Below are 55,908 nucleotides of genomic sequence, written 5' to 3' on the forward strand. Positions count from 1 at the left end.
GATTTGGCCAGCCACGGGCCATCCGATTTCGTCGTCTCCGCTAAACCCTACCGGGTCGACTGGGACTCCTTCAATAGCCACCGTCGTTCTCTGAAATTGAGAGGCCCCAATCCGTAGGCCGGACCTTCGCCAATTACGAGACAATCTGCGTCAGCCGGGCCGCACCCGTCGGGCAAACATCTCACCGCCGCACGCGAAGTGTCACGACTTCGACCGCGAGGAGCTCGAACGTGTCACTTGACCATGAAGCCAGCGTCTACGGGAAGCGCGACCCCGGTAATGAACCGCGCATCATTAGAGACGAGAAACGCGACGGCATTGCTTACATCTGATGCCTCGATGACACCGACTGGCAAGAGATTGGACATAGCAGAGCCAAACGTCGGAGATTGTTCAGCGAACGCCCCGAACGCATCGTTCATAATCATAGGCGTGTTTACGCCCGTTGGGTGAATCGAGTTGACGCGGATAGAGTGAGGAGCCAACCAATTCGCGTACGAACGCATCAGCCCGACCACCCCGTGTTTAGCGGCGACGTAACCGTCCATTGCTCCAGTGCCATTGCCGCCCCGTCCGGAAAGGCCTTGCGTTGAGCTCGTCAGTACGATCGCTCCACCGTCGCCCTGTTGGATCATTTGCGGCACTGCTGCTTGAAGAGTATTCCTCACGCCGCACAGGTTGATGGCAATGAGGTCGTCGAACGCCCGCCGGTCCATCCGCTCGTCGACGGGCGAGGGCGCTATGCCGATACCTGCGTTGGCCAGCACGATATCGAGCCGGCCAAGCTCGTCAACACCCTGACCGACCGCTGAATTCAACCCGTCATAATCGCGTACATCGGCCTGATATGCAGCCACGCGCTGGCCTAAAGCCTCCACACCCAAGACCGTCAACGCCAAGTCTTCTGGCGTCGCCATGGGCGCCTGCACCGAATCAACTTGCGCTGCTATGTCGATGGCGAGGATATCCGCGCCTTCTTCCGCAAGACGCAGAGCATGGCTACGACCTTGGCCACGAGCCGCACCTGTTATCAGCACTACTTTACCGTCAAGTTTTCCAGGCATGCGTGTCCACACTTTCTTCGGATGTGAGAATGGACTTTCTAGCGCACCCCAAAACAGACGCAAACTTGCTATTCTGCCACAGTCAGAATATTGCGATCGGATTGGTTGGCGAGCCGGTTCCGTTGTGAATACGCATCGGCGATATAGAAAACATGAATTCGTAGCGTTTGCGACTTAGACACGCCTCACTCAACTGCTCGAGGTCGCAGTTGTCCTGCAACCAAAGGCCCATTGACACCTGACCTATCTCATGAATCGGCATCCGCATGACGTCAAATCCACTAGGAAGCACGTCATTGACCGCGTCGCTGGCCAGCAAGGAAATGTCCCATTTTCGCAGCAACGGCAAACATGCGGCATGCAAGCCGGGCAAACCGTCGAATCCAGCAGACGGGCCTTCAGCCTCACGGCGCCCCCAGTATCCTGTCCGCACAATTAGCGCGTCTCCGCTACGCGGCACGAGTCCCTGCGATTCTAGAACAGCCTCCAACTCCTCTGGGCCTACCGGCTCGCCGTTTTCGAGCCAACGGACGCCTCGGTATCGCGGTATGTCTGCTAGAAGCCCACGTGTAGTGATACCAGTCGCGGCCACTTCCACCGAACACACTGTTGCGCCTTGGTGAGTAGTCACGAGCTGTGATGACTTGCCGTTGTACATCTGCCCCTTGAAAAATACGTGCGACAGAGCATCCAGGTGCGTCATATAGAGACCGTGGAACGTCCAGCCCAGGAAGTCGCGGCTTAACTGAAGACCAATGTCTGGGACGGATTCCGGATGGAGCGCGAAATGTTCCCCGGAATTTAGCATGTGGTGAATCGGTGGATCAAGGACGTCCGGCCCGGGTTCATCACTGATTGTGCGCGACAGGGAAATAGTGGTCCCGTCAGCGACTAATGCAACTGCACCAAGTACGTTCCGGGCGCTGATGAGATTTAGAGTACCCTTCTCGTCATGCTCGCCCCAGCGACCCCAATTTGTGAGGCTCTCAAATAGTCGTTCAATTGATATTTCGTCTAGCCCAAAGCTGGTAGCCATGATTATCCTTACGACAAATTCAGGAGTGGAAGGGTCAGCCTCGCGCCATCATGCGCGGTGTTCATTGCGATGGTCGGGCTGTCTGCCGCGAGGGTCGATGGCTTTGACGGGCCAAGGTCTTGGCGTGCGTATCCCTGACCGCGCGCTGCCCCAATGGTGAATGATACCTCGCTATCCAACTTTCCCAATTGCCTCTCCTTTGAAGTGGTCAGAAATTTGTACTTCCAGCTGAGTATTTTCGCGAACGCAAACCCGCGCCCGAATGTCGGGCAAGGCGGGACGTTCTACATCTGCATCGAGGCCGTGGCAATGGTTTGACGGGCCGGGCGCGGCCCGTCACAAATCGGACCGACGATTCGCCGGTCAAGCGACCCAATGCCTTCGATACTGTCCGCGACGTGATCGCCGGGTTGCAGGAACCGCGGCGGTGTCTGACTGGCACCAATTCCGGAGGGAGTTCCTGTGAAATAATGTCTCCCGGCAACAGCTCGTCCGCGCGAGGGTTGATGGTCGTGACTCGGGGAACGTCCGTCCGCGGCTGTCGGGACCAGCAGTTCCTGACCCAGCTGCGTTGAAAATCGTCCGGGCTCGCCTTCCGCGAGTCCAAACTCCCGGAAGAACGCTCGAGCTAGCGGCAGGTTCGTGACCTCCCGCTCGACACTGACGACTCGGTGGACGGACATAAGTGGGCTCCTCTTCGGTGTGCGTGACTGATGCTGCCATTCTTTGTGAGTGAATGCAATGCACTATAGGGAACGCGCCGGCCTCAACTTCAGGACGAGGACCGTCCGCTCCCAGATCGAGGAGCTCGTCCAGAGCACTGGCTCGCATCTCGTTGATCTTCACGGAGCTTGGCCCGTCGGATCGGCCGCTCGACGCCTGCGCGCTGTCGGCGGGCGGAACTCCAACGCCCATCCCGGACCGCGCAACAAGTACCGCAACCCGATCATCGGCTATCCCTATCTGCACTCCGCGATCGACGACCACTCTCGCCTGGCCTACTCCGAGCTGCTACCGGACGAGATCGGCGAGACCGCGGCCGCGTTCAGGCGCCGCGCGCGGGCCTGGTTCGCCAGCTGCGGCATCACCCTCGAGCGCCTGCTCACCGACAACGGCTCCTGCTACCGCTCCCGCGCGTTCGCCGCCGCGCCCTAAACCAGCCAGCACAAGCGCACGGGTGGAGTCGACTCGGGCGAGCAAGATTTCGATGACGTTCTCGGTGCCGGCCCGTCCGTTGGCGGCGAGACCCCAGAAGTCAGCGCGGCCGATCGCGGCTGCCCAACCTGTCCTACGACGCGTCGGTGCGCAACTCAAGTCCGCTGTGCGCGATCGCCGGTCGGATCACCATCGCCGAGGTTGAGCCGTTGGTCGAACCGGGCGGGCTGGACCTAGAACATATCGACACCCCAGGGGCGTTGGGGCAACGGGTCGTGAGGTCGGCGAGCGGCAAACAGATCGAGAAGACGACCACCCGGCCATGGCAAACCGCAGGGCACGACGGCCACCGATAACGCGGACGCAGGTGCAGCGATGACCTTGACCCGTTCGCAACTGGCCGCTCGTGTCGCAGGCCGAACTGGTCGACAGGCAGTACGTCAATCTGGGCATCGGTTTGCCCACACTGATCCCGAACTACGTCCGCGCCGACGTGCGGGTCGCACTGCAGGCCTAGGACCGCATCCTCGGCGTGGTCCCCTATCCCTATGACGACGCGGTAGATCCGGATCTGATCAATGCGGGCAAAGAGACCGTGTCGGTCGTGGCCAGTGCAGCCTTCTTCGACTCGGCGATGAGTTTCGCGATGATCCTGCGGGCCATATCGATGTGCCGTGCTCGGCGCGATGCAGGTCGGGCGTCAACGGTGACCTCGCCAACTGCGCGATCCCCGACGTCCGCGCTGCCACCGAGCCGACGCTGAACGAGGCACCCGATCTGCACGAGATGCACGTCGAGCCCGAGTGATGAGTCGGCCTGCGGCGCCGCGGCGGCGGTCGCACGCAGGCGGGTCGCAGACCGATCGCCACATCGCCCGCAGCTGAACCTCGAAGATAGTGGATCTGGACAGGTTTCTGGACCTCGGTCCACTCGATGGTGCAGCGGCGGCGGGCCATGGCCCGCCAGCGGGGTAAGTGCTTGGCCGCCGCCCGGTGTGCAGGTCGTCCGGTACGTCGAGTGTCAATGGCAGTGGCCGCACAGGTGTCGCCGCGCCAGAAGCAGGTGTAGAGTTCACTATATGAGATTGACTTCATGTATGATGAACGCTAGCATCGTGTGCAGGAATTGGTACGTCGGTGTACCGGCGGAGTAACGCGACGTGATCGGTGGCCTCAAGCTCACTTCTACCTTGCGAGAACCAGAGCGCTGAGACATCAGGTGGAGTCGCTGGGGGGCAATGTGCAGGTCGACGTCGCGACACGCCCCACCTGGTCGAGGCTCCTATTCGAGATTCCACACCCAAGGAGGTTCATAGTTGTCCGCTTCGGCTGCCGGCTCGAACGGCTGGCTCATCGTCGGTGCAAACGTTTTCGATGGAAGCGGTAGCGCCTGCAGGCGAGCCGACGTCCTGGTGGATGGCGACCGCATCGTCCGGGTAGCGGACCATATCGAGTCGAAGGACTACCCAAACGTAGATGTCATCGATGGTTCAGGGCAGACACTGATGCCCGGCATGGTGGATGGGCACGCGCACTTTGGCAGCGGAAGTACGGTGACCCATAACGCCAGCGGCAAAGAGCCGCACGAGGAAAAGGTGCTGCTTATTGCTCACGCGGGTGAAACCATGCTCCAGCATGGATTCACGAGTGCTTACCTAGGTGGTGACCGCAACCCAGCCGCGGTAGTCGCTCTGCGGAAAGGCGTCGAAGAGGGGTGGATGCACGGTCCCCGTCTTCGCGTGGCATCTTGGGAATCGACCACGTTATCCATCATGGACCCGACGCACGCTTTGCACACAGACCGAGCATCGGTTGCCGACCACCTGTATAGGTGGGTGCACGACATGGCTGATATTGGTGTGGACATCGTCAAAATGCCCTTGACAGGCGAAAGCGGACTGGGGCCGTGGAACAAATCTGCTGAGAATACTTCGCGAGACCTCATCTACTCCGAAGAAGAGGTAGCGTCAGCAGCGAAAGCGGCACAGGAACGTGGACTTTGGCTGACCGCACACGCACACTCGTCTGAAGGCATTCAGATGGCCCTTCGGCACGGATTTCGGGCCATCTACCACGTATCTTTCGCTGACGACGCCGCGATCGAGGCGCTGGCCAAGGCGAAAGATCAGGTATTCGTTGCGCCTTCACCCGGAATTCTGTATGGACTTCTCCACGACGAAACCTACCCCCCCACAGAGGGAATGGAGACGCAGGAAACGATAGAAAGCCTTCGCAATGTTGTTCCCAAAATGCACCAGGCGGGCATCCGACTGGTTCCAGGTGGCGACTACGGGTTCAATGTAGCCCCTATTGGTGAGAACGCCCGCGACCTCGAACTGTTTGTCGAATGGTTTGGGATGACACCAGCGGAGGCGCTGCGCTGCGCGACTGAGTACGGCGGCTTTGCGATGAACATGCAGCATGAGTTGGGACTCGTCCGAGAGGGCTACCTCGCGGACATGCTTCTCGTGGACGGAGAACCGACCGAGAACGTGGCCATACTTCAGGACCCGGAGCGGCTCACTCTGATCATGCAGGGCGGCCTGCCGTACAAGATGGACTCACGGCGGCTGCGTACGAGCTACGACCATGTCGGAGGCTCGGGTTAGCACAGTCATAGTGCGCAACCGACCCGCCGAGGCCATCAACGGCCGACTCGAACACCTGCGCGGCCCTCGATTGGGATGAATCGGCGTACCGGCCAGCAATGTGGCACTACCGGCCTCTCGACCAGCGGCGACGCGCGGACCGCGATGTCTGCCCGTCGATGAACAAGTCGGGAGAACCGGGTGCACATCACTAGCCCTCCTCTCCCAGCTCGGTCGTGAACGCCGCCTCACACTTGAGGGGGCACTTCGGACACGGCGTCGGGTGCGGTCGCGTGAGCCAGCGAAATATTCACGAAAAGTCATTGACTTCATCACTGGTGAACTTGTATCTTCGTGGAAGATCGACAGGCGTACACGCCTTCTAGCTGACGTTATGGTCACAGTCCGTGAGACACGCTCTAAGGCCAGTTGACTCGAAGGCCGACGCGTAGGAGCTGCGCGCCTGAACGTCTTTAAATAACAATACCTCGACGCATTATCGTTTCAATCGACGCGGCGATTCGCGCCAGCGGTTGTCGTCGGAGCCCGCCGGGCCGCCTTCTTCGAGGAGTCGGCGGAGTATCTGCTCATCGAGCAGTTCATGTCCGATCATAAACGTGCTCTGACGGTGGATCATTGCGGCGAAAGCAAAATACGTAATTCTCGAAGGGAGAGTTTTATGAATGCTAAACGGGTCCTGGTGACCGGCGCCAGCGGTCTCATCGGCGGTGCAGTGGCAAGGGCATTCCACCGAGCGGGATGGACGACGTACGCCCTCATTCGAAAGGAGTCTCAGGCTCCGGCCCTTGCCCAGGCGGAGATCATTCCTTTACTGGGGGACCCGGGTAAGCCGGAATCTGTCCAGAACCTGGGCGCTGCGTCCTTTGACGTCATCGTCTCCAACACGGAGGATCTCGGACAGCCCGTCGAGCATCTGCGACAGGTCCGTCAGACGCTGGACTACCTGACGGCGAAGAGTTTGGATGACGGGACGAAGACCCTAGTGATCTTCACGAGCGGCTCGAAGGACTACGGTGACATGCCGCATGGCGAGCCGGTGACGGCACCGCATTCGGAGTCCTCGCCGATCAATCCTCATCCGTTCGCCGCGCCACGGTCCAACTTCGCCCAGTCGCTGCTGGCCAAGAAGTCGCCAACATTTGATGCCGTGGTTGTTCGGCCGGCGCTGGTCTACGGCCGCTCCAGCGGCCTTTACGGGCTCTTCTTCGCGCACGCCGAGAAGAGTTCGGACAAACTGGTGTTCAAGGCAGATGAGGAGAGCATGCTGCACTCGGTGCATGTGGACGACTGCGCCGCCGCCTATGTCGCGCTGGCAACCGTCGCGATGACCTCCGATATTAGTGGTCAAGCGTTCAACGTCGCTAACGCCGAGTACGAGACTGCCGCACAGGTAGCTCGCGCGCTGGCGGACTCCTACGGCCTCGAGGTCCAGTTCGAGAAACCGGCTACGGAGATCACGGGCTTCGATGCGCACCTTCTCGCGAACACCTCGCAGTGGGTGGATTCTACGAAGCTCCGTGAGCTGACCGGTTGGGCGGAGCAAATGCAGCCATTCACAGCAAATATCGACCAATATCGAATGGCTTACGAAGCTAACCGGAAGCTGTAAACGCCGACCGACAAGCCTCCATTGAGGAAACAATCAGCGCCGTGCGAACGACCAGCTGACTCGAGAAGCTGCCCGAGGGGCTGGTCAATCAAGGATCCGAACAGGCGCAGAGCGTCGCCGGGTCGGCAATGTCGCTAGTACGGCAGCAGCACTTAGATGATCTTGGCTGGTCAGGGGCACTGTCTGGACCCTGTTGATCATGTAGGCAGCCGCCTCAAGATGATCAAGGTGTGAAGCACGAAGATCATGAGGCGGCTGCGGCTGTCCATTAATACTCCAGCCGTAGATGGGTGACGATCGCGCGGGGGGCTGCTCGACGGCTGGAAGGGCCGCGACCTTGTCTAACACGCCAGGCAGCCACCCATAGCTCTTGAGCCACCGCTGACGCCTTGGCCGTGGACCCCGAGATGACCGTGCTGGCCACCCTCGTCGGCGACTTCGCGGCCTTGCTCACTCCGGCCACCGGCAACCATAACCGTCTCACCCGCTGGATCGACCAGGCCCGGGCCGGGGATCTATCCCACCGGCACGCCTACACCCGCGGGCTCGAATTCGACCGCCACGCCATCAACGCCGCCCTCACCCTGCCATTCCACAATGGACGAACAGAAGGAGTTCGCCAAGCGGCTGGTGGGCAGCCTGCACGGCTGCCTCAAAACCCGCACCCTCTACGACGAAGCGACCGCCTGGTCGCACCGTGTCGAGAAGGTTGCTGCTTGACATTCAAGCTCCGGGGATGTCTCTGTAGCGTTTGGGGATTCGAACCTCGGCGATCAGACCGCCTTCTGCTCCGGGGTCTAGACGAAGCTGCCAGCCGTGCCGGGCGATGACGGCGGCCATCAGCGCAGCGCCGAGGCCGCTACCTCTGCGCTGTAGACGCCCGGCGCCGCGATGGAATGGTTCGACGACCTTGGCGACCTCGTCGGCGCTCATGGGTGCGCCGGTGTTGGCGACAAGAAGAACGTATTCGTGCCCTTCCGCACGGAGGCCCAACTCTACCCGGCCACCGCGACGGTTATGACGTATTGCGTTGTCGAGCAGGTTGCGGACCATGAGCCGGACCAAGGTCGCATTTCCCTCGATAACGGCGGGATCGAGGTCGGCACACATCGTCACGTCGTGTTTCAGGGCTGCTGCCTGATGACTCTCGGTTTCCTGGCGGACGATGAGAGTCAGGTCGATATCCTCGAGAAGGCCCTCGCCTCCTTGGGTTTCCGCCAGATCCAGCAGTGTGCGTACGGTTTGCACGCTGCGACTGTTCAGGCTGCGCAAATCCTGCAGAATGTCACGCGTCAATCCCTCCGGGGCGTCGGCCAGCGCATAATCGAGAACCGCCTGTGTGACGGCCAGCGGCGTCTGAAGTTCGTGGGAGGCGTTCGCCGCGAAACGGCGTTGTGCCTCAAAAGCGTCGTCCAGCCTCGCCAGCATGATGTTGAAGCTCACGGCCAGGTCGGTGACTTCGTTCCGAACACGGCCGACGGGTACCCGAGCCCGTAGATTTGTTTGCGCGGCCTGGTGTACCGCGTCGGTCATCGAACTCAAGGGCGCGAGTGAGCGTCGCACTATCCAGCGCACGACAACCGCTCCCCCAATGATCACGACGGCCAACGCAATTGCCGAGAAGACCAGCAGACGTTCGCCCTCTCGCCGAGGCAGCAGCATTGGCCCTGACACGCCCGCCGGCGGCGGAACCGCACTGCCGGTAGGGTCGGGCGAGACCCCGGGTACCGCGCCAACGATATCGTTCGGGACGTAGGCCATCAACAGTGTGATGGTCGCCGCCATCACCAATGCCAATGCGGCGATGACAGCGATCAGGCTTCCGATGATGTGAGCGCTGATGGACCCGCGGCGGCCGAATCGCGCGGTCCTGCCCTCATCAGGTGCGGACAACGCGATACCCGACACCGGGAACGGTCTCGATCGGCCACGGCTTGCCGAGCTTCTTGCGCAACGTGGAGATGACCACCCGGGGTGAGTTCGTGAAGGGGTCGGCGTGTTCATCCCACGCGCGCTGCAGAAGAGTCTCAGCGCTGAGTACGCCACCATCTGCGCGTAGCAACTGCTCGAGGATGCGGAACTCTTTGGGGCTCAGTGACAACAATGTTTCACCGCGGAACGCCTGATGCGTGAAGGGATCGAGCCGAAGCTGCCCGAAACGGAGTTCAGGCGGTGCTCGATGACCCGACCGGCGCTGCAGCGCACGCAGCCGTGCAACGAGTTCGGGAAACTCGAAAGGTTTCACGAGATAGTCGTCGGCTCCTATCTGTAAACCTGCAACTCGGTCGACAAGCGCCGCCGACGCGGTCAGCATCAGCACACCTACCGAGCGGTGGTGGGCGATGATGTACTTGCACACCTCATCGCCGGACAGCAGCGGCAGGTCGCGATCAAGAACCACCGCTTCGTACTCCTCGGACTGCAGGCGGTCAATCGCGGCCGTGCCGTCATGAACCACGTCGACCGTCAGACCTGCGCGGTGCAATCCGTTGCGGATGGTACGGGCGAGGATCTGCTCATCCTCCGCCAGCAGGACCCTCACGCAGATTTCCCTTCGACATTTTTTACCCTACGCTCCCATTGCACCGCGGCGAGGCGGCGGCAGGCTGGGCAGCGGACGCCCAGCCTGCCAGCGCCGGTACTACTTCGCCGGCGTCGCAGCCTCACCCTTCGTGACGCCCACCCCGGCAGGGGGCTTGTCTCCCGGCTGGCCGATCAACACGCCTCCCTCACCCTTCGTGACGCCCACCCCGGCAGGGGGCTTGTCTCCCGGCTGGCCGATCTGGCCGTTCTCCGGGGTGTCCGTGGCCGTGGTCGAACCCGCTGGGGAAGTGTGGGTGAAGGTGTCCGCGCTGGCCACCGAGGCCGCGACGGCCACCTCGCCACCGGCGAGACCGAGAACGAGCATGGCTCCGGCGAGAACTTTCTTGATCTTCATGACGTGGACGGACCTTTCTACCGCGCCGTCCCTCGGCGTCGGCTGCATCAGTCAAGGCGCTGCACTGTTGCGGGATCTTAAAGAGACCGCGGGCCGGCCGTCCGGATCGGGTACTGCTCCGATCAATTCCCGCCAAGGAGGGGCCGCTCTCAAACCGTCGCCACCGACTTCGATCCTCTCCCTACGCGGCTGCTGGCGCGGGACTGTCGGCGATCTTGTTTGCGCCGTGAGGCGTTGTGTTTCGAATGGAGGTGAGAGACCCCCGTCTCCGGCCTGTCGTAGCGGCCGGTGGAGCTGAGGGCAGCCTGATCCGGGTGGAGCCGGGGAGGGTGGGAGCAGCCCTGACGAAGCCGGGACGTGGCCAGTACTGCCAGATGGTGCGGGTCCGGCGAGTGGGATGAAGAGGAGTACGCGAGGAACCAGCGTTGTTACGTCCCTTGATCTGACACCTGCTCAAATCTGGTGGATATTGGGCAGGGCGCGGTGCGCACCCACGGCCTTCGGGCGGGTGGGGAACTCCTTGGCCGGTTTACAAGAGCGGGCTGGGAGGAAAGACTACGGCGTACTCGTGGCGATGCCGCAGGGACACAGTTGGGCTCCCTCCTTCGTCGAGCGAAACACAGTGAACACGGGAACCACCCGGTCAAGCTCCCCGGCGGTGCGGCAAGTCCGGCTGCGCCGCTTGGGGATAGACGCACCGACAGCTGCTGGTGGCGTTCGACCGGGTCGCGGGCAACCGCGGAGCCCGTACTCCTGGTGTCGACGATATGACCGTCGCCGATGTCGAGGAACAGGTCGGGGTTCCGGGGTTTCTGGATGATCTGCGGCTGTCACCGGAGAAAACCCGGGTGCGGCACCTGTCGGACGGGGTCGATTTCTTGGGATTCCATATCCAATGGCGTCGCAAGCGCGGCTCGGGCAGATGGTTCGTCTACACCTTCATCGGTGACCGGCCGATCCTGTCACTGAAGACGAAGATCCGGGCACTGACCCATCGGGGATCGCAACAGAATCCGGAGTATGTGATCACGCGGCTCAACCAGATTCTGCGCGGTTGGTCCAACTACTTCAAGCATGCCGTGGCCAAGCACCGGTTCTCCGTGCTCGAAAGGTTCGTCTGGAGACGGGTGACCACGATGCTGCAAACCCGGCATCATTGGGGCTGGAAGGACATCCGCCGTCGGCTCACCACCCCCACTGGGCGGTGGCGGCCGATCAGCACGGCGAACGGGACCGAGTTGTTCGACCTCAGCAGTGTGACGGTCAGCCGTTACCGCTGGCGCGGCAACAGGATCCCGAACCGATGGACGACCCTGCAACCAGCCTGACGGCAGAGACCGTGGAGAGCCCGTTGCGTCGAGAGACGCACGGCGGGTTCGGCGAGAGGTCCGGGGAAACGGAGCCGGAGCAATCCGGTCACCGCGCCCCGGGCCTACTCAGCGGCCGGGTGGTGATCCGACAGGCTGGGGCATCGTGCCTCGGAGGGCGTGCCCTTGGCCGGGCCGGATGGCTTGTTGTCCCAGATCACAAAGACGGTTTTGCGAGCGAGCCGCATTTTCGGGTGTGGTCAGTTGACGAGTTCGTATCCGGCTTCGGTGACGGCGTTTGTGATGAGTTCGAAGGGAAGTGGAGTTTCGCTGGTGATGGTGACTCGCTTGTTTTCGACGTCGACGTCGACGGTACGAACGCCGTCGAGTTTGCTGACTTCTTCGGTGAGGGATGAGGCGCAGTGGCCGCAGCTCATTCCGTTGACGGTGTAGGTGGATTTCATGGTGTCGGGTCGCCTTTCGGTTGGGGGTTTACTGGAACCGGCGGAGCCGGAGGCTGTTGGAGACCACGAACACCGAACTGCATGCCATGGCGGCGCCGGCGATCATGGGGTTGAGCAGGCCGGCCGCGGCCAGTGGTAGTGCGGCGATGTTGTAACCGAAGGCCCAGCACAGGTTGGCTTTGATCGTGGTCAGGGTGCGGCGGGACAGGCGGATCGCGTCGGCTGTGGTGGTCAGGTCGCCGCGGATGAGGGTGAGGTCGGCGGCTTCGATCGCGGCGTCGGTGCCGGTGCCCATCGCGAGGCCGAGGTCGGCTTGGGCGAGCGCGGCGGCGTCGTTGACGCCGTCGCCGACCATCGCCACGACCTTGCCTTCGTCTTGCAGGCGCCGGATGGTGGCGACCTTGCCCTCGGGTCGTACGCCGGCGATGACCTGGTCGATCCCGACTTCCTGGGCCACCGCGCGCGCCACGACGTCGTTGTCCCCGGTCAGCAGCACTGGTGTCAGGCCGAGCCGCCGCAGCCGCGCCACGGCCTCGGCCGAGGTGGGTTTGACGGTGTCCGCGACCTCGAGGACGGCGCGGGCGCGTCCGTCCCAGCTGACCACAACCGCAGTGTGGCCACGTTTTTCGGCACGCGCTTTGGCGTTGCTCAGCCCTGGGGGCACGTTCCGACGCTTGACCAGCTTGACCCGGCCGACGATGACGGTGCGGTTGTCGACGTTTCCTTGCACGCCATGGCCTTCCAGGTTCGCGAAGTCCCGGGCGCTCGGTAGCGTCCCGACTTTGTCGCGTGCGGCGCGGGCGATCGCCTGAGCGATCGGATGTTCGGAGGCGTTCTCGACCGCTCCCGCGAGACGCAGCACGTCGGCCGTCTCGACCCCTTCGGCAACGTGAATGTCCACAAGGGACATTCGGCCGGTGGTGACGGTTCCGGTCTTGTCCAGCACGACGGTGTCCACCCGCCGGGTCGACTCCAGCACCTCGGGCCCCTTGATCAGGATGCCCATCTGGGCGCCGCGCCCGGTGCCGACCAGCAACGCGGTCGGCGTGGCCAAACCGAGTGCGCAGGGGCAGGCGATGATCAGCACCGCCACCGCGGCGCTGAATGCCTGTGTCGCGGAGCCACCCGCCCCGAGCCAAAAGGAGAGGGTGCCGACCGACAGCGCGATCACCGCAGGCACGAACACCATTGCCACACGGTCAGCCAGCCGCTGGACCTGGGCCTTGCCGGCCTGCGCGTCTTCGACGAGCCGGGCGATCTGCGAGAGTTGGGTGTCGGCGCCGACCGCTGTCGCGCGGACCATGAGCCTGCCGCCCGCGTTGACCGTCGCCCCGGCCACCCTGCTCCCGGGTCCGATCTCGATCGGGACGGACTCGCCGGTAACCAGGCTCGCGTCCACGGCGGAGTTGCCCTCCTCGACCACGCCGTCAGTGGCGATCTTTTCCCCTGGCCGCACCACGAACACCTCGTCCACGAGCAGGTGCTCGATCGGGATGTCGCGTTCTTCCCCGCCTCGCAGTACTGTCACGTCCTTCGCGCCGAGAGCGAGCAGCGCGCGCAGCGCCGCCCCCGCCCGGCGTTTGGCGCGTGCCTCGAAGAACCGGCCGGTCAGGATGAACGTGGTGACTCCGGCGGCAACTTCCAGATACAGACTGTCGGTTGCGGGTTGGATGGTCAGCGAGAAGGTGTGCCGCGTGCCCGGCATTCCGGCGTGACCGAAGAACAACGCGTACACCGACCATCCGAACGCGGCCAGCGTGCCGATCGAGATCAGCGTGTCCATGCTCGCCGCGCAGTGGCGCAGGTTCACCACCGCCGCCCGATGGAACGGCCACGCCGCCCATAACACCACCGGCGCGGTGAGCATGAGGGAAAGCCATTGCCAGTTCCGGAACTGCAGCGCCGGCACCATCGCCATCGCGATCACCGGCGTGGACAACACCGCGGCGCCGATCAGCCTGGCCTGAACAGTCGACAGTGTACCGTCCTCATCGGACGCTGCGTATTCTGTTGCATGCTGGGACTTTTCCAGCTTTGGAACGCGCGCGGTATATCCCGCCGCCATGACCTGGTCCACCAGCAGCCGGGGATCGATCGTGGACGGGTACCGGACTTTTGCTTTCTCGGTGGCATAGTTGACCGTCGCGGTCACGCCGTCCAGTTTGTTCAGCTTCCGCTCGACCCGCATCGCGCAGGCGGCGCAGGTCATCCCACCGATCGTCAGCTCGATCTCGGGGAGCTCGCCCGTCGTGGTCACCGCCGCCTCACCCCCCGTGCCCGCCGTGCGCGGGCGCAACCGGCCGGTCACCGATCGGTCCCGCCAAGGAGCCGATCGTCCATCCCGTCGCCGCCACGAGTATCAGCACGACACCGAACACGGTGAGCTTCGTGGCCGGGTTCAACCGCGCCACCAGATCCCCCACACCACCCGCACCCAGAACCCAGCCACAGCCCGCGACCAGAACCAGCGAGAGCGCGCCAGTAACCACCGCCATCACGATCCGGCCCCGCTGTCCACGATCTCCACCATGCCCAAGATAATACCCCTTACCCGTATAGGGATCTCAAATACTTCCCACCAACTTCCAGTCCACCAGCGAAAACCGGTCCACAAGAGAGGAGTATCCGGTCGGCGAAACTGCATACAATAGGCCCGCACGAGGAAAAACGATGGCGAGGCACGGGCGGTATGGCGAGTGACCAGACCCACACCGACGCTCACCTCACCCGGCTTCGCCGCATCGAGGGCCAGATCCGTGGCCTGCAACGGATGATTGAAGCCGACGCGTACAGCATCGACGTCCTCACGCAGGGCTCGTCCGCCACCAAGGCATCGCAATCCTTTGCCCTGGCACTGCTCGATGAGCATCTGTCCACCTGCGTCACCGATGCCGCGAACGCGGGTGGCCCGGACGCACGGCGCAAGGTCCGCGAAGCATCCGAGGCGATCGCCCGTCTCCTCAAATCCTGACAACGGGTGCAAAGGTGCTCGCGACTCCGTTCAGTTCGCGGCACGACGGCGGGGTGGATCCTCAGCGTCATGCAGCAGCGCGAGCAGGTCCTTCCGGGCGCGAAACACCCGTGAGCGGATCGTGCCCACCGGACATCGGCATACCTGTGCCGCCTCGTCGTAGGACAGGCCGAGTGTCTGGGTGAGCACGAAGGCTTCTCGGCGTTGGGCGTCCAGCGAGGCCAGCAGCGCGGAGAGGGCGACGCCTTCGTCGAATCCCGGCCCGGTAATGGGTTGGGCTTGCTCGACTCCGCGTTGCCAGTCGGTCACCTCGGCGTGCCGGGGCCGTGCCCGGGCCGAGCGGATCTGGTCGGCCGCCACCCTGCGTGCGATCGAGAGCAGCCACGTCACCGCCGAGGACTCGGCCCGGAACCGGTGCAGCGCCCCCAACGCACGCAGAAAGGTCTCCTGGGCCAGATCATCGGCCGACCCCGGATCCGACAGGTGCGCGACGAGACGCCACACCATCGGCTGGGTGGCCCGGACAAACCGCTCCAGCGCCACCGGGTCACCCCGGCCGGCCGCCAGCGCCCAGTCCGTGATGTCCCGTCCGCTCGGCCGGTCCACACTCACGCTCCCCGTCAAGCGCCGTCTCACCGCTAGTTCATCGGCGCGGTCGCCGGTGGCATCAGGCCGCACGGTGCCTGCTTGCCGGACGGCGCCGGAGGCGCGACCGTTTCCCGCCACGGGAGAATTCGCCTCCTCCTGCGGAGCCGGCCGCCACAGACCAGTCAGCGTCGGGAGCATCGTCGGCCACTGGCTGAGGGGGATGGTCGCGGCGATACTGCCGCTGAACGACGAACAACAGCGCCGCGCCGAGCACCGCGAACACATGGGTCGCCAGACGAGCGCCCGTCACCGTTCCGGCGGCCAGGTCCGTTGCCGACACCACGGTCAACACCAGCACGAAGCCCGCCATCACCGGAAGCTGGCCCGAGGCCATTCGGGGCAGCAGCGCCGCGCACAGCAGGCCGACACCGACGGCCAGGTTCCACGCGCTGCTCTCGTGCCCCAAATGCTGCGGCATGAACCCGCCCTCACTCATCCCGGCCATGCCGGAGGCGACCCCCAGCAACTGCCCCAGGGCCAGCGTCAACTGGGCGAAGGCCACGATGCCCAAAGCGATCCTGGCCGGCCACCGCCCGGTACTCGGCGCCGGAATGCGCGCCAGGATCGTCTCGGAGAGATCCGGCACGACCGGTGCCGCCCGGACAACCAGTGTCCGCCGCAGGACGTGCGCCCGCGCCTGCCACGACCGGCACGCCGAACACGTCTCCAAATGCCGGTCGACCACGTCCGGGGACACCAATTCCGGCTCGCCGTCAAGGCGGGCGGACAACGCCTCGCGGAACATTTCACAACTCACGGTCACAGTAGTCGGATCGCAGCCCGAAAAGTTCCCGGCGCCGGTGCCCTAGCCTTCCCACCATGCGCGCGCACGATGAGGACACACGGATCACGGCACTGGCCCTCGCCGCCGGCCGAGGTGACCGCCGCGCATTGGCCGACTGGGTGCGCGCCACCCAGGCCGACGTGTGGCACCTCGTCGCGCACCTGACTGACGTCCACCGCGCCGACGGCCTCACGCAGGAGACCTACCTGCGCGCGTTGTCCAGCCTGCCGCGGTTCGCCGGACGGTCCTCCTCCCGCACCTGGCTGCTGTCCATCGCCCGCCGGGTCGTCGTCGACCACATCCGTTGTTCCTCCACCAGATTCCGCCTGACACGCCACCCGGAATGGGACCCCATCGCAGACGCCCGCCACGGCGACCAGGTCGGATTCGAAGACATCGTCGAACTCACACTGCTGTTGGACGCGCTGGAGCCGGAGCGCCGTGAAGCCCTTGTCCTGACACAGATCCTCGGCTTGACCTACCACGAAGCCGCCGAAATCTGCCGATGCCCCGTCGGTACCATCCGCTCCCGAGTCGCCCGCGCCCGCGACGACCTCCTCGACTCCAGCACCGACTGCGGCCGACCCCGCCATGTGACCCCGTGACGCTCAACTACCACCCGCACCTCAAAACGAGGTGAAACACGGGGCCGGACCCCACCCGTCCGAGGGACACGCCAGGAACCAGAGTGCGGCGCGGGCCGACACTTCCAACTAAGCCTTCAAGGCCCCCGAGAAATCGTGGAGGTGCCACAATGCGGATCCCTCGATCGTTCCCGCGGATGGCCGCCCGCTGCGCGGTCACCGCCGGTGTGTGCTGCCTGGTCCGGCTCGCCTCGGCGCACGTGACTGCGCACAGCCCCGACCAGCCCACCCAAGGCGGCGCCGCAGAAATCATCTTTCGGGTCCCCAACGAGCAGAAATCCGCCGGCACCGTCAAGTTTGAGGTCGATTTCCCCCTGACGACGCTGGTTTCCACTGCCGACATCAAGCCGGTGACCGGCTGGACCGGACCAGTCACCACCACCAAACTCCCCCAGCCTGTGGCCATGGGCACCTTCACCGTCAACACCGACGTCCAGTCGACCACCTGGACAGCCCGGCACCAGGATCAATCCCGGCGAATTCCAGGAATTCACCATCGCCGCCGAGGGCCTGCCCACCAATACCGGCAGACTGGTCATGCCTGCCGTCCAGACCTACGACAACGGTGACGTCGTGCACTGGGACCAATCCCCGCAGTGCATGCGGTAGCGAAAGAATTCCTCCTCGGACCGCGCCGCGGTCAAACCGCCAGTTCGACGGAACTGGCGGAAATGCGGATGCCGCCGCGCGACGCGTTCTTCGCCAACGCCGACCACGTCCCCTTCACCCACAACCTGGCGGCGCCAGGATTCCTGCCATACCGGCGTTTACTGCTCGTCATCCGCATGTCGCACTCAATTGGCCGTGCGGAAGGTCCCCCGGTAGGTGGCCGGCGAGACCCCTGCCGACCGCCGGAGGTGAGTCCGCAAGGATGCTGCCGTTCCAAAGCCGGCACGTACGGCGACCTCCTCGATGGACAGGTCGGTGGTTTCGAGCATGCGCTGCGCGGCGCGGGTTCGCTGCTGGGTGAGCCAGGCACCAGGAGTCATCCCGGTCTCGGCTCGAAATCGTCGATTGAAGGTCCGCACGCTCATGCGTGCGCGACCCGCGAGGTTCTGAAGGGTGATGCGTTCAGCGAGATGAGTCGAGGCCCACGCGCGGACATCGCTCGTCGATTGTCCACTTTTCTCGGGCAGTGGGATGTCGATGAATTGAGCCTGACCACCGTCCCGCCAGGGTGGCACGACCAGGTGCCGGGCCACGTGGTTCGCGACCTGGGCGCCGTGCTCACTCCGGATCAGGTGGAGACACAGATCAATCCCGGCGCTGAGCCCCGCTGACGTGCAAACATCGCCGTCGTCGACGTAAAGAACCCTTGGGTCGAGCGCGACCTTTGGGAAGAGCCGCCGGAAGTCGCCCGCGAAGTTCCAGTGGGTCGTGGCAGCGCGACCATCGAGGATCCCCGCCGCTGCAAGCACGAATGCCCCGGTACAGATGGACGCCAGCCGGGCAGCGGGAAGCCGGCGTGCGAGCGCTGAACGGAGATCGTCTGGGAGGTGTCCTTCGCGACGTATCCCTGGATGGTGTGTCCCCGGCACGATCACCAGATCCGCGTCGTCGATCAACCGTTGATCGCCGTGCGAGCCAAGGTCATAGCCGTGGACAGTCGACACCGCCTGCCCGCCAACGCTGGCCAGGCGTACGTCGTACAGCGGCCTGCCGTCGGTGCCCGAGGCCAGGCCCAGCACCTGGCTCGGGATCACCGCGTCGTAGGCGACAACGGGTCCGACCAGCAGTACGACGACACGGTGCAGGGACATGGCCAAATCCTTTCACAGAATGGCATCAGTGCCACTCGCGACCGATGAAGCGGTGCCCGAGACTTGAACCGACCGAACCAACACCTCACGCGCAAGTCCCGAAGGGAAAGCCATGACCAGCCACGACCAGTCCGCGCGGAGCGTGGGAATTCTTGCCTTCGACTCGATGGAGATCCTGGACTACGCCGGCCCCTACGACGTGTTCAATGTCGCCAACACGATCAGCGGCAAGCCGACGTTCTCCGTCCACGCCATCGGCGTAAAGCCGGGACCCATCGTCGGCCGAGGCGACTTTGCGGTACTGCCCCCGACCACCATCACGGAGTGCACCCCACCCGACATCCTTATCGTCCCGGGCGGACCGGGTACGGGCCCCCTCGTCAAGGACACCGAGGTCATCGATTGGGTTCGCTCGGCCGCCGAAAACGCCGAACTCGTCGTGTCCGTATGCACCGGCGCTCTGGTCCTCGCAGCCGCCGGACTTCTCGAGAACCGACCCGCGACAACACATCACTGGGCATTCGAGGAACTCCAGTCACTGACTCCGTCCACGACCATCATCCGCGACCAGCGCTTCGTCCAGAGTTCGGAAAAGATCTGGACCTCGGCAGGCATCTCGGCCGGCATCGATCTAGCCCTGCACTTGGTCGACCAACTGACCGGCACACCAGTGCACGACAAGGTCATCGCCATGTTGGAGTGGGGCTGGTGATACGCCCCGAGCCCACCGCCAGCCCTTCGATTTCGACGCTCGGGCGTTGGTTCCGCGGCACTGCCGCGCGAGAACCGCTGGCCGGCGCCTGACTCAGTCCCGCATCTGCCGCAGCAGCACCCGGGGTCGCCCGTCAACCGGATCGGAGACGACGCTGCCGTCCACCGCGAACACGTCCCGGAAGACCGCCGGGGTGAGCACTTCGCCGGGCGGCCCCGCGGCGGCGACCGTGCCCGCCTTCAGAGCGACGATCGTCGTGGCGTGCTGGGCCGCGAGGTCCAGGGTGTGCAGTGCCGCCACGACGGTGACCCCCAGCGACGCCACCAGGCTCAGTGCGGAGATTTGGTGCGCCGGGTCGAGGTGATTCGTCGGCTCGTCCAGCACCAGCAGCTCCGGTTGCTGGGCCAGTGCCCTGGCCAGCAGCACGCGCTGCCGTTCCCCACCGGACAATGTGGACAGTGGCCGGTCCGCAAAGGCGGTCGCGCCGGTGCGCTCCAGTGCCTCCGCCACGACCGCCTCGTCGCCCGCGGTGAGCCGGTCGAACGCGCCAAGGTGCGGGTACCGGCCGAGCCGGATCGCCTCGCGCGCAGTGAAGTCGTAGCCCCCGGACTGGTCCTGGCCGAGCACCCCGACCCGGCGCGCGACATCGCGGTGCCGGGCCGTCCATGCGTCCTCGTCTCCGAGCAGCACGGCCCCCGCGCGGGGCCGCAGCGCCCGGTAGACGGTCTTGAGCAAAGTGGACTTGCCACTGCCGTTCGGGCCGACCACCGCGACAAACTCGCCCTTCGCGATCGTCAAGGTGACATCGCGGACGGCCGGCACGTCCGTGTAGCCCGCGGTGATGCCGTCGAAGACCAGTTTCACGACAAGCCCACCGTTCCCGACGCGCTGCGGCGCAGGACGACCAGGAACAACGGCACGCCCACCGCAGCGGTGAGGATGCCGATCGGCAGCTCGGTCGGGGCCAGCACCAGCCGTGCGGCGGTGTCGGACCAGACGATCATGAGCGCGCCCAGCAACGCCGTGACTGGCAGGGCACGGCGATGGTCGGCGCCGACGAGCAGGCGGGTCAGGTTGGGCACGATCAGCCCGATGAACCCGATACTGCCCGACACCGCGACGACGGTCCCGGTCAGCAGCGCGACCATGACCAGCAGCACCGCGCGAGCGCGAGCGGCGTCGAGGCCGAGTGCGGCCGCGCCGTCATCGCCCAGCACGAGCAGGTTCAGCCGTCCCGCCCCGGCCGCCGCCAGTACCATCAGCACCAGCACCACGGCCGCGCAGGTCAGCGCGAGCGGCCACTGGGCGCCGGCGAGGCTGCCCAGGATCCAGAACAGGATCTGCTGCTGCGCGTCGACGTCCTTGGTACGCAGCAACAGGAACGAGATGACGCCGGCCAGCAACTGGGCAACGGCGATACCGGTCATCACCATCCGGCCGGGCTGGATCCGGCCGGCGGTGCGCGAAACGCCGAACACCACCAGCGCGGTGACCACCGCGCCGCCGAACGCGGCCAGCGGCAGCGTGAGCAGCCCGGCGACACCGACGCCGAGGGTGGTCAGCACGAACACCGCCCCAACCCCGGCGCCGGAGGTGAGCCCAAGGATGAAGGGCTCACCCAGCGGGTTGCGGACCATCGCCTGGGTCAGCAGCCCGGCCACGGCCAGCCCGGCGCCGACGAAAACGCCCTGCAGGACGCGCGGCACGCGCAAATTCCACACGATGAAGTCGAACGGTCCCGGCGCGCCGCGCCCGACAAGGTGAGCACCCACGATGGACGTCACCTCGCCGGGTGAGATGGACACCGGCCCGAGACCAACGGCGACCAGCGCGGACACGACGAGCGCTGCGGCCAACACAACCAGCACTACGGCGAGCGGGACCCCACCGAGCAGGCCACTGCCGCGAAGCCGGGACCCTCGCGCCACTATCACTTGTGGAGCGCTTCGGCGATCTTCGCGACAGCGTCGCCGTTGAGCACGCTCGGCGAAAGCAGAATACTCTGCGGCACCACGGCGAATCGGCCGTCGCGGACCGCGGTCGTGCCGGCCAGCACGGGGCTGCTGCGGATTGAGTTCAGCAGTTCGTCGTCGCTGCCTGGCGAGAACCCGGAGATCACGACGATCGCCTGCGGGTCGCGCTGCACGACCTCTTCGGCGCTCAGGCTGGCGAAGTCCTGCATGGCGTTCTCGGCGATGTTCCGGCCGCCGGCCAGGGTGATCGCGCCGTTGGCCAGACCGGTGCCACCCTGGGCCATCACCGGCTGCCCGGGAGCGGGTGGCGTCGACAGAGCGAGCACCCGCACTGGGGTCGCCGCCGCGCGCTTCGCCTTGTCGATCGACGCGGTGATCTGGGCGACCAGTTCGGCGCCATGCTGTTCGACGCCGAAGACCTTCGCCGTCTGCTGGATGAAAGTGGTCGTCGCGGACAGGTCCTTCACCGCGCCGTTGGCGGTGTCGCACGCGACAAGGGACTTGGCGCCCGCCTTGGCCAACTGGTCGACCGTCGGGGTGCCGTCGAAGCCGCCGAAACTGTAGCTCGAAATGCCCACCACGAGATCCGGCTTGGCGGCGATCACCGCCTCAGCGTTGCCCTGGCCCGGGTCCAGAACCGGGATCTTCGCCAGCTTCGCCGCCTCCTCCCCGGTGAAAGCCTTGAAGAAGTCCGGCGCGGCAGTGCCGACGATCCGGTCAGCGACCCCTAGGCGCTCCAGGATCGCCGCGGCGCCGCCGTCCATCGTGACGACCCGCTGTGGTGGCGCCGACAGTTGCGGAGGCTCGGGGCACGCCGGAGCCTGCGGATGCCCGCCCACGCTCATCGTGCTGGGCGGAAGCGACAACGGCGCCGCGGCCCGCGAGGCCGGGTCGGCGCTACCGCAGGCCGACAGTCCGAAAAGGACAGCAGCGGCCACAACCGTCCAACGTAATGCTCTCACCGGGTACTCCTCGGATTCAAACGACCTGTCAGAAACAGTGGTCGCACGGACGGGCAATCTGGTTCCCACCGTCTTCGAAAGTGCAGTGATTGAGGTCTTGGCCACTTCTCCGGAACTCACTCACACCAGTGACAACTTCTCGGTTCGAGCCCGACGTTCCAGGCCGTCCTGGACGACGTCCGCGGCTTGACGCCCGGCCGGACCCCCACACCCGACCAACATGGCTCCCCCCGCGCTGGACTTCGACGGCGCCACGGAGATCGCGATGCTGGTGCTGGCCGGTTTGGGTGCGGCCGCCAGCCCCCGCCACCGGCGGGCCGTCGGGTCCACCACATCCGGTAACCCAGCGCGATCAGGACCAGCGTGCCGAGAGCAAGCAGGGCCATGGCGATCTGGTTGGCAAGCCCGAGCAGGGTTCCGCTGTGCGCCTGGATCCCGAGTGTGGTGAGTTTGGCCAGCAGCGGGTAGCCCTGCCAGCCCAGCCGTGCGGTCACCTGCTGGGTGTAGGGGTCGACGGCGATGCTGTCCTTGCGTGAGGCTCCCGATATCGCCCAGGTGCAGGGTAGGGAATGGGCGGCTCGATCGGCACGGTCGACGAAGAGCTCGTGGGAATACAGCAGGTTGTCGATCTGCGGGGTGAACGCGTAAACCAGTCCGGTCAGACACAGGACGACGGTGAAGGGTGCGACGGCCAGCCCGGCCAGGAAATGCACGCGGCGGGCCAGCATCCACACCAGGGAGCCGGGCGGCGGCGACTTGCGGGTGCCGGCGTCAGGCCGGGCGGACAGGGCGTCGGGGTCGTCGCCCGGGGGCGATGTATCGGGAACGGTCGTAGTCATGACAAAACTCCACAAAGCATTGGGGTGATCTCACTGACTTTCAGGTGAGGTGACCGTGCTCGAAATGGGTGGGGACGAGTGCGGCTTTGGCAATGTTGCCGATTTTGCGGGGGCTGGCGGTGATGTGTTGCAGGGTGCGCCAGCGTCCGGTGAGGAGGGCGAATCCGCGTTCTCCGAGGGCGCGCAGGCCGCGGATCAGGGCGTTGTAGGTGCGATTACCGGTGGCGAGTTTGTAGCCTGGGGGTTGTTTGATCGGGGTGTGCACGCCGATGCCGGTGCCGTCGTAGCCGCTGTCGGCGAGCGTGGGCAGATTCAGTTGTGAGGCGGCCCAGTACAAGGCGCCGAGGACGTGATCGCGGGCGCAGGCGAGGTCGTGTGCCGAGCCGGGCTGGATGTCGGAGACCCATAGCGGGAATCCGTTGGGGTGGTGAGGGCTTGGATGTTGCCGCCTGGCTCGTGTGCGCTTAGCGTGGGTCGCATGGCCCGCCGGACGTCACACCAGCTGGCGGGCAACCTTCCGGCCGTCCTCACCAGTTTCGTGGGCCGCCGGGACGAGTTGTCCGAGGCACGGCATCTGCTGTCCACCACCCGGCTGCTGACCCTGACCGGCGTCGGCGGGGTGGGCAAGACGCGCTTGGCCCTTCGGGTGGCCAAGAACGTGCAGCGGTCCTTTCCCGACGGTGCGTGGTTCGTCGATCTCACCACTTTGAACGACGGCCTGTTCCTGCCCAGCACGGTGGCCGCAGCGCTCGGCCATCACGGTCCCGCGTTCTCCCAGGACGGCAAGGCACCCGTGGAGATACTGGCCGAGTCCCTTGTGGACAAGGAAATGCTCCTGATCCTGGACAACTGCGAGCATCTCCTCGAGCCCTGCGCGGCCCTCGCACACGGAGTACTGAGCACGGCACCCGGTGTGCGGATCCTGGCCACCAGCCGGGAGCCCCTGGGCGTGGCCGGTGAGCAGTTGATGACGGTCCTTCCACTGCCCGTGCCCGAGGTCGCGACAGCCGATCTGGACGTCGTGGAACCGGCGGTCGCCCTGCTCACCGAACGTGCCAGGTTGGTCGCGCCCAGGTTCGCGGTGACCCCGGAGAACAGGGACAGCGTGATCGCGTTGTGCCGGCGGCTGGACGGCCTTCCGCTGGCGATCGAACTCGCCGCGGTACGGCTTCGCATACTCTCCGTCGAACAGGTGACGGAGCGTCTCGATGACAGCTTCCGCCTCCTGACCACGGCGGACCCCACCGTGCCGCCGCGCAGGCAGACGCTCCGGGCGGCCATCGACTGGAGTTACCAGCTGTGTTCGCCGGAAGAACGGCGATTGTGGGCCTGGTCGTCGGTGTTTTCCGGCGGCTTCGACCTGGAAGCCGCCGAGGAGGTCTGTGCCGGCCCCGGCACAGCCCGCGACGACCTGGTCACCCTGCTGGGCGGGCTGGTCGACAAGTCGGTCCTGCTCTGCGAGGACCAGGGCCCGCACGTCCGGTACCGGCTGCTCGAATCGATCCGCGGTTACGGCCGAGAGCTGCTGGCCGAATCCGGTGAAGAGAAGACAGCACGTCGTCGGCATCGTGACTGTTACGGGCGCCAGGTGGCCGACGCGGAGGCGAACTGGGTGGGGCCGGACCAGGCGGAGTGGAGCCGGCGGCTGTGGCTCGAGGTGCCCAACCTCCGCGCGGCAATGGAATTCGCCTTGTCGGAACCGGGTGAAGCATGCCGGGCTCTCGAAATTGCCGGTTCCTTCTGGTGTCACCGATTCATGTGGAACTCCCTCCAGTCCGGCGTCCCCGAGGGCCGGTACTGGGTCGAACGGGCACTGGCCGCCGCCTGCCCCGGCCCCAGCCAAGCCCGCGCCAAAGCACTGTGGGTCAACGCCTGGTTCGCCCAGTCCGAGGGGCGTTGGGAGTCCGCCTCACGCCTTCTGGAGGAGTGCCGCGTTCTCGCCGAAAGTATCCACGACGACGCGGCCTCGACCGGGGTTTTGCAGTTGTCCGGTTTCGCCGCGCTGGCCCACCGCGATTACGAACTCGGAAAGTCGTTGGTGGGACAGGCACTGACGCGTTACCGCGCCGCCGGTGATCTGAACGGCGAGTGGTACGCCTTGCACCATCTCGCCCTCGCCAACGCCCTCGGCGATGACACCCCGGTGGAGGCCGTCGCCGAGGAATCCCTGGCGCTGGCGAGGAAACACCAGGCGCGATGGTCCGAATCGGTCGCGCTGTCGACTGCGGGCATCTGCGCGCTCCGTCTCGGCGATTCCCGGCGCGCCGCCCGGCTGATCAAAGACAGTCTCCGCCTGAAAAAGGTCTTCAACGACGATCTGGGCATCGGGCAATGCCTCGAAGTGCTCGCCTGGATCGCGCAGGCGGAGGGGCACGACGATCGGGGGGCACGACTGCTCGGCGCGGCGGAGGGCGTCTGGCAGATGATCGGGGGGCCGCGATGGCGCCAACCGATGCGACACTGGCACGATCACTGCGAGGCGGAGCTTCGCCAGGCGCTGGGGGACGATGCATTCGACAGCGCATTCCGCAGCGGCATGCGACTCGCACCCGATGACGTCCTCACCTTCGCCCTGCAGGAAACTCCCACGCGGGCACCGAGCCGATCCGCCGATCCCACGCACCTGCTCACCCGTCGCGAGAACGAAATCGCCGGACTGATCGCCGACGGCATGTCCAACAAGGGGATCGCCCAGACACTGGTCATCGCACCACGCACGGCGGAAAGCCACGTGGAGAACATCCTGAAGAAACTGGGCTTCACCTCGCGGTCCCAGATCGCCTCCTGGATGATCCGGCATCGCGTGCCCCAAGACGACAAGACCACGAAATAAGGCGGAACCGGCGATGGCCGGAGTGGGCTCGTCCGGCGAGACCGAGGTGCCCCAGCGTACTTGTCAGCGTCCGCGCAGAAATTCTTCCAGACCTTGGTACCCACGGCCCACCGGGACCAAACCCGGCAAAGGGTGACCTTTCGGGTGGACATCGCCGCCCCCGGGTACCGCCCGGTCAGATCATTCCGGCGCGCATGGCGTGCGCGACCGCGTGGGAACGCGGATTCGAACCGAGCCGATCCATCAGGCCGTACAACACGTTCCGCACCAGTCCCTCGGAATACGCGAGCTGCCTTGCGATCTCCTCGGTCTGGTATCCCTCCGCGCCCAACTCCAGTACGTCGCGCTCGCGGTATCGAGCCCGGTCAACGTGAGGCCCTGGGCCCGAGGACCTCCGCCCGCAACCGGGCCACTTGCACCAGAAACGCTCCCTAGCAGCGCTGCCTCCGTCGCTCGTGGAGCCCGCGCCGTCCCCGCCACACTCGACGGGAAGCTCACTCGCCTGAGTTCGCCAGATCGAGCGTCAGAGCCAACGCGGAGTGGACAGTGAGGCCCGCTGTCCGCACAGAATAATCATATCGACACGCAACCACCGCGGCACGATGGGTGCGGCTGATCAATGGGCGCACCGACGGGAGTACTAGGTCTGGTGCGCCGGGCCGGTGATGGCAATGCTCTATTCCCCAATGCGGTGGACTGATCAGTAGACTTCGGGCAGGAGCACGTCCGCCGGCGGGTGCTCCGGGCGGTACTTGCCGGCTCGGGCGCCCTCGTGGATCTCATGCTGTGACAAGCCCTGCGCGCGGGCATCGGCGAGCTTGTCCGGATCGAACCACTCTCCGATCGGGTTTTCGGCGAATTCGCGGGCCGCCCACATCCACTCCTTGGATACCGCCCAGTCCCCGAAGGTGTCGAACTGGATCTCGACGCCGTTGCCCTCCGGGTCGGCGTAGTACATCGACATGGTGATGCCGTGGTCGAGGCACATGAACGGGGTGATCCCGCGGTCGCGCAGCCGGACGTAGTTGTCCAGCCACATGTCGAAGGTCGCGTACTCGAAAGCGGTGTGGTGCAAGCCGGCGCTGGTCGGCTTGTTCACCGGGCGGCTGATGGACGGGTGGGCGATCAGCGCGATGCGGTGGTTGGCCTCGTCGTTGGTCAGCCACGCGGCGGACTCGGCATAGTGGACGGGGACCAGGCCCGCCACGGTTCGATACCACTCGACCATCTCATCGAGCTTCAGCGTGAGGAAGGTCGTGTGGTGCAGCTTCGGTGCGATGATCGGAGTGTCGCGGTGATCGCGGGACATGACTACCTCCATGAGCGGCGGCAACGAGGGCAGTGGGCGGCGAGTCCTGCCTGTTCGGCCGGACCGAGAGCAGCCGGCGTGAGCCACAGCGCGACGTGAAGACCAGCGATCACGTCGCGCACCGAAAGAAGTTACATTCTAGTTTATAAGATGTCAAATTGACGGTAGGCTGTGCTGCTGGAGATACATGACACTGAACGGAGTGCTGCAGTGGACAGGCAACAAGGGGTACGGTCGGTCGCTTCCAGGAAGGCTTCCGCGGTCGACCTGGTCCTCCATGAGATCCGGCGCTCGATCCTCAGTGGCGCCCTGCCTCCTGGGCAACCCTTCACGGTGCCTGCGCTTACCGAACAGCTCGGGGTCAGTCATGTCCCGGTCCGCGAGGCGCTGCGTCAACTCGAGGCCCAAGGCCTGGTGATGCTGAGCCCGTCCCGCAGCGCGATCGTGACCCCGCTCGAACCGGCCGACCTCCGGTCGATCTACCGAGCGAGGATGATGCTGGAACCCGAGCTTGCCGCGCTGGCGGCCCCGGCCCGGACCGACGCCGAACTCGACAGCCTCGCCGAAATGGTTCGCACCACGTTTGACCAGGTGTTCGGCGAAGCGTTCTGGGAACCGCACCGTGCCTTCCATGCCGCTTTGCTCGAGCCCGCCGCCAGCGCGTGGGATCGCAGGATCCTGGCTCCCCTTTGGGACGCCTCGGAGCGCTATGCCCGGCTGGTTTTCGACCCGGTTGAGGAGCCAGAGGCGTTCGCCGCCCGCCGGAGCCAGGCGCACGACGAACTCGTCGGCGCCGCTCGTTCACGGGACCCCGAGAAGGTACGCGCCGCCGTGCTCGCGCACCTGGAGGGCAACCTGCAGACCATCCTGGCCGCGATGAGCCGCATAGGCGTAGCGGCTTCGGACGAGGTGGAAGCCACGGCCTGACCCGCACAGCGCGACATCCGCCCGACTGAAGCCCCGAATATTTGGCCCTCCACCGCCAGTCGTTGCGCGACGGTGCCCCACCGTGCTCCTGCGTCGACGCGGACCAGATGCCGGTCGCGGTCGAGGACATCGATCCCGTTGAGATGGGACAGGTCGATCACCAGGCCGCCGTTGTTGCTCGACCGGCCCCATGTCCCCCGCTGCGTATCGACAACGGGAACGACTCGTGCCGCGCTGCGGACAAAGCGATGACACCGGTCCAGGCGTCATCGGGAAACAGCCGACCGGAAGGACGAAAGGTTCGGGTATAGGTGCTGCACCAGGACGATAGCCGGGGTCGCTCGGGGCGGACGAGCAGACTGTCCAAAAGGGAGGGAAGCCGAAGCGTTCCGCCTGGAACCGTCGTCATGACAAGGCCTTGTTGATCGCCACTCGCGCGGCCGGGATGACTTCGGTGCCGAACAAGGCGATCTGCTCGGCATTCTCGTGTTGCAAGACGATGTTGACGGCGTCGAACCGCTCCTCGGCGACGAACTCGGCAATGATCTCACCCCACATTTCGGGCGTGGTCAGGATCGCCTGGCCGCCAGGACCCGAGCGAGGCCGCCGCGTCGTCATCGGGCGTGACGTCACACCTCCAACCAGCTGAATCACTCGCCGGATGTCCGTGGGACGCCGTCCTGCGTTGATCGCGGCCCGATCGATCCGGTCTTGCGCGGCAGGCTTGGTTTCGAAGCCAGTGCTCAGCGGGGCGATCCAGCCATCGGCACGACGACCGAGCAGGTCGAGCATGCGCGGGCCGGCGGCGCCAAGCCAGATGCCGATATCGTGCGCCGGCGCGGGTCCGGTTTCCGCTCGCAGCGTGAAGATCGAGCCGTTCAGATGGGCGCTCCGGTTCGGTGTCCACAGTGCACGCAGCACATCGATCGTCTCCTCGACCGCTGCCACAACTTCTCCCGGTGACCAGGTGGGTCCTCCCAGCCCCGCGATCTGCGGCCAGTTCCGCCCACCGCCCAATCCGAGTTCGAAGCGGCCGCCGGAAAGCAGGTCAAGGCTCGCGCTGGTCTTGGCCAGCATGGCCGGCGGGCGCAACGGAAGGTTCGCCACGTTGGGCACCAGGCGTAGCTGCTCAGTGTCGCCGATCAGTGCGCCCAGCAAGGCGAAGGTGTCCAGAAAGCCGGACACATAGGGATGGTCCTGAATCGAGACGTAATCGAAGCCGGTTTCCTCAGCGCTCAGCACGTTTTCCAGAAGCTGGCTGATGGCATCGGCGCTGGGCGTGATAAAGACACCGAACCAGACGGCATTGCGACCGGTGTCATGTTCTATGAGCACGAGGCCCTCCAACAGTCATTCGATCAACAGCGGTTCGACGGCGCAACCGATCCGTTTCGGACTCGCCATACGCCGCGCAGGCAGCTCGACACCAACCTGTCGTCCTCCGGCGCCGACATCGGCCCTGCACCACGAAGCCTATTGTCCTTACAAGTTATAGTATATCTTCTATCCTCGTGGTCCGCGCCACAGCTTCGCCCGAACTCAGGAAGGAGTCGTGATCTCGGCGCTCGCGGTTCGCCGCCGCTCCCCCAGCTACCTCGCCTCACACGAAGGGCGACGCGTCATGTCCAGACCGACCATTCTCAGCTTCGACCAGATCAAGGACGAACTGTTCACCCAGTGGGACATCACCGGCCACCAACTCAACCGCCACCTGCTCAGCATGTCCCTCACCGGAACCCCGGACGTGGTGGCCGACCTCATCACCTTCCCGCCGGGATTCGTGCACCACATGCATCGCCACCCGCACGCCGACCAGTTCGTCCTGCCCCTCAAAGGGTCGGTGCGGTTCGCCGGCGTGCCCGGCCGGTTCGTCGATCTCGCCCCCGGCCAATTGCTGGTCGTGCCGCGCAACAGCTGGCACGAGGTCCGCAACACCAGCGACGAAGACTGCCAGGTCTTTCACTTCTTCACCGGTGTAGGCGCCATCGAAGACATCGGATTCGAGCCCTGGGACTCCAGCGGGGCACCGGCCGAGTGATCGAGTGAGGCCGGCAGTCGTCACCACGAACAGGAAGGATCATCACCGTGCATGTCGCCATCATCGGCATGGGGAAGATGGGCAGCGCGGTCGCGCACCGGCTGCTTGACACCGGGCACACGGTCAGCGCGTGGAACCGCACACCGGGACGTATCGACCAACTCCTCCAGCGCGGTGTGCGCGAACTGCCTTCCCCCGACCTCGGTGACGAGTCGATCGAGGGCGTGCTGGTGTGCCTGGCCGACGACCGCAGCCTGCTCGAAGTAGCGGCCCCGCAAGGCAAATGCCGTCCGTCCTGGAAGCGCACGCTGGTGGCGTCGTCGGCGACCGTCTCGCCCGCCGCACTGGCAAAGTTGAACGACCTCTACGGAGACCGGTTCGTCGCGGCGCCGATCGTCGGCGCTCCACACGCCGTTCGGTCAGGCACGGCCACCTTCATCATCGGCGGCGGCTCGGCAGCCCGCTCCGGCTTCACGCCGGTTTGGGACCAGTTCGAAGGCCCGTGGGATGTGGGTAACGATCCGCACCGCGCGTCGGTCGTGAAACTACTGCACAACAATCTCCTGCTCAGTGAGCTTGCCGTCGTCGCCGAGACGGTGCGCGTAGGCCGACTCGCAGGCGTGGACGACACGACACTGAAAGCCATGCTGGAGGAGACGCCGATGCTGCCAGCCGGGCTACGCAACCGTCTCGACTCACTGTTCGATCCGGCACACCCGGGCTGGTTCACCAGCCCTCTCGCGGCGAAGGATCTCGGGCTCGTGCTCGGCCTGGCACCTGACGGCACGCGCCTGCCCGTTACCCAGGCGGCCCGGGAGTCCTATCTCCTGGCCGAGCGTGAGGGCTGGGACCAAGCGGACATCACAGCGGTCGTCGAACTCTGAAAGAGTCGTGCGGCTCGGCAAGATACGCACGCAAGCCGGGTCGTCGCTTCTCCCTGGCGGTCAGCTCGACAAGACATCCTTGACAACTCGCAGTGTGCCGAGTGCAATATATTGCATGCCGGTTCCGAGACATCGTGGCTTCATCGCCAAGTCGTTATTGCGGGAGGAGGCCTACCGGGCGCTTCGGGATGCCATCGTCGACGGCACGCTCGCGCCCGGTGAGCGGCTCCGCGATACCGACTTGGTGGCGTGGCTGGGCGTGAGCCGGACGCCGGTGCGCGAGGCACTCGCCCGCCTCGAGCAGACCGGACTGGTGCGGACGAAGCCCGGACGGCACACGATGGTCAGCCCGTTGGATTTTCGCGCGGTGCACGATGCCCAATCGGTCACAGCGGCGATGCACGAACTGGCTGTCCGCCAGGCCGTCCCGAACCTGTCCGCGGCCGAACTGGACGTGATGCGCGCGGCGAACGCCCGTTTGGCAGACGCGTTACGGAGCGGTGATGCGGCTGCGGCGATCGCCGCCGACGACGAATTCCACGGTGTTGCGGTTGCGGCCAGCGCCAACCAAGCCGTCGGTACCGTTCTTGAACAGTTCCTTCCTGTGCTGCGCCGGGCGGAGCGGTTGCGCTTCTCCTCCTTGACCGGGCGGGCCTCGGTCGCACAACATGCCCGCATCATCGAACTCTGCGCGGCCGGCGATGCCGAGGGCGCCGCCGCCTCGACACGCGAGAACTGGTTGACCCTGGCCGCGTTGCTCGACACCCAGCTGTCCGATGCCGCAGACGAAGAACCTCAGGAGGGCTGACGACCAGCATCACCATCACGCACCAGTTGGGTGGTACTCCCGACAACCCCAGGAGGGTTCCATGCCTCTCGGTGACTTTGAGCGCTACCCGTTGCTGTTCGGTCCGAGCCCTGTACATCCGTTGGAACGCCTCAGCGAGCATCTGGGTGGTGCGCGGATCTGGGCCAAGCGGGAAGACTGCAACAGCGGGCTGGCTTATGGCGGGAACAAGACCCGCAAGCTCGAGTACCTCGTGCCTGATGCCCTCCAGCAGGGTGCGGACACGCTGGTCAGCATCGGCGGGGTGCAGTCGAACCACACTCGACAGGTCGCCGCGGTGGCCGCACGGCTGGGGCTGAAGGCAGTGCTGGTCCAAGAGAGCTGGGTCGATTGGCCGGATGCAGTCAACGACAAGGTCGGCAACATTCTGCTGTCGCGCATCCTGGGCGCCGACGTTCAACTGGTCGACGCTCGTTTCGGCATCGGTTTCAAGGACAGCTGGAACGAGGCGCTTGAAGACGTGCGTCGGCGGGGCGGGTTTCCGTATGCGATACCGGCTGGTGGATCGGACCACCGCCTGGGCGGTCTCGGCTTCGCGCAGTGGGCCCACGAAGTAGAGGCGCAGGAGCATCAACTCGGCATCTTCTTCGACACCATCGTCGTGTGCAGCGTCACCGGCAGCACCCAGGCCGGGATGATCGCAGGCTTCGCCGGCCAGGACCGACCTCGCCGGGTGATCGGCATCGACGCGTCCGCGAAGCCCGCGCAGACCCGCGCACAAGTGGAAAAGATCGCCCGCAACACTGCTGAACTCATCGGACTGCGGCGGGACCTGAAGGAAGACGAAATCACGGTGCTGGAAGGCTGGGCCGGTGATCTCTACGGTATTCCCGTTCAGTCCACTGTGGAAGCCATTCGGCTCACGGCAAGCCTGGAAGGCGTGATCCTCGACCCGGTCTATGAAGGCAAGTCCATGGCGGGACTCATCGACCTGGTTCGCAACGGCGACATTCCCAACGATTCCAACGTGCTCTACACGCACCTCGGCGGCCAGCCAGCGCTGAACGCCTACAGCGGAGTGTTCCATTGACATGGCTGAACCTGGACCGCTCACCGACGGCTTACGCCACGATCGCACCAGACCGTGGCTCGCCCACGCTCTTCCTGTCCCCCGTAAATCTCACCAGGAGCGCTCTGTCAACTCCGCGGGGCCTCGTCCAGGTCGCGCCGGGCCGGCAGGAAGTGGTGCTCGCCGACAGAGGCCGAAGAACATATCGCCTTGCCGATGAGCGCATGAACCGTACGACGAAAGGTGACGCCCGATAAAGGCACGCGTGAACATGTTCCGAGACGGCCGGTGCAGTGACCGGCGCTTGCCCTCGGCGGGACCGCCCAAGGGGCGACGGAAAGCCTGCTTCACTTGTTCGCAGGCGGGGTGTCAGGGCAGCCTCTCGGCATCTGGCCGAGTCGATCAGCCGGGTGACGCTGCTGCGTGGTGTGCGTTATTTACCGGGTCCTGACTGATCTATTCTCAGAGTGCTTCGCTTGGGCGACTTCGGGGACCATACAACACTCCTACTTTGCTCCACGTGACACGACTGTCCATGCCTTCACCCCGGCGAAACAGGTTGTGGCAGCGTCCAGACGACGGTCTTCCAGCCGAGAAAATTTCCCGGTTCACTCATACGTGGGGCGGCCCGTTTGGGCAGTCCACACTGCGTCTTCGTGCACTCCTGTACCACGCCGTTGTCTCGGTTCGGGTCCGGTCATAGAATTTGGAGAGCTTCACTGAAGCCACGTGTTTACTGACGGACGCAAAAGGAAGGAAAATTTTGCTGAGGAAAATCGCTGCGGGTGGCGCGATCGTCGGCGCTTCGCTCGCTCTGTGCATACCAGCCGCCCTGGCCGCCCACAACGGTCCCGTTTCCGGCCATTCCAGTTTTGGCACCGCATCCGTTCTGGACGGTCCTCCCGGCGGCGGTCCCCAGGGCGGCAGCGGAGCGCCGCCGCCCCCGCAGGGCGGAGGCGGCCCCGGACACGGCGTATAACCTACTGCCGCCTTTTCATGCCCGGTGTCCCCATGACAGGACACCGGGCATTTCATTTCCGCGCATCGAATTCGACGACGAAAGCTTGTTCGCCCGCCCCTAAGGGCACCGACCTTTCCCGCTGGAGCCCCACCCAACTCGCTGCCGTCGCCATCGCGCTCAACAATTGTCCACGCAAGACACGCAGTCGGAAGGCGTCGGCCGAAGCACTCAACGAGCTACTCTCACATCAGACTGCCGTCTGATGTGAGCTGCCCCGCGTTTTCGCGGACAGGCATTGCAGTCTACTTTATGCGGCGACTTGTCCGCTCAAGTACTCGTTTAAGAGCGTGTCTTACGTGGTGATCAGCTGGTCTTCTGCGATGATCTCGGCTCGTGATTGATCGATTGTCGTTGAGGTTGGTGCCGGATGAGTTGTGGGCGCTGGGCGAGCCATTGATCCCGGAGTTCACGCCGCGGCCGCAGGGCGGCGGGACGGCGCCGTAGTCGGCGCGTGCGGTGTTCACAGCGGTCGTGTATGTGCTGACTAGCGGGTGCGCGTGGCGGGACCTGCGGCCGTCGTTTGGAGTGCCGGTGCAGACTGCGCACCGACGCTTCGGGCGATGGACCGAGGCTGGGCTGTGGCGCGACCTCCACCGTGCCCTGCTCAACGAACGGGGCAGCGAAGGTCTGATCGACTGGTCCCCCGCGATCCTGGACGCAGCGAGCGTGCGGGCGAAAAAAAGGGGATCTTTGACCGGGCCCAGCCCCGTCGATCGGGGCAAACCCGGATCGAAGGTCCACGTGCTGTCCGAACGAGGAGGCTTGCCGCTGTCGATCGGCGTCTGGGCGGCCAACACCCACGACAGCGAGGCACTCAAGCCGCTGGTCAACGCCATCCCCACGATCCGCTCCCGCCGCGGCAAACCACCGAAACTCCACGCGGACAAGGCCTATGACATCCCTGCTTTTGCGCGTCTGGTTGCGCCGACGCGGAATCATCCCACGCATCGCCCACAAAGGCATCGAATCCTCCGAAAGCCGACGTCGACGAGCGCGGTGACGTAAGCCTCGCCCTCTTCGCGCAGCACGTCCTGCTCGGCGGTCACGACAATCACCGGCGCCACACCGCGCAGATCGTCCGCGCGCAGGGGGACGCGTCCGGACGGAGGCGACCGGCCCGGGGCGGGCAGGTAGTGGTCCCAGTACCAGCGCATGGTCCGGCGGTCGACCATCAGCTGGTTGGCCGGGTCGAGATAACCGCATTTTCAGGAAGTCCCGGCTGGCATAGTCAAGCGTCACGACACACCTCGCCCCGAGGTGCGCCGCACGGCACGGCAGTCTCCCAGAATCGGGCAGCCTCGTTGCCGGGGACAGTCGTCCCGCTCATGACGCGCTCCTTGTCTCTCTTTTGCCGGCGAGGTCCGAAATCGCCCGATGGCGAATGCCCCGGCGGTGATCGACAGTGTGGCTCACCGCACGGACAGCGCGCACACTTTGTGCCGGATCAGCACGGCGGCACCGGTCGAGCGCATCACCACTCGCGCGACGGGCGAATCCCATCGGGTCGTCGCCGTTGCCATTTCGGCACGGATTCTGGTTCTTCGATGGCCGGTGTCTGCAGTGTGGAAATCGTGACTTCGAGCGAAAGTGTGGACGTGGTCGTCGTCGGGGGTGGCCCGGCTGGGCTGTCGGGAGCGCTGACGCTGGCCCGCGCCCGACGTACCGTCGTAGTGCTCGACGACGGGCATCCGCGCAACGCTTCTGCCGCGGGAGCGCACGGGTTCCTCTCCCGCGACGGGATTGGCCCGACCGAGCTGCTCGCGATCGGGACGAAGGAGGTAGAGCGCTACGGCGCCCGAATCGTGTCGACACGGGCTGTCGCCGCGCGGGCGGATGCCGACGGGTTCACGGTACGGACCCGCGAGGGCGGCACCTGCCACGCCCGTCGGCTGCTGATCGCCACCGGCCTGACCGACAAGCTTCCGGAAATCCCGGGCCTGCGCGAACGGTGGGGTCACGACGTGCTGCACTGCCCTTATTGCCACGGCTGGGAAGTCCGGGACCAGCACCTGGGCGTAATCGGCTCAGGGCCGGGCGCGTATCACTCGGTGTCGCTGTTCCGGCAGTGGAGCGACCGGATCACCTTCTTCGGCCACACCGGTCCCGGGCCGGGCGACGAGCAGCGTGAGCAGTTTGCCGCGCTGGGGGTGGAGATCGTGGCAGGCGAAATCGAAAGACTGGACATCGCCGGGAACCGGCTCCGCGGAGTTCGCCTGCTCGGCGGAACCATCGTGGACCTCGACGCGATCGTCGTCGCCCCCCGCTTCGTCGCCAACTCCGACATCCTGTCCGGGCTCAGGCTTTCCGCCACCGACCACCCGTGGGGCATCGGGACGCATATCCCCGCCGGCCCCGGCGGGACCACGTCAGTACCCGGAGTCTGGGCGGCGGGCAACATCACCGACCCCACCGCGGGCGTCGTCCAGGCGGCCGCCGCCGGCGTCACGGCGGCGGCCGGAATCAATATGGACCTCATTACCCATGACCACGAGCGTCGGCTCCAGCGGCATCGTGCGCGGACCCATTCCGGACGGTGATCTCGTGTTTCCTGAACGTCCGATGAGTGTGTCATACACCGCGACCTTGCCGGTACGCGACCAGACCGTGCTGTTCTTGTCCGGCCTGCTGCGCGCCGAACGCATGCGGCGCGGTACCCGCACGGGCAGTTGGGCTCTGACGCCGTTCAAGCAGGCGATCCTGGTGCTGCGCTGGTTTCTCGATGGCGCCCGGGTGCGGCAGTTGGCGGTCGATAACGCGATCGGCGAGTCCACCGTGTACACCTATCTGGACGAGGGATTCACGGTTCTCGCCGCGCAGGCGCCCGCGCTGGAGTCAGCGTTGCTGGCCGCGAAAATGACCGGGAACAGCCACATTTCCATCGACGGCGCCCCGATCGAAACCGACCGGGTCCGCACCCCCGGGCCCACCGCCGGCGTAGACCTGTGGTGGTCGGGCAAACACGCCAGTCATGGCGGGAACGTGCAGGTCATCACCGCTCCCGACGGCTGGCCCCTCTGGACCTCCGACGTGCGGCCCGGCCGCGAGCACGACACCCATCATCGCAGCCGCCACCAGCACAAACCGACTTTGAAATCAGCCTGGGTCAGACGCTGGCCCGCGATCTCGGGGCGTGGCCACCCGCCCAGGTCTGCGGACCGGTTGCACGTCTACCACGGCCACAAGCGTGAGCCGAAGGGGCTGGAGGCAGATTACATGCGGTTGCTGGGCGCGGTGCACACCGAGCTCCGCGCGCCGCTGATCGTGGTGTGAGACAACCTCAATCACCACATCAGCGCCACGATGCGCGCGTTCGTCGACGGCCATGACTGGCTGAGCGTGGTTCAACTGCCGGCCTACGCGCCGGAGTTGAACCCGACTGAGGGCGCGTGGTCACACGTCAAACGCGGCCTGGGCAACCTGGCCGCGTGCAGCCATCGACCAACTCGCCGCGACCGTGCGGAGCCGACTCAAGTCCATACAGTACCGACCAGGGCTCGTTGATGGGTTCATCGCCGAGACTGGTTTGGTGCTCCAACCCAACCTCCATGATCGCCCCGACTATTCAGTCTCGGTAAAGTCCAACCTATCGCCGTCGCATTCGTTGAAGGGATAACACCATGTCGACCTCGCCCGCCGCCGTCTTCGACCGACTCAGTGATCCCAATCCGCCGACGGATACGCCCGTCCTGTTCGGCACCGCGATCGTCATCGGCAGCAGCGTCGCCGGGCTGCTGGCGGCCCGCGTGCTCGCCGACCACGCCGAGACGGTGATCGTCATCGAGCGCGACGACCCCGGCACGAGCAGCGAACCGCGGGCCGGGGCGCCACAGGGCAACCAGATCCACGTGCTGCTGCCCGGCGGGCTCCGGCAACTGGAACGGTGGTTTCCCGGGTTCGCCGAGCAGGCGCTGGCCGACGGCGCGCGCCCGGCGCCCGCGTCGATCCGGCACAACTACGTGGACGGCGTGCGCAAGGTCAGCGGCTCGCAGGCGATGATGATCACCGGTAGCCGCCCGTTCCAGGAGGCGCAGATGCGCCGACACACGCTCGCACTGCCCAACGTGAAGGCCATCATCGGCCGGGCCACCGGCGTGCAGTTCGACGGCGACGCCGTGACCGGCGTGCGGGTGCAGACCGACGGCGCGGAGACCGTGGAGCGGGCGGACTTCGTGGTGGACGCGATGGGGCGGTCCAGCAGGCTCAGCGAGTGGCTAGAGCAGGGCGGCTGGCAGCGGCCCGCGATCCGGCGAATGACCGTCGACCTCAACTACGCCACCGCTGCCTTCCGTCGCAACGGCGACGGGCTAGACGTCAACGCCCTGCTGGCCGTGCGCTCGCCGGAGCTGTCCGCGGACGTCGCGGGCGTGGCGATCAGCCAGATCGAGCGGGACCGGTGGCTGGTGATGGCCGGCGGCTACGCCCAACACCGGCCGGGCCGGACCACCGAGGACCTGATCACCTTGTGCCGCACCGAGTTCCCGCCCGAGTTCGGCCAGGTGGTGTCGAACGAAGTCGTCGAGGACGTGCGGACCTACCGGCACGCCGACAGCCGGCGTCGCGACTTCCATCTGCTCCAGCGGATGCCGGCGCGGCTGGTCGCGGTCGGCGACGCGGTCGCCTCGTTCAATCCCATCTACGGCCAGGGCATGTCGTCCGCGACGCTGCACGCCTCGTGCCTGTCCGAGTTCCTGCGCTCGCGGCCCGACCTGTCGAAGCCGGCGCGTGGCTTCTTCGAGTTGCAGAAGGTCGTCGTGGACGCCGCGTGGTCCATCTCCACCGGGGCCGACCTCGCGCTGCCGCACGTCGACGGGCCGTACCCGCGCTTCTACAAGGTGCTCCAGTGGATCAACGGCCAGATCACCGCCGCCTCCGTGCACGACAGCGATATCTGCCGGCGCTTCGACGAGGTCACCTTCATGCTCAAGCACCCCAGCACATTGGCGAGCCCGGCGGTGCTGCTCCGTTCGATCCTGGTAAACCTGCGGGCGAAGAAGAAGGCGTGACGCCGGAGTCGACGCTGGCCGCCCACCGGGCCACGCTGAACGGAGATCGATGATCACCCTGACCTTTCGGCCTCAGTAGTAGGACTTTGTGTTCGTTCCAATAGGCCAGGGCACCCGGCGAAGCCCCGAGGTCGGCGATCGGCGGGGCATGCGGCCGGTCTGCTGGAAAGCCTGGATCATGGCGCTCGCCATGCCGCCGACCTGGAACGCGCCCTCGATCGACTGGGGGTGGGCACTCAGGAACTGCAGCGCCTGGGTCTTGGCCGTCGCCGGATCGTCGTACCCAACCGGCGAGCCGGCGATCTTGGCGTCCGGGCAGCCGTCGAGCACGACCTGCACGCCCGGGTAAACCACGTCTTTGGCCTGAGTATCGGGCACTCCCTGCATTTCGAGCAGGCTTCCCTTGCCACCCAGCACCGGCATAAGGCTTTGGGCCAGGTCCGCGCCCTTCAAGGGCATGTTTCCGTCGAGGCCGATCACATACGGGCTGGACGAAGCGGCAATCGGCGCGATGACCGGGATGCCTGCCTTACCCGCCTCATCCAGAACCGCCGCATCCGCCGCGGGCGCTATCAAGAACACGATCATCAGATCAGGCTTCTGCTGGATCGCTTGCTGGAACTGCTGGATCTGCACCTGAGCGTTGTTGTTCGCGTCTTTGACGACCAGATTGACGGTGTTCCCGGCCTGGCGCTTGAGCTCCGCCAGAAATTCCTAGGCGAACGGGTTTTCGAGACTGCCAGGATTGACGTCGATGGTGTACGGGCCGGGATGCGCCGGCTTCCACCCCGCCCACGCGCTGGCTCGAATCGTGCCCTGGTACAGGTTGTACGCCTTCTGAACGGCGCCCGGAAACCGGGCGAGCACGCCGTCCGGGCGCGATGGTGTTACGAATGGTCTTGCCGTCCATCGCGACGGCGACCAGCGAGCCGGCCGGATCGCCTGCGGCGCCCTGCGATTCGACTCTGCGAGGTCATCCTCGACACGTTCAGCGTCCTCAGGACGTCCTGAACAGAAACGTGGAGGGCAGATAGAGCGGCAGCCCACAACATCGGGGTTGAGTAGCAGCGGTACGGCGGTTGGCGCTAAGCCACGATCCGCTGGTCAGCTAGGTGTTGGCCCGTTGGGCGCTCGGAACGAAAAGTAGCGTTAAGCACAAACCGCAGGTTACGGCGCTGTTCCTGGGTTGAGACTGGTGAGGGTCACGTATTCAACTGTCGCGAATTCGTCGCGGAGATGGCTTTGTGTGATCAGCGGCGTGTCAGTGCCAGATGCGGCCAGCACCGGCGCAGCGGAGTTCGCCAGCGTGTCGGCGCCGGGGTATGCCCGCTTGCCCAACACCTTGGCGCGCGTCTTATCAAGCGCCCTGGCCCTCATCGAACACCGGGTCCTTGTCGACGGTGCGGTGCCAGCGGCGCGCGTGACTATCGGAGTAGCTGATCGTCCAGTCGAAGTCGACGTCAGGGCCGCCGCCCATGTCGAAACGCTGGGCCGTGCCGTCGTCGTCGACGAATTCGACGTAGAACTTGCACGTTCCCCCGAACCCGTCCAGCTTGTCGTGACGAGATCGGTTGCCAGGCACATTGGGGTTGAGCCGCAGTCCCCAGTTGGGGTGATCGGAGCGCTTCAGCTCGTCCAACTCGATGCCGAAGAAGGGCTCGGTGGCGTCGTTGGTGACCTCGATCGCGTACCCACCGGATCCGGTCAGCTGGCTGGTGACCTTGCGCGCGTGGGCCAGCGCGGCCGCGGCTTGAGCATCGTCCTCACGCTGGTGCTGCCGCTCGGTCAGCTCGTTGGCGATGCGCGCCTCCGCTGCGGCTTGCTGGGCGAGCTCGGTTTGCCTGGTCGTCTCGGCCAAGGCTGCTCGCGCAGTATCGGCCTGATCGCGGGCGGTTTTCCGAGCTCCGCGCGCTTCTGCGGCTTGCCAGATCGACACGCTCATCGCGCCGAGCGTGATCCCCGCGGCGACGATAGCCACGATCGTTTGACTGTCCACGGCAACCGATTTTGCCGTGTCTTCTTAATCCCGCGGCCTTGCCCCGGGCTTGAGCAGCGGTACAGCCGTTGGCGCTAGGCCAAGATTCTCAGGTCATCTAGGTGTTGCGACCACTGGTCGTCGGTAGCGGAAGACTTTTCCGAGACCACTGATGGATAGGGGCTCACGCCTGGTGTGCGGCGTGTCGGGCGAATGCTTCGTCGAGCCGGGCGGGGCCGAGCCGGTGCAGGAATGATCGGCCGTTGTCGCAGGTGTGGCAGAGGGTGGCGCAGGCGACGTCGAAGCCGCCGGGTTTGCTGAATGCGGAAGTGACCGCGTGCAGGCCGGTGGTCCCGCTGCATCCGGCGCAGCTGTCGTTGACCGGGCAGCGGCTGGTGTCCAGTAGCGCGTCGTCTGGCCCGGCGAACGCGGCGTCGTCGAGCTCGTCGACGTCGTTGCCGGGGCCCATGATGTGCCAGCCGGTCAGGTCGAGGCCATCCGGGATCGGCCCGACGTAGACCAGGTCCTCGTGGTGGCCGGCCGGCTGGTGCCGGGCCTGCTGCTTGTCGGCGCGGGCGGCGCGGCGGCGCAGCTTGTCCGCGCGCCCGCTGCCGGTGCGGGTCTTCTTGGCCATGATCGAACGTCCTTCCGGTGAATGGGTGCGGGTGGGTCAGTGGGTGCTGGTGTCCTCGGCGCGGAACCGCGGCTGGCGGCCGATGCGGCGGGCGACGGCGGCGATCTCCTCGACGGTGTAGGAGCTGCGGGTGCCGGAGATCGACATCCCGGTCGCGGCGGCGAGGTCTTTGAGTTGGTAGGGCTGGGGCTTGATGAACTCGCGGCCGTAGGCGACCAGCATCCGCATCCGGGCTTCGGCGGCGCGCATCTCCTGCCGTGCGGCGTTGATCTCCGCCAGCAGCGGGTCGTAGTCTCCCTCGGCGTGCTCCTCGGTGAGCCGCAGGTTCTCTTCGTACTTCTCGCGTTCGTCGGACACGTCGCTGCGCCAGGCGTCGAGGACGTCTTCGTCGCCGTCGGGCACGTCCTCGGCGCCCGGCCACGGGTAGAGGATGTCGACCAGATCGTCAATCATGTCGCGCTTCGCCATGCGGTTCAGTCTGCGCTACGAATTTCAGTTTTCGCAACGAGATTCACTCGAAGGAATGCGGTGCGATGGAGCTTCCCGGTGTCGTGTTTCATAGGCGACCACCTATGAAACACTCGGACGCGCACCTCGCGTTCAGGGCGACCCGTGTTTCATGGGACGGTCAAACGAGTGGACAGATGAAACACACCCATGAAACGATCTCGGGGTGAGTGACGACGATTTCCTCCGGGTCGAGGACCACGACTGCCCGATGTCGAGCTGCGCCGCCCCGGCCGGGTCGCCGTGCCGGACCGGAACCGGGCGGGTCGCCGTGCAGTACCACACCGCGCGGTTCCGGCTCGTGCCCTCGCTCGCCAAGGCGCTCGCCGTCGCCACACCCGCACTGCGCAAGCCGGGCACAGCATGGACCGAGCTGCCCCGGCCCGCGGCAGCCGGTGCCGATCCGGCCGGCCACGCCCGGATCGGCTACGCCCGCGCCTCCACTGCCCGCCAGTCCCTCGACACCCAGCTCGACTCCCTCGCCCGCGCCGGGGTCACCCGGGTGTTCTCCGAGAAGATCTCCACCCGTGCGCTGCGCCGCCCCGAACTCGACAAGGCCGTCGCGCTCGCCCGGGAGATGCGCGTCTCCGGGATCGCGGTCACCCTCGTCGTGCACGAGCACAAACGCCTCGGCCGCGGCATCGAGCTGGCCACCCTCGCCGAACAGCTGCGCGCCGCCGGCATCGGCCTGCAATTCCTCACCGGCGAACTGCAGGGCTCTCACGACCCGGCCGGGATCGTGTTCACCGTGCTGGCCGCCTTGTCCGGGATGGAACGCGAGTACATCCGCGACCGCACCCTCGAGGGCCACGAAGCCGCCCGCGCCCGCGGCAAGAACATCGGCGGCGCCGCTGTCACCGACGACGCCATGCTCTCCCACGCCCTGCACCTGCGCGACCAGCAGAACCTCAGCCTGCGCGACATCGCCGCACGCCTGGTCATCACCACCGGCAAGAAGAAGGGCCAGCACCCCTCCCCGGCCACCGTTCTGCGCATGCTGCGCGACCACGACCAGCGCGCCGCCGCGGCGGCCGGATCATGACGGCGGTACCGGTGCCACCGAAGCTCTTCAGAGGCGCGGCCTGGGCCGCCCTTTGCTGCCGGGGATCCCAGCCGAGGATGTTGCAGACGCGGCGAGCACGTGCGACATCGTTCGGAGGTATCGGAGACCAGCCGGTGGACGTGCAGGTCGGGGCCGCCACGTTCACCGGCTGGTTGACCGAGCGCCCAGCCGCGGCCGTGTGGTCTACCGGGATAGCTGGTCCTCGACAGGGGTGGTCCGGGCCTTCGCCCTTGAGCACCGCCCGGACCACCCTGCTTGACCGATCAGATCAAAAGGAGCGGGTCCATTGTGGCTTGCCTCACGGTCGGCCTGATAGAACACGATTGGGGGTTCGGCTCTCCGGTTCGTCCCAGTCCTACCCCGTACGGCGGCACGGTCGGACCGGAACAGCGTATTAACTGACAGCAATAAGCCGATTACTATTGGTTTGATCGGTATGTGATGTGGCAGGGCTTCGCAGACCTTGGCGCCGGAGGGGCCCCGGCGCTGTCGAGGATCATTACTGCGAGGAGCACGTCATGGCGAACCAGGTCCTGGATCTGACCCCGTCGGGTCCGCTCAACAAGCTCGCGTCCCAGATCCAGTCGACCGGGGTAGTCAGCACAGGCCAGGCCCGCTTCCACGGGATGCTGTCGTGGCAGCCCACCGATACCCGGCCCTGAATATCCGGCCCTATGACGCCTATTTCGGCATTATCGGGATGTTCCGGGCGGGGTACCTGCTGGGTGTCCCGGACTACACGCAGACCGCGTGGAACGCGCTGGCGGCGTTCATGGCCGACATGGACGGCAACGGTTACACCCATGACTATGTGTGGGCCAATCGCCAGTTCCGGGACGGCACCATCAACGCCACCGGTGTCCTCACCTCACCGTCCCAGGCGCAATTCACGCCCTCGGATGTGGGCAGCCCGATCATCGGCACCGGCCTGACCGGGACGGTGACCATCGGGGCGTATCTGTCCGCCACCCAGGTGCAGTTGACGGGCACCACCAGCGTGGTCGCCACGCCCCAGGCCTACGACATCCTGACCTTCGGGCCGACGGGCCAGTGGGTGACCAGGGCCCCGGTGTGGGCGGACTCGACCGACTCCTACGCCGCGATGTTCCTCGTGGCCCTCTACGCCGGTTTCCAAGCCACAGGGGACCGCGCCCGCGTCCAGGCCTTCGCACCGGGGGCGCTGGCGGCGCTGCTGGCGCTGACCACGACACGGCAGCGCAACGGTAGCTTCCTCGGCCTGCCTGACGGTGCCTACAATGTCACCCTGCTGGAGGACGCCGCCGAAGTCTCCATGGGCTGCCGGGCTGCGGCTTTCCTGTTCGGCCCGCGCCAGATCATTCCCGGTCACACCGACGCCGGGATGCTCGCCGAGCGATATGCCGACCAGAACCAGGGCTTCATCCGCACCTTGTGGGATTACACCAACCCCGGCCGCACGATCTCGCCGGTGCAGATGACCGCCGGCTCGAACCAGCTGACCGGTGCGTTCCTGCCCGGCGACGTGGGATCGGCGATTTCCAGCGGTTCCCCCGGCGTCCCCCTGGGGGCGGCGATCACGGCAGTGCTGCCGGGCGGCATCGCCGTCCTCGACAGGCCGGCGACCGGCTCGAACGGCAGTGGCAGCGTGACCACGGTCGTCCCGGGTTTCCGCTGGTCCCAGAACATCGACACCGTGCCGCAACAGGACCCGCCGAACTGGGCGACGCTGATGCTGGCCTACGAACAGATCTGGCCCGTGCTCGGCGGCGTCATCGACGGCCGCCTGGCCACCTCGGTGATCAACCACTTCCTGGCCGCCCAGCCGACCTTTTACGCAGACACCGACTACATGGGAGGGTTCGGCGAAGACGCCCTCCTCATGGCCGGCCGCCCCACGGAAGCCCTGATCACCGCGCTCGGCTACACCAACTCGACCTATAACCTCGTGGCCCGCCTCTCACCCCCCTTCGGCTACCCCTTCACCATCGGCAAATACGGCGCCCTGATGATCGCGATCACCGCCGACGCGCCCGATTCGGTCATACCGCCACGAGCATGAAGACGGCGCAGGTAGTCCGGCCCGGAACCATCCGATTGGTCTGACTCTCTCCGCTGTGGCGGCACACCTCAGTCGAGGCCGAGATTCTCCGCGCTAGCCGGGTCGCGCAGCGGCCGCAGGCCACGGGCGGGCTGGGAAGCGATGATCGCGTACCGTCCCAGGACGTTGATGTGTTTGTCTTTCAGCGGGGACAGCCGAGCCTTGTCGGCCTCGTCGATGACGTGCCCGTCGGCTTCCAGGCGGGCGACCGCAGCATCCAGATAACGGGTGGTCCAGAGCACCACCGCGTTGAGCACCAGGCCGAGGGAGGCCAGCTGGTCTTCCTGCCCTTCACGGTATGCCTGCATGATTTGGCCGCGTTTGCCGTGGCAGATCTCCCGTGCCAGCCGGTGCCGGGACTCCTGCACGGTGAGCTGCCGGTTCATCCGCCGTCGGTAGGTGTCGTCCACGGGGTCGCACAGGGCGAGCAGGTGCATGGTCTTGTCGATGCGCCCGTACTCGGCGAACGCCTGCCCTAGCGGCGACATCCGCCCCTCCCTGCCGAACACGCGCAGCAGGTCATAGGCGCGGACCTGGTTGGTGATCAGCGACCCGGCCACCCGCAGCATGTCCGGCCAGTGCGTGATCACCCTGTCCAGGTTGACCTTGTTGCGGGCGATCGCGTTCAGCGGCCCGTAGTCGGCCGGCGTCCGGTCCTTCTCCCCGGGCGTCTCCGCCCGCCAGAACCGCTGGTCCGCGAGATCCCGCAGCCGCGGGGAAAACCGGTAGCCCAGCATCGTGAACAGTCCGAACACCATGTCGGAGTAGGAGGCGTGGTCGGTGGCGACCATCTCCGGCTTCACCCCGCCGTCGAGGTTGAGCAGGGTGTCCAGGATGAACAGGCTGTCGCGCGGGGTGCCCCGGCACGACCATCGCCCCGATCCCCGACACCTCGTCGTTGACCGCGTTGAGCCAGGTCAGGCCCCGTTTGTAGCCGTAGTACTTCGGTGAGGGGGCGGCGTTGACCGTACGAGCGGGCACGACGAACCGCACCCCGTCCACCGAGGCCAGGTGCCCGCCGCCCCAGCAGCGGGCCAGCGGGATCTGCGACTGCGCCGCGATCAGCAGCGCGTTCGCCGCCGCGATCGTGTCCCCACGCAGGTAGTTCTGGTCCACGTGCGAAAGCCGGGTGCGGGTCAGCTCCACATGGGCCGGGTTGATCACCGGGGTCAGGCCGATGTTGCACGCCTCGGCGACCAGCAGCGCCACCAGCGACACCGGCAGCCCCGCCATCCGCGAGGCACCCTCGGAGACATGGGTGAAGGCATCGAGGAACCCTGTCCAGGAGTGCACCTCGAACAGCAGGTCCGGCAGGTCGATCTGCGGCAGCATCGCCGCGGTCGTCTTCTTCAGCCAGGTCAGCGACTCCGGCTCGTCCACCGCGCCGAGCTTGTCCACACTCAACCGCGCCCGGCCGCCCTCGGGCGGGACGACGACCTCGACCTTAGCGTCCGGCCCGGCCTCGGCCATCCGGTCGGCCATCTGCCGCCACGCCGCGTCCAAGCCGCGCGTCAGCTCGGCCAGGTGCTCCTCGACCGGCATGTCCAGGCTCAACCCGGCCAGCACGTCCGGTGCCACCGCCTCCCACTGGGGCCCGTCCAGCAGCCGTGCCCGCGGGTCGGCCCACCGATTGGACGGGGTGGCGTAGACGTCACGGCGCAGCAGCGCCCGGTGCAGCTGCTCCAGCACGCACACCACGTAGGCGTCCCGATCCACCGCCCAAGCCGGCAACGCCGGATTGGCGAACACCACCGGCTTCCACGACCGCGGCACCAAATCGACGTCGATGTCGGTGACCGGCGGCGACTTCGAGGCACCCTTGCGCCGCGCCAGCCGCGGCAGCGTCCGCACCGCAGCCAGAATCTTCCGCCCGCCCTGCGCCGCGGCCAGCGCCTCGGACTCGCCCAGCAGCGCCAGAAACGGCCGAACCGTGTTGTAGCGGGCGGTCAGCGCCTTGCGCAGCGCGATCTCAGCCGACCCGTCATCGACAGGCACCAACTGCTCGACCATCGCCATCGCCGACGTGATCTTGTCGCGGGACGTGATCTCCTCCAGCACGTGCCACGCCAGCGACGGGTCCAGAGCGACCTGGTCCCGGTCGGCTTCCTCCAGCAGCCGCAGCAACGCACCCGACACCCGCTTCAGCGTCCGGGAGGCACGCTCCAGCTCCGGCAGGTTCGCCAGCCGCTCCTTATCGGTCGCGCGCTTGGCCGGCGACAGCAACCGGGTGGCCATCAGCAGCGCGAACAGATCCAGCGCGTCGTCAATCGCGGCCGCTTCCAGATTGCCCATCACCGCCGTCAGCAACGCGGTCCGCCGCGGCTCCGGCGCCCGCTCCAAGGCAGCGGCCTTACTGGCCATGCCGTAGCGGGCCAACGTGGCCAGCCGGTTGACCGGCACCCGCGACAGATCCACCCGCCCCATCCCAAACCCGGAAATCTCGTTGACCCGATCCAGCGCCTTGGCCATCGCAGTCCCCGTCGACCGGGTCGGCGGCCGGCGCAGCCGCTCCAGCTCCGAAAGCCGCGCCCCTTCCGGGACCGGCAGCAGCCCCACCAGCGCCCGCGGCAACTCCCGGTCCGCCCGATGCGCGGCGCGAGCCACCGAGGAGTGCAACCGGTCCTCCGCCGCGGTACGCGCGGCCGAGACCTGCCGGGCCAGCACACTCACCCCCGGCAACAGCACCCGATGCCGGCGCATCCACGCGACCGCGTGGTTGAACAACGCCACCGGCCCCTCAGCGTGCGTCCACGCCCGGCCGTAGAGGAAAGTGCGGAACTTGCGACCCCACTCGCGGTCCTCATACGGGTGGTAGCCGAACGCCTCCTGAATCTCCCAGGCGTGCTCGTAAGCGGTCTTCTCCCGCTCGGTGTAGCGCTTCACGCACGACGGGTCGCCGATGCCGAGCTGCTCAGCGAGGTACTCCACCACCGGCCACGGCACCCTCAGGGGATCTTGCAGGAACAAACCCACGTAACGAACAGTGCAAACCTGAAGAGCGAACCCCAAACGCGAATGATCCCCACGACGCTTGCCAATCAGACGCCGGTCCTCGTCATCAAGGAAGAAAAACCGCTCCAGCTCCGGACGGGTCGGCTCCTGCGTGAACGTCCCGTAGGACTCAGCCTGCTCATCAGTCAAGAACTCCACGGGCACAGCCCAGAACCTAGCCGATCAGCTCTGACCTGCGGATCTTCGCTTAGCGCCAACCGCTGTACCGCTGCTACTCAACCCCGAACATGCGCAGCCGCCAACAAATCCTCCGACGGGGGGAGCGTCGTTCTATGGCGGTTTCCCCGTTGGAGAGCCACGGTGGCAGGCGGCTCGGGCGGCCGACGATGATCCCGTCCTCGTCGACCGTTACGAGGTCGCCGGACCGGATCGGTGTGCCGACGAGGTCGAGTTGGTCGAGCACGCGGCCGGCCGGTCCGGCACGGAGCCGGAACGGCCGCTGTTCTCTTGCGTACACACACATCGGGGCGTGGCGAACCTGCGCGACGTCGCGGAGCGCGCCATCGATCACGAGGCATTCCCAGTCGTTCTTTACGGCCAGAGCGACGAGCGTCGCTCCCACCACGGCAGGACATGCGGGGGACCGCGATCGCACGACCAATGCCTTGCCCCGGCCCGATTGTGCCAGTACCTCGAACAGGATTCGGTTGTCGGCGTCGAGGTCGACCAGCGCTGCCCGGCCCGCGCCGGCTGGGACACCGCCGAAACGCCGTAACGCGAGGTCGGGGAACCGGAGCACGTCGAAGAACTCGTCGCACAGGTCGGCGGTGCTGAGCCGCCGACCGTTCATTCGCGTGCGCCGGAAGGCAATCCGAGGAAGGCCCCGATTGCTTCGATGACAGCTTCTGGCTGGTCGATCTCCACGTTGTGCGCGGCGTCGCCGATTTCGTGCAGCGTCGAAACGGGGAGCATGGCGTGCAGTAGCCGCGGTGCCTCCGCAGGTACCACACCGTCCTTCTCGCCGTGGATGATCAGCGCCGCCACCCGAACGGAAGACAGGAGACCGACCAGTTCCAGGTCGCGCACGACGCCCCCGCCGTAACGCCCCGCCGCAGCGCGGTTCGCCGCGACCGTGTCGGCCGTTCTCGTCTCGGGTCGGCGTTTCTCCGGATGTGCGAACGCCCGGGCGAGGAACGTCGCCGGGTCACCCTCCAAAGACGAGCTGCCTTCCGGGCTGAAGCCGGCAGGGCTTTCGAGTACGAGGCGAACGACCCGGGCCGGTTCGAGCCAGACGAGCCAGCAGGCGATCCACGCGCCGAAGGAGACTCCCACGACTTCTGTGGTGCCACCGACTATCTCGTCGACGAAGTCGAGTGTGCGGTGGGCGACGTCTCGCATACCGGCACCCTCGGGGAGCGGCGCGGTCCCGTCGAAACCCGGCATGAGGGGGAGATAGACAGTGCGCGTCCGTGCCAGCGCCTCGATCACTGGGGTGATCCGCACCCCGCTCGCACTGTGAAGGTGCACGAGTGGGGGCCCCTCGCCGCCGACGAGGTAACGGGTTACGCCAGTGGTCGCATCTCGTGATCTCGTCACGAAGTCCATGGGATTTCTCCTCGTACGTGGGGGTCAGTCGGGCAGCACGGTACGAAGGACGCGCAGCAGGTTGCCACCGGCGATCTTCGCCAGGTCCTCCCGGCTGTACCGGGTCAGGAGCTCGGCGATCACGGCGTTCCGGTCGAGCACGGCCGGGCCGAGTTGGTCCTCCATTCGGTAGATGCGGTACTCGATGTCGAACGTGCGGTCGTTCTTGCCGGCTTTCGAGTCGTAACCGGGCAGATAAGGCTGAATGCGGTGAGCGTCCTTTTTGGACCTGTGCCAGTCGTCCTGCGCGGTGAGGCCGACATGGTCGGCGCCGACGAGGTTCACGAAGTGGTCGATGTGCGTGAGGAAGTTGTCCAGGTTTCCCGCCATCCGCGCGTCGGGACAGATGACGCCGCCCTTGGCGGCAGCGGCGATCACGAGCTCGTCGGGTGCGGCACGACGGACCGCGTTGTTCTTGACCCCAGCCCATTCCACTTTCGGTCCCGCCGCCATCAAGGAGCGTGACATCGAGTGGCTGAAGATCGCCGGATGTTCGGAGAGCTCCACCGCGTCCAGCGCGGTCTTGTCACCAACGTGGGAAAGGTCCACGACGACGCCCCGCCGGTTCATGACACGGACCGCGCGCTCTCCGACGACGCTGAGGCCTCCGTCCGGCTCGGCGGAGAATCCGCAACCGTAGTAGCTGTTGTCCCGGAACGCCAGCGCGCAGCACCGCAATCCCATGTCCGCGAAGGCTTCCAGGTAGTTCATGCTGTCGCTGAGCGCTTTCGGATTCTGGAAGCCGAGCAGGACGCCGACCTGGTTGGCCGCGATGCCGTTCTCGAGGTCCCGCTTCGTTTCGATCACGTAGGACTGCGCGTGCTTTCGTACGACTTCTTTGACCGCCTGCAGGTTCTCCATCGCCTCCAGGGTGTCGTCCCACGTGTCGTTGGCGGTGCACCCGACAGCGGAAACGCCGAGTTTTACCGATTCGTCGAGGAACTCGGGCGAGAGATCCTCGAACCACGAGGCGCCGACACCGTTGAAGATCGTCATGCTGTCCGACATTATTTCTCCTTCTGAGTCCTTACTTTTCCGTTTTCAGCGCGGCGACGCGATGACCGTCGCCACCAATGCCGCGACACCACAGACGACCTAGGCAATCGAGTACGCGTGATCGAGTGCGTGGAACGCGACATCTTTGAGCGGGTTGGCTGGGATGGCGTTGGCACCCAACGGTCCGGACCGCACCGTCCGGACTGCGGCCTCTGCCGTGGCCCGTGCGCCCGTGGGCAACTGCGAAGGGGTCCGTTCGAACGCGTCGAGGGCGGATCGCAGCGTGGGGTCGCCCGCCAGCCGGTCCTGGATCTGCGCGGCGGCTCCGCCGAGCGCGATGGCGCTGACCACCGCGGGCCCCAGGGTGAACCCGAAGTCGCGCAACTGATTGGTCGACCCCGAAGCCATTCCGGCCAGGTGTCCGGGCACGGAGTTGACCGCGACCGCGGTGACCCCGGAAAGCGCGAAGGCAAACCCGATCCCGACCGGTGCCAGGGGCGCCACGATCGGCCAGATCGACAAAGAGGCCGCGGACTGCGTGGAGATCCACAGGTCACCGGCACCCATCAGGAGGAATCCACCGCCCAGCGCCCACTTCGGCTGGTAGTGGGCGATGGCTCGTTCCGTCAACGGCAGGAGCGCGAGGGTGAAACCCAACAGGAGCACGAACGCGACCGCAGTCTTCAACGGTGAGAACTTCTGGATCGCCGAGAGCCTGATGCTCGTCGCGCTGACCGTGCCGAGGAAACTGAACATCCCGATCAGCGTGACCGCGGCGTTCACCGCGAAGGCGCGGTTCCGGTAGAGCGCCAACCGGGGCAGCGGCGCGGGTGCCCGATGTTCGACCAGGACGAAGAGGGGAGCGAACACGGCGAAGACGAGGAACCCGGTGACCACCCAACTGTTCCGCCAGCCGCTCGTGCTGCCCTGGATGATCGCTAACAGCAGAGCCAGCAATGCGATGGTGAGGGTGATCTGCCCTGGCCAGTCCAGCGATCGTCCTGCCGGAGCCGAGGAGTTTTGGGCGGTGAGGGCCACCGCGGCGCAGGTCAGAGCGAGTACCACAACCGCGAGGAACGCCCACTTCCACGCCGTGGCGGGGATACCGGCCCAGTTGAACCGTGCCACCAGCCCACCCAGCAACGGCGAGACGAAGCCGCCCGTCGCGAGCGCGGCTGACCACACGGCGATGCCGTGCGCGCGGGCCCGTGTCGAGTGTGTGGCCGCCGCGACCATGGCCAGCGAGGTCGGGAACAGCACCGCCGCGCCGACGCCTGCGATCGCCTGCCCTGTCCAGAGCACCGCCACTCTGACGTCGGTCCCGGCGCTCGCGCCGGGGGTGCACACGCAGACGAGTTCGCCGAGTGTCAGCAGCAGGCTGCCCGCGATCAGCAGGCGCTTGCGGCCGAAGAGGTCACCCAGGACCCCGGAGGCCAGTTCGAAGAGAGCAACCGGCACTAGGAACGCGTCCGAGATCCAGGTCAGCTGGGCCGACGTGGTCGCGAGATCGCGCTGAAACAGGCCGTTGAGCACAGCGGGGATCGCCAACGCGATCTTCGCGACACAGGCGGCGAAAGCGGTCGCACATACGGTACCGCGGGACGACAGACTCATGGAACCTCCACGTTGAGCTTCGGAGTCGGTGATACGCATTCGCGTCGTCGCGGGCGAGCGCGGCTGGGTTCGGCCGCGGAACGGTCAGCCGAGGCCGTGAAAGGGTTCGGCGTCTAGGTAGATGACACGCGTCTGGAAGTAGGCGTCGAGCCCTTCGGGGCCGAGTTCGCGTCCGTAGCCGGACTGCTTCACTCCGCCGAACGGAATCGCGACGTCGAGGTACTGGCCGTTGTTGATGTTGACGCTGCCGCTTTGCATCCGCCGGGCCAGCGCGAGTGCACGCTCCGGGTCGGCGCTGTACACCGCGTCGTTGAGGCCGAATTCCGTGTCATTGACGATCTTCAGCGCCTCCTCCTCGTCTTCGTAGGGCAGGACCACCAGGACCGGCGCGAAGATTTCCTCGGTCGCGACCCGCGAATCCGGTGTGACCCCGGTGATGATCGTGGGCTCGACGTAGAACCCGGTGCCGAGCCCTTCGGGCATACCGCCACCGACCGCGAACCGCCCACCGTCGTCGACGGCGGACCGCAGCAGGCCAAGGACATGTTCGTGCTGCGCCCGGCTGATCAGCGGGCCGACCTGAGTGTCCGGATTCGACGGTGGCCCGACGATGATCTTCGCGAACGCTTCCGCCAGCGCTTCGACGATCTCGTCGTGGCGCGGTACGGGCACGACGAGCCGACTGGGCTGAAGGCACATCTGACCGTTGTTGAACATGATCGCCGGCACCATCGTCCGCACCAGCCGGTCGAGAGGCGCGTCGTCGAGCACCAGGGCGGCGGCCTTGCCACCGAGCTCGAGTGACACGTGCTTGAGGGTGGGTGCCGCTGCCGCCGCGATCACCCGTCCGGTCGCGGTGCTTCCGGTGAAGGCGATCTTGTCGACGCGCGGGTCGCGAACCAGTGCCTCGCTCGCCTCCGGCCGGCCGGTCACGATGTTGAGTACGCCGGGTGGCAGGCCGGCACGTTCCGCGGCGTCGGCCAGGTAACCGGCGCTGAGCGGGCTCAACTCCGAGGGTTTGAGTACCACGGTACAGCCGGCGAGCAAGGCGGTCGGGAGGTTGAACGCCGCCATCACGATGGGACTGTTCCACGGCACGATCTGGGCGACGACGCCGACAGGCTGCTTCTCGATGAGCGCGGTGACCCCTGTCCGCCCCACCCGTCGCTCGGTCAACTCGATCTCGTCAGCGAGATCGGCGTAGTAGCGCAGGACGGCGAGCATCGCCTTAGTGCCACCGATACTGTCCGGGCGAGGCAATCCGGTCTCTCGCATCACCAGTTCGGCTAGTGGCTCGACATCCGCTTCCAGTTCGTCGGCGAAGCGCCGCAGGACCGCCGCCCGGTCGGTGATGCTCGTTTGCGGCCATGGGCCGTCCTCGAACGCCGCACGTGCCGCCTCCACCGCCGCCGACACATCGTCCGCCGAGGCGGCCGCGGCCTCTCCGAACGGCTGCTCCGTAGCAGGGTCGACCAGACCGAACGTCTCACCTGTCGAACTCGCCCGCCACGTGCCCGCGATATAGACGCCTCGCTTCAGAACCGGGATGGTCATCACGCGTTCTCCTTGGCAGGAAGGGGATCGACCTTCGCCAAGAACCGGCGGAGCAGGGTGTTGAAGGCGACCGGCGTTTCATAGGGCGGGAAGTGCCCGACGCCGGGAAGTACGGTGAGCGACGCGCCCGGGATGAGTTCGGCGATCCGCTCGCCGGCGGCCGGCGGCGAATTGCCGTCCGAACCGCCCACGACGACCATTGTCGGGCACGTGATGTCCGGCAGGTTCTTTTCCAGGTTCAAGCCCCTGATCATGTCCCACATCAGGGCGTGGAACTCGCCGTCCTGCGCTCGCAGGCTTTTCCCGGCGCGGTCCAGAACGTCAGGCCGCTGGTCGCGAAAGGACGGTGGGAACCAGCGTTCGTTGGTCAGTTCGGCAATCGTCGCCATGCCTTCCTCTCGTGCCACACGGGAACGTTCGCGCAGCACGTCGCGAACCGGTTCGGGGAAGGTGCACAACGTGGCAATCAGGGACAGTGACCGGACCAGATGCGGTCGCCGGAGCGCGAACGCTTGCGCGATCATGCCGCCGACGGACAGGCCGACCAGATGCGCCGGCCCTGCGGCCGCGGCGTCGAGTACCGCCTCCAGCGTGTCGGCCATGACCTCGAAACTCGGTGGTGTCGTGAGCGCGCCTGAAGCGCCGTGGCCGGGCATATCGAATGCGAGGAGATCGCGCTCCGGGCCGAAGGTGGAGAACTGGTCGCCCCACCAGGTCAGGTCGAGTCCCACCGGGTGCAGGAACACGACCGGGGATCCGCCCCGGGGTCCTGTTCGCACCATGTTGATCGTTGTCACGCCGGCTACGTCGAGGGTCGTCACGAACCCACCTCCCAAATACGCTACAAACTGTAGCGGAAAAATCGGTCCTGGTCAAACGCGTGGCTCGGACCGACTGTCGAGCCGGGGCGTTTTGGCTCGCCCCCTGCATCGGCGGCAACGGAACGGGTCGGCGTGAAAAGATGGCCACATGGAGCCGGTGCCGGAAAGTACGGGAGCAGATCACGACGGCCAGGGCGCCGAGCGCAGGCGGGGAGCTGGACGCCCGCGGAGCCAGTCGGCGCACCGCGCGGTCCTGGAAGCCGCTTACGCGATCCTGGAGGAGGGCGGGATCGAGCACTTCTCGATCGATCGTGTTGGTCGCCGCTCCGGTGTCGCGCGGACCACCATCTACCGTTGGTGGCCCTCGAAAGCCGCGCTCGCGATCGAGAGTTTCTTCAACCAGTTCGAGCCGCAGGTCGCCGGTCCCCGTAGTGGTGTGCCGGACGACGATTTCCGTGCGCTCGTCCGTTCCCTCGTCGCCGCCCTTGCCGGCCCCGCAGGCCGGGTCGCGGCCTCGGTGGTCGCACACGCACAGGGCGACAAGGAGACACAGCGCCGTTTCCGCGAGAATTTCTCCGACCCACTCCGCAAGCAATCGACCGAAATACTGGAATCCGGTATCGCACGAGGCACGTTTCGGCCCGACCTCGATATAGCGCGGGTCATCGACGCCTTTGTCGGCGCCGTCTACTTTCGCTTGCTCATCGGCAGCACACTCGACCGGGA

General features: G+C 66.0%; 55 protein-coding genes and 7 pseudogenes (2 of these 62 only partly in view). 28 read left to right on the forward strand and 34 right to left on the reverse strand.

Annotated elements, in window-relative coordinates; genetic code table 11:
• Positions 1-233: 233 nt before the first annotated feature.
• From ACFSXZ_RS00940 to ACFSXZ_RS00950, 3 genes are all read right to left on the reverse strand, one after another.
• Positions 234-1,064, reverse strand: coding sequence for a mycofactocin-coupled SDR family oxidoreductase (locus ACFSXZ_RS00940; protein ID WP_378260177.1), 831 nt, complete (start codon positions 1,062-1,064; stop codon positions 234-236).
• A gap of 82 nt (positions 1,065-1,146) precedes the next feature.
• Positions 1,147-2,100, reverse strand: a complete 954-nt coding sequence (locus ACFSXZ_RS00945; RefSeq protein WP_378260179.1) for a cyclase family protein — start codon at positions 2,098-2,100, stop codon at positions 1,147-1,149.
• Between the two features lie 284 nt (positions 2,101-2,384).
• A complete protein-coding gene (locus tag ACFSXZ_RS00950; RefSeq protein WP_378260181.1) occupies positions 2,385-2,783 on the reverse strand; it encodes a fumarylacetoacetate hydrolase family protein in 399 nt (132 codons plus the stop codon).
• Positions 2,784-2,946: 163 nt separating this feature from the next.
• On the opposite strand from ACFSXZ_RS00950, the pseudogene ACFSXZ_RS00955 reads away from it, so the two are divergent.
• From ACFSXZ_RS00955 to ACFSXZ_RS00985, 7 genes and pseudogenes are all read left to right on the forward strand, one after another.
• Positions 2,947-3,249: pseudogene (locus ACFSXZ_RS00955) on the forward strand (IS481 family transposase); the annotation flags it as partial.
• 125 nt (positions 3,250-3,374) lie between these two features.
• Positions 3,375-3,611 carry a CoA-transferase gene (locus ACFSXZ_RS00960; RefSeq protein ID WP_378260353.1) on the forward strand — a complete coding sequence of 79 codons (237 nt, stop codon included), beginning with the start codon at positions 3,375-3,377 and terminating at the stop codon, positions 3,609-3,611.
• 176 nt (positions 3,612-3,787) lie between these two features.
• Positions 3,788-3,880 (forward strand): annotated as a pseudogene (locus ACFSXZ_RS00965) (succinyl-CoA--3-ketoacid-CoA transferase); the annotation flags it as partial.
• A 44-nt stretch (positions 3,881-3,924) separates the two neighbouring features.
• Positions 3,925-4,062, forward strand: coding sequence for a hypothetical protein (locus ACFSXZ_RS00970; protein ID WP_378260377.1), 138 nt, complete (start codon positions 3,925-3,927; stop codon positions 4,060-4,062).
• Between the two features lie 508 nt (positions 4,063-4,570).
• On the forward strand, positions 4,571-5,863 hold the full coding sequence (locus ACFSXZ_RS00975) for an amidohydrolase family protein (protein ID WP_378260183.1): 1,293 nt from the start codon (positions 4,571-4,573) through the stop codon (positions 5,861-5,863).
• A 580-nt stretch (positions 5,864-6,443) separates the two neighbouring features.
• Positions 6,444-7,472, forward strand: a complete 1,029-nt coding sequence (locus tag ACFSXZ_RS00980) for an NAD-dependent epimerase/dehydratase family protein (protein ID WP_378260185.1) — start codon at positions 6,444-6,446, stop codon at positions 7,470-7,472.
• Between the two features lie 597 nt (positions 7,473-8,069).
• Positions 8,070-8,192, forward strand: a complete 123-nt coding sequence (locus tag ACFSXZ_RS00985; RefSeq protein ID WP_378260187.1) for a hypothetical protein — start codon at positions 8,070-8,072, stop codon at positions 8,190-8,192.
• Positions 8,193-8,195: 3 nt separating this feature from the next.
• On the opposite strand, the gene ACFSXZ_RS00990 is transcribed toward ACFSXZ_RS00985, so the two are convergent.
• From ACFSXZ_RS00990 to ACFSXZ_RS01000, 3 genes are all read right to left on the reverse strand, one after another.
• A complete protein-coding gene (locus ACFSXZ_RS00990; protein ID WP_378260189.1) occupies positions 8,196-9,380 on the reverse strand; it encodes a sensor histidine kinase in 1,185 nt (394 codons plus the stop codon).
• Positions 9,352-10,014: a response regulator transcription factor gene (locus ACFSXZ_RS00995; RefSeq protein ID WP_378260191.1), complete on the reverse strand. Its 663-nt coding sequence runs from the start codon at positions 10,012-10,014 to the stop codon at positions 9,352-9,354. The genes ACFSXZ_RS00990 and ACFSXZ_RS00995 overlap by 29 nt, the downstream gene beginning before the upstream one ends.
• A 99-nt stretch (positions 10,015-10,113) precedes the next feature.
• Positions 10,114-10,410, reverse strand: a complete 297-nt coding sequence (locus ACFSXZ_RS01000; protein WP_378260193.1) for a hypothetical protein — start codon at positions 10,408-10,410, stop codon at positions 10,114-10,116.
• 767 nt (positions 10,411-11,177) lie between these two features.
• Between ACFSXZ_RS01000 and ACFSXZ_RS01005 the strand changes: the two genes are divergently transcribed.
• Positions 11,178-11,738: a group II intron maturase-specific domain-containing protein gene (locus tag ACFSXZ_RS01005; RefSeq protein ID WP_378260194.1), complete on the forward strand. Its 561-nt coding sequence runs from the start codon at positions 11,178-11,180 to the stop codon at positions 11,736-11,738.
• 239 nt (positions 11,739-11,977) lie between these two features.
• On the opposite strand, the gene ACFSXZ_RS01010 is transcribed toward ACFSXZ_RS01005, so the two are convergent.
• The 3 genes from ACFSXZ_RS01010 to ACFSXZ_RS01020 are packed head-to-tail and all read right to left on the reverse strand — an operon-like array spanning position 11,978 to position 14,670.
• Positions 11,978-12,181, reverse strand: a complete 204-nt coding sequence (locus ACFSXZ_RS01010) for a heavy-metal-associated domain-containing protein (protein WP_378260196.1) — start codon at positions 12,179-12,181, stop codon at positions 11,978-11,980.
• 28 nt (positions 12,182-12,209) lie between these two features.
• On the reverse strand, positions 12,210-14,390 hold the full coding sequence (locus ACFSXZ_RS01015; RefSeq protein ID WP_378260355.1) for a heavy metal translocating P-type ATPase: 2,181 nt from the start codon (positions 14,388-14,390) through the stop codon (positions 12,210-12,212).
• A gap of 55 nt (positions 14,391-14,445) precedes the next feature.
• Positions 14,446-14,670: a hypothetical protein gene (locus ACFSXZ_RS01020; protein ID WP_378260198.1), complete on the reverse strand. Its 225-nt coding sequence runs from the start codon at positions 14,668-14,670 to the stop codon at positions 14,446-14,448.
• Between the two features lie 200 nt (positions 14,671-14,870).
• Between ACFSXZ_RS01020 and ACFSXZ_RS01025 the strand changes: the two genes are divergently transcribed.
• Positions 14,871-15,152, forward strand: coding sequence for a metal-sensitive transcriptional regulator (locus ACFSXZ_RS01025; RefSeq protein WP_378260200.1), 282 nt, complete (start codon positions 14,871-14,873; stop codon positions 15,150-15,152).
• 30 nt (positions 15,153-15,182) lie between these two features.
• Here the strand turns inward: ACFSXZ_RS01025 and ACFSXZ_RS01030 are convergent, their stop codons facing one another.
• Positions 15,183-15,764, reverse strand: coding sequence for a sigma-70 family RNA polymerase sigma factor (locus tag ACFSXZ_RS01030; protein ID WP_378260357.1), 582 nt, complete (start codon positions 15,762-15,764; stop codon positions 15,183-15,185).
• A gap of 55 nt (positions 15,765-15,819) precedes the next feature.
• Positions 15,820-16,557: a zf-HC2 domain-containing protein gene (locus ACFSXZ_RS01035; RefSeq protein ID WP_378260202.1), complete on the reverse strand. Its 738-nt coding sequence runs from the start codon at positions 16,555-16,557 to the stop codon at positions 15,820-15,822.
• A gap of 62 nt (positions 16,558-16,619) precedes the next feature.
• Between ACFSXZ_RS01035 and ACFSXZ_RS01040 the strand changes: the two genes are divergently transcribed.
• The 3 genes and pseudogenes from ACFSXZ_RS01040 (at position 16,620) to ACFSXZ_RS01050 (ending at position 17,837) form a co-directional block, all read left to right on the forward strand.
• Entirely contained in the window at positions 16,620-17,189 is a 570-nt protein-coding gene (locus ACFSXZ_RS01040) for a sigma-70 family RNA polymerase sigma factor (RefSeq protein WP_378260204.1), read from the forward strand.
• 176 nt (positions 17,190-17,365) lie between these two features.
• Positions 17,366-17,677 (forward strand): annotated as a pseudogene (locus ACFSXZ_RS01045) (DUF1775 domain-containing protein); the annotation flags it as partial.
• A 61-nt stretch (positions 17,678-17,738) separates the two neighbouring features.
• Complete coding sequence (locus tag ACFSXZ_RS01050; RefSeq protein WP_378260359.1) at positions 17,739-17,837, forward strand: DUF1775 domain-containing protein; 99 nt, start codon at positions 17,739-17,741, stop codon at positions 17,835-17,837.
• A gap of 185 nt (positions 17,838-18,022) precedes the next feature.
• Here the strand turns inward: ACFSXZ_RS01050 and ACFSXZ_RS01055 are convergent, their stop codons facing one another.
• Entirely contained in the window at positions 18,023-18,988 is a 966-nt protein-coding gene (locus tag ACFSXZ_RS01055; protein ID WP_378260206.1) for a GlxA family transcriptional regulator, read from the reverse strand.
• Between the two features lie 112 nt (positions 18,989-19,100).
• Between ACFSXZ_RS01055 and ACFSXZ_RS01060 the strand changes: the two genes are divergently transcribed.
• Positions 19,101-19,700, forward strand: a complete 600-nt coding sequence (locus ACFSXZ_RS01060) for a DJ-1/PfpI family protein (RefSeq protein ID WP_378260208.1) — start codon at positions 19,101-19,103, stop codon at positions 19,698-19,700.
• Positions 19,701-19,793: 93 nt separating this feature from the next.
• Here the strand turns inward: ACFSXZ_RS01060 and ACFSXZ_RS01065 are convergent, their stop codons facing one another.
• From ACFSXZ_RS01065 to ACFSXZ_RS01085, 5 genes are all read right to left on the reverse strand, one after another.
• Complete coding sequence (locus ACFSXZ_RS01065; RefSeq protein WP_378260210.1) at positions 19,794-20,564, reverse strand: ABC transporter ATP-binding protein; 771 nt, start codon at positions 20,562-20,564, stop codon at positions 19,794-19,796.
• Entirely contained in the window at positions 20,561-21,628 is a 1,068-nt protein-coding gene (locus tag ACFSXZ_RS01070; protein ID WP_378260212.1) for a FecCD family ABC transporter permease, read from the reverse strand. Before ACFSXZ_RS01070 ends, ACFSXZ_RS01065 begins: the two co-directional genes overlap by 4 nt.
• 2 nt (positions 21,629-21,630) lie before the next feature.
• On the reverse strand, positions 21,631-22,635 hold the full coding sequence (locus ACFSXZ_RS01075; protein ID WP_378260214.1) for an ABC transporter substrate-binding protein: 1,005 nt from the start codon (positions 22,633-22,635) through the stop codon (positions 21,631-21,633).
• 116 nt (positions 22,636-22,751) lie between these two features.
• Complete coding sequence (locus ACFSXZ_RS01080) at positions 22,752-23,474, reverse strand: PepSY domain-containing protein (protein ID WP_378260216.1); 723 nt, start codon at positions 23,472-23,474, stop codon at positions 22,752-22,754.
• 40 nt (positions 23,475-23,514) lie between these two features.
• Positions 23,515-23,868: a transposase family protein gene (locus ACFSXZ_RS01085; protein WP_378260361.1), complete on the reverse strand. Its 354-nt coding sequence runs from the start codon at positions 23,866-23,868 to the stop codon at positions 23,515-23,517.
• 84 nt (positions 23,869-23,952) lie between these two features.
• On the opposite strand from ACFSXZ_RS01085, the gene ACFSXZ_RS01090 reads away from it, so the two are divergent.
• On the forward strand, positions 23,953-26,307 hold the full coding sequence (locus tag ACFSXZ_RS01090) for a LuxR C-terminal-related transcriptional regulator (protein WP_378260218.1): 2,355 nt from the start codon (positions 23,953-23,955) through the stop codon (positions 26,305-26,307).
• Positions 26,308-26,482: 175 nt separating this feature from the next.
• Here the strand turns inward: ACFSXZ_RS01090 and ACFSXZ_RS01095 are convergent, their stop codons facing one another.
• Together ACFSXZ_RS01095 and ACFSXZ_RS01100 are read right to left on the reverse strand one after the other, a co-directional pair.
• Positions 26,483-26,638 carry a hypothetical protein gene (locus ACFSXZ_RS01095; RefSeq protein WP_378260220.1) on the reverse strand — a complete coding sequence of 52 codons (156 nt, stop codon included), beginning with the start codon at positions 26,636-26,638 and terminating at the stop codon, positions 26,483-26,485.
• Positions 26,639-27,007: 369 nt separating this feature from the next.
• Positions 27,008-27,616 (reverse strand): VOC family protein, encoded by a 609-nt coding sequence (locus tag ACFSXZ_RS01100; RefSeq protein WP_378260222.1) that lies wholly within the window; start codon positions 27,614-27,616, stop codon positions 27,008-27,010.
• 210 nt (positions 27,617-27,826) lie between these two features.
• Here ACFSXZ_RS01100 and ACFSXZ_RS01105 point away from each other — a divergent pair, with 210 nt between their 5' ends.
• Positions 27,827-28,543, forward strand: coding sequence for a GntR family transcriptional regulator (locus tag ACFSXZ_RS01105; protein WP_378260224.1), 717 nt, complete (start codon positions 27,827-27,829; stop codon positions 28,541-28,543).
• A gap of 14 nt (positions 28,544-28,557) precedes the next feature.
• Here the strand turns inward: ACFSXZ_RS01105 and ACFSXZ_RS01110 are convergent.
• Both ACFSXZ_RS01110 and ACFSXZ_RS01115 read right to left on the reverse strand, forming a co-directional pair.
• Positions 28,558-28,806, reverse strand: a pseudogene (locus ACFSXZ_RS01110) (FAD-binding protein); the annotation flags it as partial.
• A 142-nt stretch (positions 28,807-28,948) separates the two neighbouring features.
• Positions 28,949-29,878: an LLM class flavin-dependent oxidoreductase gene (locus ACFSXZ_RS01115; protein ID WP_378260226.1), complete on the reverse strand. Its 930-nt coding sequence runs from the start codon at positions 29,876-29,878 to the stop codon at positions 28,949-28,951.
• Positions 29,879-30,164: 286 nt separating this feature from the next.
• Here ACFSXZ_RS01115 and ACFSXZ_RS01120 point away from each other — a divergent pair, with 286 nt between their 5' ends.
• The 5 genes from ACFSXZ_RS01120 to ACFSXZ_RS01140 all read left to right on the forward strand — a co-directional run bounded on the left by ACFSXZ_RS01120 (position 30,165) and on the right by ACFSXZ_RS01140 (position 35,347).
• Positions 30,165-30,581, forward strand: coding sequence for a cupin domain-containing protein (locus ACFSXZ_RS01120; RefSeq protein ID WP_378260228.1), 417 nt, complete (start codon positions 30,165-30,167; stop codon positions 30,579-30,581).
• A 47-nt stretch (positions 30,582-30,628) separates the two neighbouring features.
• Entirely contained in the window at positions 30,629-31,465 is an 837-nt protein-coding gene (locus tag ACFSXZ_RS01125; RefSeq protein ID WP_378260230.1) for an NAD(P)-dependent oxidoreductase, read from the forward strand.
• 7 nt (positions 31,466-31,472) lie between these two features.
• On the forward strand, positions 31,473-32,273 hold the full coding sequence (locus tag ACFSXZ_RS01130) for a GntR family transcriptional regulator (RefSeq protein WP_378260232.1): 801 nt from the start codon (positions 31,473-31,475) through the stop codon (positions 32,271-32,273).
• A gap of 61 nt (positions 32,274-32,334) precedes the next feature.
• The gene (locus ACFSXZ_RS01135; protein ID WP_378260234.1) at positions 32,335-33,342 is read left to right on the forward strand and encodes a 1-aminocyclopropane-1-carboxylate deaminase; all 1,008 of its coding nucleotides are present in this window, start codon (positions 32,335-32,337) and stop codon (positions 33,340-33,342) included.
• A gap of 1,477 nt (positions 33,343-34,819) precedes the next feature.
• Positions 34,820-35,347, forward strand: coding sequence for an IS5 family transposase (locus ACFSXZ_RS01140; RefSeq protein WP_378260363.1), 528 nt, complete (start codon positions 34,820-34,822; stop codon positions 35,345-35,347).
• On the opposite strand, the gene ACFSXZ_RS01145 is transcribed toward ACFSXZ_RS01140, so the two are convergent.
• Positions 35,278-35,514 (reverse strand): alpha/beta hydrolase fold domain-containing protein, encoded by a 237-nt coding sequence (locus tag ACFSXZ_RS01145; RefSeq protein ID WP_378260236.1) that lies wholly within the window; start codon positions 35,512-35,514, stop codon positions 35,278-35,280. The two genes, ACFSXZ_RS01140 and ACFSXZ_RS01145, sit on opposite strands and share 70 nt — an antisense overlap.
• Before the next feature lie 399 nt (positions 35,515-35,913).
• Here ACFSXZ_RS01145 and ACFSXZ_RS01150 point away from each other — a divergent pair, with 399 nt between their 5' ends.
• The 4 genes and pseudogenes from ACFSXZ_RS01150 (at position 35,914) to ACFSXZ_RS01165 (ending at position 39,345) form a co-directional block, all read left to right on the forward strand.
• On the forward strand, positions 35,914-36,879 hold the full coding sequence (locus ACFSXZ_RS01150) for an NAD(P)/FAD-dependent oxidoreductase (protein ID WP_378260238.1): 966 nt from the start codon (positions 35,914-35,916) through the stop codon (positions 36,877-36,879).
• Positions 36,880-36,901: 22 nt separating this feature from the next.
• Positions 36,902-37,402: pseudogene (locus ACFSXZ_RS01155) on the forward strand (transposase family protein); the annotation flags it as partial.
• A gap of 222 nt (positions 37,403-37,624) precedes the next feature.
• Positions 37,625-37,843: pseudogene (locus ACFSXZ_RS01160) on the forward strand (transposase); the annotation flags it as partial.
• Positions 37,844-37,959: 116 nt separating this feature from the next.
• Positions 37,960-39,345 carry an FAD-dependent oxidoreductase gene (locus tag ACFSXZ_RS01165; protein ID WP_378260242.1) on the forward strand — a complete coding sequence of 462 codons (1,386 nt, stop codon included), beginning with the start codon at positions 37,960-37,962 and terminating at the stop codon, positions 39,343-39,345.
• A 72-nt stretch (positions 39,346-39,417) separates the two neighbouring features.
• Here the strand turns inward: ACFSXZ_RS01165 and ACFSXZ_RS01170 are convergent, their stop codons facing one another.
• From ACFSXZ_RS01170 to ACFSXZ_RS01185, 4 genes are all read right to left on the reverse strand, one after another.
• Positions 39,418-40,053 carry a substrate-binding domain-containing protein gene (locus ACFSXZ_RS01170; protein ID WP_378260365.1) on the reverse strand — a complete coding sequence of 212 codons (636 nt, stop codon included), beginning with the start codon at positions 40,051-40,053 and terminating at the stop codon, positions 39,418-39,420.
• 649 nt (positions 40,054-40,702) lie between these two features.
• Positions 40,703-41,323 (reverse strand): hypothetical protein, encoded by a 621-nt coding sequence (locus ACFSXZ_RS01175; protein ID WP_378260244.1) that lies wholly within the window; start codon positions 41,321-41,323, stop codon positions 40,703-40,705.
• Between the two features lie 181 nt (positions 41,324-41,504).
• Positions 41,505-41,954 carry a hypothetical protein gene (locus ACFSXZ_RS01180; RefSeq protein ID WP_378260246.1) on the reverse strand — a complete coding sequence of 150 codons (450 nt, stop codon included), beginning with the start codon at positions 41,952-41,954 and terminating at the stop codon, positions 41,505-41,507.
• A gap of 36 nt (positions 41,955-41,990) precedes the next feature.
• Positions 41,991-42,422, reverse strand: coding sequence for a hypothetical protein (locus ACFSXZ_RS01185; RefSeq protein WP_378260248.1), 432 nt, complete (start codon positions 42,420-42,422; stop codon positions 41,991-41,993).
• Positions 42,423-42,627: 205 nt separating this feature from the next.
• Between ACFSXZ_RS01185 and ACFSXZ_RS01190 the strand changes: the two genes are divergently transcribed.
• From ACFSXZ_RS01190 to ACFSXZ_RS01200, 3 genes are all read left to right on the forward strand, one after another.
• Positions 42,628-43,503: a recombinase family protein gene (locus ACFSXZ_RS01190; RefSeq protein ID WP_378260250.1), complete on the forward strand. Its 876-nt coding sequence runs from the start codon at positions 42,628-42,630 to the stop codon at positions 43,501-43,503.
• 539 nt (positions 43,504-44,042) lie between these two features.
• Positions 44,043-44,186, forward strand: a complete 144-nt coding sequence (locus tag ACFSXZ_RS01195) for a hypothetical protein (protein ID WP_378260252.1) — start codon at positions 44,043-44,045, stop codon at positions 44,184-44,186.
• The gene (locus ACFSXZ_RS01200; RefSeq protein WP_378260254.1) at positions 44,159-45,562 is read left to right on the forward strand and encodes a hypothetical protein; all 1,404 of its coding nucleotides are present in this window, start codon (positions 44,159-44,161) and stop codon (positions 45,560-45,562) included. Before ACFSXZ_RS01195 ends, ACFSXZ_RS01200 begins: the two co-directional genes overlap by 28 nt.
• A 68-nt stretch (positions 45,563-45,630) precedes the next feature.
• Here ACFSXZ_RS01200 and ACFSXZ_RS01205 read toward each other — a convergent pair.
• The 7 genes and pseudogenes from ACFSXZ_RS01205 to ACFSXZ_RS01235 all read right to left on the reverse strand — a co-directional run bounded on the left by ACFSXZ_RS01205 (position 45,631) and on the right by ACFSXZ_RS01235 (position 55,182).
• Positions 45,631-48,757: pseudogene (locus ACFSXZ_RS01205) on the reverse strand (Tn3 family transposase).
• Between the two features lie 67 nt (positions 48,758-48,824).
• On the reverse strand, positions 48,825-49,403 hold the full coding sequence (locus ACFSXZ_RS01210) for an RraA family protein (protein ID WP_378260256.1): 579 nt from the start codon (positions 49,401-49,403) through the stop codon (positions 48,825-48,827).
• Positions 49,400-50,158, reverse strand: coding sequence for an alpha/beta fold hydrolase (locus ACFSXZ_RS01215; protein WP_378260258.1), 759 nt, complete (start codon positions 50,156-50,158; stop codon positions 49,400-49,402). Before ACFSXZ_RS01215 ends, ACFSXZ_RS01210 begins: the two co-directional genes overlap by 4 nt.
• Positions 50,159-50,182: 24 nt before the next feature.
• Complete coding sequence (locus tag ACFSXZ_RS01220; RefSeq protein ID WP_378260260.1) at positions 50,183-51,205, reverse strand: dipeptidase; 1,023 nt, start codon at positions 51,203-51,205, stop codon at positions 50,183-50,185.
• A gap of 87 nt (positions 51,206-51,292) precedes the next feature.
• Entirely contained in the window at positions 51,293-52,807 is a 1,515-nt protein-coding gene (locus tag ACFSXZ_RS01225; protein WP_378260262.1) for an MFS transporter, read from the reverse strand.
• Positions 52,808-52,891: 84 nt separating this feature from the next.
• The gene (locus ACFSXZ_RS01230; RefSeq protein ID WP_378260264.1) at positions 52,892-54,361 is read right to left on the reverse strand and encodes an aldehyde dehydrogenase family protein; all 1,470 of its coding nucleotides are present in this window, start codon (positions 54,359-54,361) and stop codon (positions 52,892-52,894) included.
• A complete protein-coding gene (locus tag ACFSXZ_RS01235; RefSeq protein WP_378260266.1) occupies positions 54,361-55,182 on the reverse strand; it encodes an alpha/beta fold hydrolase in 822 nt (273 codons plus the stop codon). Before ACFSXZ_RS01235 ends, ACFSXZ_RS01230 begins: the two co-directional genes overlap by 1 nt.
• A gap of 148 nt (positions 55,183-55,330) precedes the next feature.
• Between ACFSXZ_RS01235 and ACFSXZ_RS01240 the strand changes: the two genes are divergently transcribed.
• Positions 55,331-55,908, forward strand: the 5' portion of a protein-coding gene (locus ACFSXZ_RS01240) for a TetR/AcrR family transcriptional regulator (protein ID WP_378260268.1). 55 nt of this gene lie beyond the right edge of the window; 578 of the gene's 633 nt are visible here — the first part of the coding sequence; the start codon lies at positions 55,331-55,333; the stop codon falls past the right edge of the window.
• A protein-coding gene (locus tag ACFSXZ_RS01245; RefSeq protein ID WP_378260367.1) for a hypothetical protein crosses the window boundary here: on the reverse strand, positions 55,870-55,908 show its end. The gene runs 348 nt beyond the window's last position; 39 of the gene's 387 nt are visible here — the last part of the coding sequence; its start codon lies off the right edge, out of view — the gene reads right to left on this strand; it ends in the stop codon at positions 55,870-55,872. The two genes, ACFSXZ_RS01240 and ACFSXZ_RS01245, sit on opposite strands and share 94 nt — an antisense overlap.

The sequence above is a fragment of the Amycolatopsis pigmentata genome (assembly GCF_042684065.1).
GTDB classification, from domain to species: Bacteria; Actinomycetota; Actinomycetes; order Mycobacteriales; family Pseudonocardiaceae; genus Amycolatopsis_E; species Amycolatopsis_E pigmentata.

Bases quoted from the DNA above. Each gene is read 5' to 3' on its own strand.
- ACFSXZ_RS01090 (WP_378260218.1), top strand. From the start codon at position 23,953: ATGGCCCGCCGGACGTCACACCAGCTGGCGGGCAACCTTCCGGCCGTC.
- ACFSXZ_RS01210 (WP_378260256.1), bottom strand. From the start codon at position 49,403: ATGAACGGTCGGCGGCTCAGCACCGCCGACCTGTGCGACGAGTTCTTC.
- ACFSXZ_RS00985 (WP_378260187.1), top strand. From the start codon at position 8,070: ATGGACGAACAGAAGGAGTTCGCCAAGCGGCTGGTGGGCAGCCTGCAC.
- ACFSXZ_RS01230 (WP_378260264.1), bottom strand. From the start codon at position 54,361: ATGACCATCCCGGTTCTGAAGCGAGGCGTCTATATCGCGGGCACGTGG.
- ACFSXZ_RS01010 (WP_378260196.1), bottom strand. From the start codon at position 12,181: ATGAAATCCACCTACACCGTCAACGGAATGAGCTGCGGCCACTGCGCC.
- ACFSXZ_RS01080 (WP_378260216.1), bottom strand. From the start codon at position 23,474: ATGACTACGACCGTTCCCGATACATCGCCCCCGGGCGACGACCCCGAC.
- ACFSXZ_RS01100 (WP_378260222.1), bottom strand. From the start codon at position 27,616: ATGTCCCGCGATCACCGCGACACTCCGATCATCGCACCGAAGCTGCAC.
- ACFSXZ_RS01195 (WP_378260252.1), top strand. From the start codon at position 44,043: ATGGCGAACCAGGTCCTGGATCTGACCCCGTCGGGTCCGCTCAACAAG.
- ACFSXZ_RS01025 (WP_378260200.1), top strand. From the start codon at position 14,871: ATGGCGAGTGACCAGACCCACACCGACGCTCACCTCACCCGGCTTCGC.
- ACFSXZ_RS00940 (WP_378260177.1), bottom strand. From the start codon at position 1,064: ATGCCTGGAAAACTTGACGGTAAAGTAGTGCTGATAACAGGTGCGGCT.
- ACFSXZ_RS01120 (WP_378260228.1), top strand. From the start codon at position 30,165: ATGTCCAGACCGACCATTCTCAGCTTCGACCAGATCAAGGACGAACTG.
- ACFSXZ_RS01145 (WP_378260236.1), bottom strand. From the start codon at position 35,514: ATGGTCGACCGCCGGACCATGCGCTGGTACTGGGACCACTACCTGCCC.
- ACFSXZ_RS01060 (WP_378260208.1), top strand. From the start codon at position 19,101: ATGACCAGCCACGACCAGTCCGCGCGGAGCGTGGGAATTCTTGCCTTC.
- ACFSXZ_RS01215 (WP_378260258.1), bottom strand. From the start codon at position 50,158: ATGGACTTCGTGACGAGATCACGAGATGCGACCACTGGCGTAACCCGT.
- ACFSXZ_RS01040 (WP_378260204.1), top strand. From the start codon at position 16,620: ATGCGCGCGCACGATGAGGACACACGGATCACGGCACTGGCCCTCGCC.
- ACFSXZ_RS01005 (WP_378260194.1), top strand. From the start codon at position 11,178: ATGACCGTCGCCGATGTCGAGGAACAGGTCGGGGTTCCGGGGTTTCTG.
- ACFSXZ_RS01225 (WP_378260262.1), bottom strand. From the start codon at position 52,807: ATGAGTCTGTCGTCCCGCGGTACCGTATGTGCGACCGCTTTCGCCGCC.
- ACFSXZ_RS01165 (WP_378260242.1), top strand. From the start codon at position 37,960: ATGTCGACCTCGCCCGCCGCCGTCTTCGACCGACTCAGTGATCCCAAT.
- ACFSXZ_RS00980 (WP_378260185.1), top strand. From the start codon at position 6,444: ATGTCCGATCATAAACGTGCTCTGACGGTGGATCATTGCGGCGAAAGC.
- ACFSXZ_RS01015 (WP_378260355.1), bottom strand. From the start codon at position 14,390: ATGACCTGCGCCGCCTGCGCGATGCGGGTCGAGCGGAAGCTGAACAAA.
- ACFSXZ_RS01220 (WP_378260260.1), bottom strand. From the start codon at position 51,205: ATGTCGGACAGCATGACGATCTTCAACGGTGTCGGCGCCTCGTGGTTC.
- ACFSXZ_RS00950 (WP_378260181.1), bottom strand. From the start codon at position 2,783: ATGTCCGTCCACCGAGTCGTCAGTGTCGAGCGGGAGGTCACGAACCTG.
- ACFSXZ_RS01135 (WP_378260234.1), top strand. From the start codon at position 32,335: ATGCCTCTCGGTGACTTTGAGCGCTACCCGTTGCTGTTCGGTCCGAGC.
- ACFSXZ_RS01185 (WP_378260248.1), bottom strand. From the start codon at position 42,422: ATGGCGAAGCGCGACATGATTGACGATCTGGTCGACATCCTCTACCCG.
- ACFSXZ_RS01180 (WP_378260246.1), bottom strand. From the start codon at position 41,954: ATGGCCAAGAAGACCCGCACCGGCAGCGGGCGCGCGGACAAGCTGCGC.
- ACFSXZ_RS00945 (WP_378260179.1), bottom strand. From the start codon at position 2,100: ATGGCTACCAGCTTTGGGCTAGACGAAATATCAATTGAACGACTATTT.
- ACFSXZ_RS01055 (WP_378260206.1), bottom strand. From the start codon at position 18,988: ATGTCCCTGCACCGTGTCGTCGTACTGCTGGTCGGACCCGTTGTCGCC.
- ACFSXZ_RS01000 (WP_378260193.1), bottom strand. From the start codon at position 10,410: ATGAAGATCAAGAAAGTTCTCGCCGGAGCCATGCTCGTTCTCGGTCTC.